Source organism: Streptomyces sp. NPDC104313, from assembly GCF_055583985.1.
Genome location: NZ_JBVJMW010000001.1, coordinates 788,064 through 844,841, shown reverse-complemented (window position 1 = coordinate 844,841; position 56,778 = coordinate 788,064). Strand labels below are relative to the sequence as shown.

47 protein-coding genes, 2 tRNA genes and 2 pseudogenes (2 of these 51 running past the window's edge) are annotated in these 56,778 nt (G+C 70.9%); 25 read left to right on the top strand and 26 right to left on the bottom strand.

All coding sequences use genetic code 11. The annotated features are described in order from the left end of the window. From ACZ60Q_RS03750 to ACZ60Q_RS03740, 3 genes are all read right to left on the bottom strand, one after another. A protein-coding gene (locus tag ACZ60Q_RS03750) for an ABC transporter substrate-binding protein (protein ID WP_469627796.1) crosses the window boundary here: on the bottom strand, positions 1–326 show its beginning. The gene continues 1,006 nt to the left of window position 1, outside the view; only the first 326 of its 1,332 coding nucleotides appear in the window; the start codon lies at positions 324–326; the stop codon falls past the left edge of the window. A 60-nt stretch (positions 327–386) separates the two neighbouring features. Next, entirely contained in the window at positions 387–1,610 is a 1,224-nt protein-coding gene (locus ACZ60Q_RS03745; protein WP_469627793.1) for an ROK family transcriptional regulator, read from the bottom strand. 204 nt (positions 1,611–1,814) lie between these two features. Next, a complete protein-coding gene (locus ACZ60Q_RS03740; protein WP_469627790.1) occupies positions 1,815–2,882 on the bottom strand; it encodes a mechanosensitive ion channel family protein in 1,068 nt (355 codons plus the stop codon). Between the two features lie 314 nt (positions 2,883–3,196). On the opposite strand from ACZ60Q_RS03740, the gene ACZ60Q_RS03735 reads away from it, so the two are divergent. Beyond that, positions 3,197–3,733: an HNH endonuclease gene (locus ACZ60Q_RS03735; RefSeq protein WP_397762945.1), complete on the top strand. Its 537-nt coding sequence runs from the start codon at positions 3,197–3,199 to the stop codon at positions 3,731–3,733. Between the two features lie 40 nt (positions 3,734–3,773). Here the strand turns inward: ACZ60Q_RS03735 and ACZ60Q_RS03730 are convergent, their stop codons facing one another. After that, entirely contained in the window at positions 3,774–6,761 is a 2,988-nt protein-coding gene (locus ACZ60Q_RS03730; RefSeq protein ID WP_469627786.1) for a beta-N-acetylglucosaminidase domain-containing protein, read from the bottom strand. Between the two features lie 385 nt (positions 6,762–7,146). On the opposite strand from ACZ60Q_RS03730, the gene ACZ60Q_RS03725 reads away from it, so the two are divergent. From ACZ60Q_RS03725 to ACZ60Q_RS03710, 4 genes are all read left to right on the top strand, one after another. Next, positions 7,147–7,458, top strand: a complete 312-nt coding sequence (locus ACZ60Q_RS03725; protein WP_469627784.1) for a hypothetical protein — start codon at positions 7,147–7,149, stop codon at positions 7,456–7,458. Then, a complete protein-coding gene (gene malQ, locus ACZ60Q_RS03720; RefSeq protein WP_469627781.1) occupies positions 7,459–9,738 on the top strand; it encodes a 4-alpha-glucanotransferase in 2,280 nt (759 codons plus the stop codon). Between the two features lie 20 nt (positions 9,739–9,758). Then, positions 9,759–9,989, top strand: coding sequence for a hypothetical protein (locus ACZ60Q_RS03715; protein WP_469627778.1), 231 nt, complete (start codon positions 9,759–9,761; stop codon positions 9,987–9,989). A gap of 152 nt (positions 9,990–10,141) precedes the next feature. Further along, positions 10,142–10,426, top strand: a complete 285-nt coding sequence (locus tag ACZ60Q_RS03710; protein ID WP_469628020.1) for a hypothetical protein — start codon at positions 10,142–10,144, stop codon at positions 10,424–10,426. Positions 10,427–10,503: 77 nt separating this feature from the next. On the opposite strand, the gene pepN (ACZ60Q_RS03705) is transcribed toward ACZ60Q_RS03710, so the two are convergent. Beyond that, entirely contained in the window at positions 10,504–13,071 is a 2,568-nt protein-coding gene (pepN, locus tag ACZ60Q_RS03705; protein WP_469627775.1) for an aminopeptidase N, read from the bottom strand. 124 nt (positions 13,072–13,195) lie between these two features. Between pepN (ACZ60Q_RS03705) and ACZ60Q_RS03700 the strand changes: the two genes are divergently transcribed. After that, positions 13,196–13,690: a DUF1203 domain-containing protein gene (locus tag ACZ60Q_RS03700; protein WP_469627773.1), complete on the top strand. Its 495-nt coding sequence runs from the start codon at positions 13,196–13,198 to the stop codon at positions 13,688–13,690. A 72-nt stretch (positions 13,691–13,762) separates the two neighbouring features. Here ACZ60Q_RS03700 and ACZ60Q_RS03695 read toward each other — a convergent pair whose 3' ends face one another. From ACZ60Q_RS03695 to pepN (ACZ60Q_RS03680), 4 genes are all read right to left on the bottom strand, one after another. Then, on the bottom strand, positions 13,763–14,791 hold the full coding sequence (locus ACZ60Q_RS03695; protein ID WP_469627770.1) for an aspartate-semialdehyde dehydrogenase: 1,029 nt from the start codon (positions 14,789–14,791) through the stop codon (positions 13,763–13,765). 289 nt (positions 14,792–15,080) lie between these two features. Next, complete coding sequence (locus ACZ60Q_RS03690) at positions 15,081–18,389, bottom strand: S8 family serine peptidase (RefSeq protein ID WP_469627767.1); 3,309 nt, start codon at positions 18,387–18,389, stop codon at positions 15,081–15,083. Between the two features lie 390 nt (positions 18,390–18,779). Next, a complete protein-coding gene (locus ACZ60Q_RS03685) occupies positions 18,780–19,853 on the bottom strand; it encodes a hypothetical protein (protein ID WP_469627764.1) in 1,074 nt (357 codons plus the stop codon). 233 nt (positions 19,854–20,086) lie between these two features. Continuing rightward, the gene (gene pepN, locus ACZ60Q_RS03680; protein ID WP_469627761.1) at positions 20,087–22,690 is read right to left on the bottom strand and encodes an aminopeptidase N; all 2,604 of its coding nucleotides are present in this window, start codon (positions 22,688–22,690) and stop codon (positions 20,087–20,089) included. 143 nt (positions 22,691–22,833) lie between these two features. On the opposite strand from pepN (ACZ60Q_RS03680), the gene ACZ60Q_RS03675 reads away from it, so the two are divergent. From ACZ60Q_RS03675 to ACZ60Q_RS03665, 3 genes are all read left to right on the top strand, one after another. Beyond that, positions 22,834–23,484, top strand: a complete 651-nt coding sequence (locus tag ACZ60Q_RS03675; protein WP_469627758.1) for a mycothiol-dependent nitroreductase Rv2466c family protein — start codon at positions 22,834–22,836, stop codon at positions 23,482–23,484. Positions 23,485–23,535: 51 nt separating this feature from the next. Further along, a complete protein-coding gene (locus tag ACZ60Q_RS03670) occupies positions 23,536–23,988 on the top strand; it encodes a GNAT family N-acetyltransferase (protein ID WP_469627756.1) in 453 nt (150 codons plus the stop codon). A 70-nt stretch (positions 23,989–24,058) separates the two neighbouring features. Continuing rightward, positions 24,059–24,406, top strand: coding sequence for a VOC family protein (locus ACZ60Q_RS03665; RefSeq protein WP_469627753.1), 348 nt, complete (start codon positions 24,059–24,061; stop codon positions 24,404–24,406). A 41-nt stretch (positions 24,407–24,447) separates the two neighbouring features. Here the strand turns inward: ACZ60Q_RS03665 and ACZ60Q_RS03660 are convergent, their stop codons facing one another. Further along, positions 24,448–25,362, bottom strand: a complete 915-nt coding sequence (locus ACZ60Q_RS03660; protein ID WP_469627750.1) for an NAD(P)-dependent oxidoreductase — start codon at positions 25,360–25,362, stop codon at positions 24,448–24,450. Positions 25,363–25,421: 59 nt separating this feature from the next. On the opposite strand from ACZ60Q_RS03660, the gene ACZ60Q_RS03655 reads away from it, so the two are divergent. Continuing rightward, positions 25,422–25,829 carry a MerR family transcriptional regulator gene (locus tag ACZ60Q_RS03655; protein WP_469627747.1) on the top strand — a complete coding sequence of 136 codons (408 nt, stop codon included), beginning with the start codon at positions 25,422–25,424 and terminating at the stop codon, positions 25,827–25,829. A 68-nt stretch (positions 25,830–25,897) separates the two neighbouring features. Here ACZ60Q_RS03655 and ACZ60Q_RS03650 read toward each other — a convergent pair whose 3' ends face one another. Then, positions 25,898–26,362: a hypothetical protein gene (locus tag ACZ60Q_RS03650; protein WP_469627744.1), complete on the bottom strand. Its 465-nt coding sequence runs from the start codon at positions 26,360–26,362 to the stop codon at positions 25,898–25,900. A 265-nt stretch (positions 26,363–26,627) separates the two neighbouring features. After that, positions 26,628–27,029 carry an ATP-binding protein gene (locus ACZ60Q_RS03645; protein WP_469627741.1) on the bottom strand — a complete coding sequence of 134 codons (402 nt, stop codon included), beginning with the start codon at positions 27,027–27,029 and terminating at the stop codon, positions 26,628–26,630. A 207-nt stretch (positions 27,030–27,236) separates the two neighbouring features. Between ACZ60Q_RS03645 and ACZ60Q_RS03640 the strand changes: the two genes are divergently transcribed. Further along, positions 27,237–28,118 (top strand): helix-turn-helix domain-containing protein, encoded by an 882-nt coding sequence (locus tag ACZ60Q_RS03640; RefSeq protein WP_469627739.1) that lies wholly within the window; start codon positions 27,237–27,239, stop codon positions 28,116–28,118. Positions 28,119–28,132: 14 nt separating this feature from the next. Beyond that, positions 28,133–28,324 carry a DUF397 domain-containing protein gene (locus tag ACZ60Q_RS03635; protein WP_469628010.1) on the top strand — a complete coding sequence of 64 codons (192 nt, stop codon included), beginning with the start codon at positions 28,133–28,135 and terminating at the stop codon, positions 28,322–28,324. A 26-nt stretch (positions 28,325–28,350) separates the two neighbouring features. Here the strand turns inward: ACZ60Q_RS03635 and ACZ60Q_RS03630 are convergent, their stop codons facing one another. The 4 genes from ACZ60Q_RS03630 to ACZ60Q_RS03615 all read right to left on the bottom strand — a co-directional run bounded on the left by ACZ60Q_RS03630 (position 28,351) and on the right by ACZ60Q_RS03615 (position 31,082). Further along, on the bottom strand, positions 28,351–29,010 hold the full coding sequence (locus ACZ60Q_RS03630; protein ID WP_469627736.1) for a CatB-related O-acetyltransferase: 660 nt from the start codon (positions 29,008–29,010) through the stop codon (positions 28,351–28,353). 181 nt (positions 29,011–29,191) lie between these two features. Continuing rightward, on the bottom strand, positions 29,192–29,941 hold the full coding sequence (locus ACZ60Q_RS03625) for a DUF2071 domain-containing protein (RefSeq protein WP_469627733.1): 750 nt from the start codon (positions 29,939–29,941) through the stop codon (positions 29,192–29,194). Further along, entirely contained in the window at positions 29,938–30,273 is a 336-nt protein-coding gene (locus ACZ60Q_RS03620; protein WP_469627730.1) for a metalloregulator ArsR/SmtB family transcription factor, read from the bottom strand. Before ACZ60Q_RS03620 ends, ACZ60Q_RS03625 begins: the two co-directional genes overlap by 4 nt. A 167-nt stretch (positions 30,274–30,440) precedes the next feature. Then, complete coding sequence (locus tag ACZ60Q_RS03615) at positions 30,441–31,082, bottom strand: superoxide dismutase (protein ID WP_469627728.1); 642 nt, start codon at positions 31,080–31,082, stop codon at positions 30,441–30,443. Positions 31,083–31,441: 359 nt separating this feature from the next. Here ACZ60Q_RS03615 and tkt point away from each other — a divergent pair, with 359 nt between their 5' ends. Then, entirely contained in the window at positions 31,442–33,661 is a 2,220-nt protein-coding gene (tkt, locus tag ACZ60Q_RS03610; RefSeq protein WP_469627725.1) for a transketolase, read from the top strand. Positions 33,662–33,768: 107 nt separating this feature from the next. Here tkt and ACZ60Q_RS03605 read toward each other — a convergent pair. The 4 genes and pseudogenes from ACZ60Q_RS03605 to ACZ60Q_RS03590 all read right to left on the bottom strand — a co-directional run bounded on the left by ACZ60Q_RS03605 (position 33,769) and on the right by ACZ60Q_RS03590 (position 39,686). After that, positions 33,769–35,042, bottom strand: a pseudogene (locus ACZ60Q_RS03605) (epoxide hydrolase family protein). A 137-nt stretch (positions 35,043–35,179) separates the two neighbouring features. Continuing rightward, entirely contained in the window at positions 35,180–36,277 is a 1,098-nt protein-coding gene (locus ACZ60Q_RS03600; RefSeq protein ID WP_469627722.1) for a glycerophosphodiester phosphodiesterase family protein, read from the bottom strand. Positions 36,278–36,503: 226 nt separating this feature from the next. Further along, entirely contained in the window at positions 36,504–37,958 is a 1,455-nt protein-coding gene (locus ACZ60Q_RS03595; RefSeq protein ID WP_469627721.1) for an amino acid permease, read from the bottom strand. A 240-nt stretch (positions 37,959–38,198) separates the two neighbouring features. Next, the gene (locus ACZ60Q_RS03590) at positions 38,199–39,686 is read right to left on the bottom strand and encodes an amino acid permease (protein ID WP_469627718.1); all 1,488 of its coding nucleotides are present in this window, start codon (positions 39,684–39,686) and stop codon (positions 38,199–38,201) included. Positions 39,687–40,019: 333 nt separating this feature from the next. On the opposite strand from ACZ60Q_RS03590, the gene ACZ60Q_RS03585 reads away from it, so the two are divergent. Next, positions 40,020–40,613: a biotin transporter BioY gene (locus ACZ60Q_RS03585; protein WP_469627715.1), complete on the top strand. Its 594-nt coding sequence runs from the start codon at positions 40,020–40,022 to the stop codon at positions 40,611–40,613. A 1-nt stretch (position 40,614) separates the two neighbouring features. On the opposite strand, the gene ACZ60Q_RS03580 is transcribed toward ACZ60Q_RS03585, so the two are convergent. Both ACZ60Q_RS03580 and ACZ60Q_RS03575 read right to left on the bottom strand, forming a co-directional pair. Next, a complete protein-coding gene (locus ACZ60Q_RS03580) occupies positions 40,615–41,916 on the bottom strand; it encodes an FAD-binding oxidoreductase (RefSeq protein WP_469627712.1) in 1,302 nt (433 codons plus the stop codon). 119 nt (positions 41,917–42,035) lie between these two features. After that, a complete protein-coding gene (locus ACZ60Q_RS03575; RefSeq protein WP_469627709.1) occupies positions 42,036–43,469 on the bottom strand; it encodes an amino acid permease in 1,434 nt (477 codons plus the stop codon). A 227-nt stretch (positions 43,470–43,696) separates the two neighbouring features. Here ACZ60Q_RS03575 and ACZ60Q_RS03570 point away from each other — a divergent pair, with 227 nt between their 5' ends. From ACZ60Q_RS03570 to ACZ60Q_RS03560, 3 genes are all read left to right on the top strand, one after another. Further along, positions 43,697–44,185 (top strand): ribose-5-phosphate isomerase, encoded by a 489-nt coding sequence (locus ACZ60Q_RS03570; protein WP_469627706.1) that lies wholly within the window; start codon positions 43,697–43,699, stop codon positions 44,183–44,185. An 84-nt stretch (positions 44,186–44,269) separates the two neighbouring features. Further along, positions 44,270–45,094: an Fpg/Nei family DNA glycosylase gene (locus tag ACZ60Q_RS03565; protein WP_469627703.1), complete on the top strand. Its 825-nt coding sequence runs from the start codon at positions 44,270–44,272 to the stop codon at positions 45,092–45,094. 245 nt (positions 45,095–45,339) lie between these two features. Continuing rightward, complete coding sequence (locus ACZ60Q_RS03560) at positions 45,340–46,485, top strand: SpoIIE family protein phosphatase (protein ID WP_469627701.1); 1,146 nt, start codon at positions 45,340–45,342, stop codon at positions 46,483–46,485. A gap of 130 nt (positions 46,486–46,615) precedes the next feature. On the opposite strand, the gene ACZ60Q_RS03555 is transcribed toward ACZ60Q_RS03560, so the two are convergent. Beyond that, on the bottom strand, positions 46,616–47,800 hold the full coding sequence (locus tag ACZ60Q_RS03555) for a cation:proton antiporter (protein WP_469627698.1): 1,185 nt from the start codon (positions 47,798–47,800) through the stop codon (positions 46,616–46,618). A 242-nt stretch (positions 47,801–48,042) separates the two neighbouring features. Here ACZ60Q_RS03555 and ACZ60Q_RS03550 point away from each other — a divergent pair. Beyond that, positions 48,043–48,336 (top strand): annotated as a pseudogene (locus tag ACZ60Q_RS03550) (HD domain-containing protein); the annotation flags it as partial. Positions 48,337–48,425: 89 nt separating this feature from the next. On the opposite strand, the gene ACZ60Q_RS03545 reads toward ACZ60Q_RS03550, so the two are convergent. Beyond that, positions 48,426–49,592 (bottom strand): acyltransferase family protein, encoded by a 1,167-nt coding sequence (locus tag ACZ60Q_RS03545; RefSeq protein WP_469627695.1) that lies wholly within the window; start codon positions 49,590–49,592, stop codon positions 48,426–48,428. Between the two features lie 500 nt (positions 49,593–50,092). On the opposite strand from ACZ60Q_RS03545, the gene ACZ60Q_RS03540 reads away from it, so the two are divergent. Further along, positions 50,093–50,287, top strand: coding sequence for a hypothetical protein (locus ACZ60Q_RS03540; RefSeq protein WP_026241379.1), 195 nt, complete (start codon positions 50,093–50,095; stop codon positions 50,285–50,287). Between the two features lie 81 nt (positions 50,288–50,368). Here the strand turns inward: ACZ60Q_RS03540 and ACZ60Q_RS03535 are convergent. Further along, positions 50,369–50,442, bottom strand: a tRNA-Gly gene (locus ACZ60Q_RS03535). Between the two features lie 167 nt (positions 50,443–50,609). Here ACZ60Q_RS03535 and ACZ60Q_RS03530 point away from each other — a divergent pair. The 5 genes from ACZ60Q_RS03530 to clpX all read left to right on the top strand — a co-directional run bounded on the left by ACZ60Q_RS03530 (position 50,610) and on the right by clpX (position 55,378). Continuing rightward, a tRNA-Pro gene (locus ACZ60Q_RS03530) sits at positions 50,610–50,686 on the top strand. 150 nt (positions 50,687–50,836) lie between these two features. Continuing rightward, positions 50,837–52,249: a trigger factor gene (tig, locus tag ACZ60Q_RS03525; RefSeq protein ID WP_469627692.1), complete on the top strand. Its 1,413-nt coding sequence runs from the start codon at positions 50,837–50,839 to the stop codon at positions 52,247–52,249. A gap of 302 nt (positions 52,250–52,551) precedes the next feature. Beyond that, positions 52,552–53,157, top strand: a complete 606-nt coding sequence (locus ACZ60Q_RS03520) for an ATP-dependent Clp protease proteolytic subunit (RefSeq protein WP_361868721.1) — start codon at positions 52,552–52,554, stop codon at positions 53,155–53,157. Between the two features lie 82 nt (positions 53,158–53,239). Continuing rightward, the gene (locus tag ACZ60Q_RS03515; RefSeq protein WP_469627689.1) at positions 53,240–53,923 is read left to right on the top strand and encodes an ATP-dependent Clp protease proteolytic subunit; all 684 of its coding nucleotides are present in this window, start codon (positions 53,240–53,242) and stop codon (positions 53,921–53,923) included. 156 nt (positions 53,924–54,079) lie between these two features. Continuing rightward, positions 54,080–55,378 (top strand): ATP-dependent Clp protease ATP-binding subunit ClpX, encoded by a 1,299-nt coding sequence (clpX, locus tag ACZ60Q_RS03510; RefSeq protein WP_228922617.1) that lies wholly within the window; start codon positions 54,080–54,082, stop codon positions 55,376–55,378. An 84-nt stretch (positions 55,379–55,462) separates the two neighbouring features. Here clpX and ACZ60Q_RS03505 read toward each other — a convergent pair whose 3' ends face one another. After that, positions 55,463–56,464: a hypothetical protein gene (locus ACZ60Q_RS03505; RefSeq protein ID WP_469627685.1), complete on the bottom strand. Its 1,002-nt coding sequence runs from the start codon at positions 56,462–56,464 to the stop codon at positions 55,463–55,465. A gap of 138 nt (positions 56,465–56,602) precedes the next feature. Here ACZ60Q_RS03505 and ACZ60Q_RS03500 point away from each other — a divergent pair, with 138 nt between their 5' ends. Next, positions 56,603–56,778, top strand: partial view of a valine--tRNA ligase gene (locus ACZ60Q_RS03500; protein ID WP_469627682.1) — the beginning only. Its footprint extends 2,446 nt past the window's final position; 176 of the gene's 2,622 nt are visible here — the first part of the coding sequence; its start codon is at positions 56,603–56,605; the stop codon falls past the right edge of the window.

The following is a 56,778-nucleotide window of genomic DNA, read 5'->3' as shown; positions in this document are numbered from 1 at the left end:
AACTTGCCCACGTTGGCGGTGGTGAAGGACGAGACCACGTCGGGCCCGTTCGAACCGCCCGCTCGCAGCGCCTGGTTGAGCTTGTCGTCGTTGATGTTGCCGGAGACCTTCACCGTGATGTTCGGGTGGGCCTTCTCGAACCGGTCGATATTGTCCTTGACCGCCTTCACCTCGGCGGGCGCGCTCCAGCCGTGCCAGAAGTTGATCGTGGTCTTCGCGTCCGGGTCGTCGGAGGCGCCGGCCTCGGACTGGCCCGTACACGCGGTGGCGAGCACCGATATCGCGGCGACGGCGACAGCGGTGGTGGTGAGACGGCTTGTGCGCATGACAAAACTCCCAAGGACGGGGAAGAGGCAGACGACGGGGAACGGGGGGAGAAGCGTGGTTCAGCGCGAGGTGTCGAACACTTCGTCGCGGGTGTCGGCCAGCGCCCTCTCCAGGGCGCCGCGCAGTACGGGGGTACGGTCGATCTCGCCGACGACGAGCCGGGGCCGGGAGGCGGCCAGCTCGGCCAGTTCGGACTGGATCAGGGAGCGCAGGATCTCGCCGCCCGCCGCGACCGCTCGGCCGGAGAGCACGATCAGCCCGGGGTCCAGGACGGCGGTGACGGAGGCGAGCCCGGTGGCGAGCCGCTGGGCGTACTGGCGCAGCAGCTCGGAGAGCGCCTCGTCCCGCTCGTACGCGTCGGCCGCCCGCGCCAGCAGGTCGGCGGCGACCTTCGCGTACGGCTGCTGCGGGGTGTCGATGCCCAGCGCCTTCGCGAGCCGGGGCACCGCCTGGGCGCCCGCCAGCTCCTGGAAGCCGCCGCTGTTGGCCTTGACGACCTGACGCACGAGCGGGGTGCCCGGCACCGGCAGGAAGCCGACCTCGCCCGCGCCGCCGGTGAAGCCTCGGTGCAGCCGGCCGTTGATGACGAGGGCGGCGCCGAGGCCCTCCTCGTTCCACAGCAGGACGAAGTCCTCGTGGCCGCGGGCCGCGCCCAGGCGCTGCTCGGCGACGGCGACCAGATTGACGTCGTTCTCGTACTCCACCGGCATCGGCAGGAACGCGGCCAGCTCGTCCAGCAGGGTGGGGGAGTGCCAGCCGGGCAGGTGCGAGGCGTACCGCAGCCGCCCGGTGCCCGGGTCGAAGGCTCCCGGGGTGCCGATGACGACCCGGTGGATGTCGGCGCGGGTCAGCCCGGCGTCCTTCACCGCCCCGTCCAGCGCGTCGGCGACCTGGCGCACCACGCTGTCGGCGCGCCGGCCCGGGGTGGCCAGCTCGAACTCCCCGACGGTCCGACCGGTCACGTCCGCGACGGCGGCGACGATGCGCCGCCCGTTCACGTCGAGCCCGGCCACCTGGGCGGCCCGCGCGTTCACCGTGTAGAGCTGCGCGTTGGGTCCGGGGCGCCCCTCGCTGGTCCCGGTGGCGACGACCAGACCGGCCGCCTCCAGCCGGGCCAGGAGCTGGGACGCGGTGGGCTTGGAGAGGCCGGTCAGCTTTCCGATCCGGGTCCGGGAGAGTGGCCCGTGCTCCAGCAGCAGATCGAGGGCGGCCCGGTCGTTCATGGCCCGCAGCACCCGTGGTGTGCCCGGCGTGCCGGGTGCGCCGGGAGTGGTTCCCGCCATCGTGGATGCACCGCCCTCTGTCAGGGACTCGCGCCCGTGACTCTGTTAGGAAAGTTTCCTATTTGGTTGAGAGGACGGTAGGGCGCAGGCCACCGGGGCGTCAATGGGGGGCGGCTGTCGGACAATCAAAGTGTTACCTGGCACGGCGACGCCCCCGGCCGCTTCCTGGGGTCCAGGGGGCGGCCGGGGGCGCTGTGGAAGGGGCTACTTGCTCAGGTTCGTCGCCGGCGGTATCGGCGTCGCCGCCAGCGACTGCGGGGAGGTCGCCGAGGCGTACGCGGAGGGGGCCGCCATCGCGGCCGTCGGGTCCGCCGTGGACGCGCCGTCCGTCTGGAGCGGCAGGGTGCCGACCATCCGGATGCCCGCGTCGTCCAGCGCCTGCTTGATGCGCCAGCGCAGCTCGCGCTCCACTCCGAGCGCCTTGCCCGGCATCGTCTTGGCGGTGACGCGGACGGTCATGGAGTCCAGCAGGACCGCGTCCAGGCCGAGCACCTCCACCGGGCCCCACAGCCGTTCCGACCAGGGTTCTTCCTTCGTCATCGTGTCGGCGGCCATGGCGATCGCCTCGCGGACGTGCTCCAGCTTCTCCGTCGGGCGCACCGTGACGTCGACCCCGGCCGTGGACCAGCCCTGGCTGAGGTTGCCTATCCGCTTCACCTCGCCGTTGCGGACGTACCAGATCTCGCCGTTGTCCCCGCGCAGCTTGGTGACGCGCAGCCCCACCTCGATGACCTCGCCGGAGGCCACCCCCGCGTCGACGGTGTCCCCGACCCCGTACTGGTCCTCCAGGATCATGAAGACGCCGGACAGGAAGTCCGTGACCAGGTTGCGGGCGCCGAAGCCGAGGGCCACACCCGCGACACCGGCGGAGGCGAGGAGTGGCGCCAGGTTGATCTTGAAGGCGCCCAGGATCATCAGGACGGCCGTGCCCATGATCACGAACGAGGCCACCGAGCGCAGCACCGAGCCGATCGCCTCCGAGCGCTGGCGTCTGCGCTCGGCGTTCACCAGCAGCCCGCCCAGCGCCGTGCCCTCCACCGCCTGGGCGCTGCGGTTCATCCGCTCGATCAGATTGGTCAGGGCGCGCCGGATCAGATAACGCAGCGTGATCGCGACCACCACGATCAGCAGGATGCGCAACCCGGTGCTCAGCCAGGTGGACCAGTTCTCCTCGACCCAGCCCGCGGCGTTCCCGGCCTGTTCGGCGGCTTCGCCCAGCGAGCCGCCCGGCTCGGGAGACGGGGCTGCGGCCAGGAGGACGGACAGCGACACGACAGGGACCTCCAGGGGGACGACGGCTGGTCAACAACACTAACGAAACCGGGGGAGTGGATCGTTGCCGTAGCGGGAGGAGAGACGGGTCTCACCGGGAACACCTCCGCTGTGGCCGATCGCACAGCGCGGACGGCCGCCCAGGTGAAACACCTGTTCGGCGCCGCCGAACGGTGTGCGGAGCCCGGAGTGAGAAAAATCCTCCCGGCCCGTTACCCGTACGTGGTGGCGCTTTGACCAGGCATGAGGAGAGACTGAGATCGGATCGTCCCGGCGCGAGCCACGCGCCGCCGGCGTACAAGGAGGCATCCACCGTGCCGCACGTCCTGGTTCTCAACGCGTCGTACGAGCCGCTCGGCGTCGTACCGCTCCGCCGCGCGCTCGTCCTCGTCCTGGAGAGCAAGGCCATCTGCCTCGAGGAGTCCGGCGCCTTTCTGCACAGTGCCACCCGTGCCGTGCCCGCACCCAGTGTGGTCCGGCTCAAGCGTTTCGTCCGCGTCCCCTACCGGGGCCCCGTCCCGCTGACGCGGCGGGCGCTGTTCGCCCGGGACGGCGGGCGCTGCATGTACTGCGGGGCCGCCGCGACCAGCGTCGACCACGTCATCCCGCGCAGTCGCGGCGGACAGCACGCCTGGGACAACGTGGTGGCGGCCTGCCGCCGCTGCAACCACGTCAAGGCCGACCGCCATCTGCCCGAGCTCGGCTGGCGGCTGCGCCACCAGCCCGCCCCGCCGACCGGACTGGCCTGGCGGATCATCGGGACCGGACACCGTGACCCGCGCTGGCTGCCGTATCTGCAACCGTTCGGCGCGGACGACGTGATGGCCCGGATCGACGGCGTGTCCGCCTGAGGCCGGGCCTTCGTCGTCCCCCGCCGCAGCGCGCGCGGGGTCAGTCGTCGGTGACCGCGTACGCCTCCACCGACCAGAGCGAGTAGCCGTACTCCGTGGCCCGGCGCTCGCCCCGCACCCGGATGAACCGGGTGTCCTCGGCGTCCATCCGGACCGACTCGCGCCCGCCCCGGCCCTTCGCCACCGTCGCGGCGGTGCGCCAGACGCGGCCGTCGGCGGAGACCTGTACGCGGTAACGGGAGGCGTACGCGTCCTGCCAGTTCAGCACCACCTGGCCCAGGCGCACCGGCTTCGGCAGCTCGGCCCCCCACCAGGCCCCGTCCTCCACCGGCGAGGACCACCTGGTCTCCGGATCGCCGTCGGAGGCCGCCGAGGCGGGGAAGTCCGGGGTCTCGTCACCGGACGACGAGGCCTTCGCCGTACGCGCCAGATCCGGGCCGCCCGTACGGGGGAAGGCCCGCACCGTCAACGTGGACTCCTGGCCGCCGAAGGTCAGCGGAACCTCGTACTCCCCCGCCGGGGTGTCCGCCGGGACGGTGATGTCCACGGGCACGTCCGTACGCGATCCGCGCGGCACGGTCGTCTGCTTCGGGACCCGCACCTCGATGCCCTCGGGGGCCTTCGCCTTGAGCTTGCCCTTCACCTCGACCGGACGCCGCCCGGCCAGCCGCGCCTCGACCCGCTGGGGCTCGCCGCCGATCTCCGCGTCCGTCTCGCCGCGCGTCAGGTCGAGCGTGGCGGCGGGCTCGTCGCCGAACCACGGCACCAGGGCGCGCACCTGCGGGGACCCCGCCACGACGGCGGGGGCGGGGGGCAGGGCGGGGCCCAGGTACGAGGGCGGGGTGGTCCGGGCGGCCTCCGGCACCGTGACCCGTACGGCGTCCGCGCGCAGCCCCTTCGCGGCGGTCTGGGTCCAGCCGCTCGGCGAGAGCTTCCCGAGCGCCCGCCACCCCTCACCGGGCACGTGGGCCTCCACGACCGCGTCGGTGAGGGCGGTTCCGGGCTCGGCGAGCGCCGTGACGGCCTCCACCGGGCGGGGCCCGGCCAGCCGGACCGTATAGCTGTGCGCGTCTCTCGTGACCCGGCCCGAGGCGCGGTCGGTGCCGTTCCACCCGGCGGACACCTTCGCCGCCTTGTCCAGGAACGGGTCCAGCACGCCCTCGCCGACCGTGGCCCGGCTCGCCCCGATCTCCTCGCGCAGCGGCTCCAGGGCCAGTTGGACGCGCCAGGCGGCGGCGCCGTCCCCGGCGGCCTGGGCCTGGAGCAGGTCCACCGCGAGCTCACCGGCCCGGCCGTAGCGGGCCAGCTGCTCCGTCCAGGGGCGCACCTCGTCGGTCAGCCGGCCCTCAGCGGGGGTCTTCAGCCGCTCGGGGGCCCCTCGCATCACGGAGAAGGCCGCGCGCAGCTCGTCCGCCGCCCGGTCGCGGCGGGAGGCGTCCGCGCGGGAGCTCCAGAACGCGTCGAACAAGGGCTGGAGATAGGCGGACTCCTGCGCGCCGAGCACCGAGCCCGCACTGTTCCCGGCCAGCGCCAGCAGCGCCTCCCGGGCCCCCGCGTCCCCGCCCGCCAGATCCTCCACGGCCGCCCGCCACGATTCGTCCGGGCGGTACCCCTTCGGGTTCCAGGCGAAGTCGGCGGCGGTGAACAGCGGGATCCGCGAGGCGGAGGCCTGCTCCATCGCGTTGGCCAGCAGCGCCGCCGAACCGCTCGCCACCGCCGGGTCCCGGCCGGTGTACGGGCCGAGGAAGATACGGTCCTGGGCGTAGTCGTTGACCGGGTAGTTGTCCATCGTCACCAGCGGGTGGCGGAACGCGGCGCGGGCCCCGGCCAGTTCACCGCCGGTGATCTTCTTCGGCACCACCCCGACACCGGTCCAGGCGACCTGCACCCGGTCGTCCAGCTCCGCCGCCAGCGCGGTGCGGTAGTCGGTGGCTCCGTCCTGGTAGAACTCCGTCGGCAGCACCGACAGCGGGGCGGCGCCCGGGTGCCGTTCCTCCAGGTGCCGGGCGAGGACGCCCGCGACCCGGGCCTGCGCGCGGGCCGCCGCCTTCGGGCCGCTGCCGAAGGTCTCCACGTCGACGTCGCAGTGCCACTCGCTGTAGCTGACGTCCTGGAACTGGAGCTGGAAGACCCGGACGCCCAACGCCCACATGGCGTCGATCTTCTTCGTCAGGGCCCGGACGTCCCTCTCCGAGGCCATGCACATCGCCTGACCGGGTGAGACCGCCCAGCCGAGCGTGACGTGCTCGGCGCGCGCCCGCTCGGCGAGCGCCCGGAAGTCGGCCCGCTTGTCGGCCGGGTACGGCTCGCGCCAGCGCGCCAGCCGGTAGGGGTCGTCGCCCGCCGCGTAGAGGTAGCGGTTCTGCTTGGTGCGGCCCATGAAGGAGATCTGGTCGAGCCGCTCCTCGCGGGTCCACGGCTCCCCGTAGAACCCCTCGGCCATGCCGCGCACAGCGGTTCCCGGCCAGTCCCGTACGGTCACGCCGGCCACCGAGCCGTCGGCGATCAGTTGGCGCAGGGTCTGCACGGCGTGGAAGAGGCCGTCCGCGCCGAGCCCGTCCAGCGCGACGGTGGCGCGTCCGGAGACCTGGCCGACCGCGATCCGGTAGCCGCCCGGGGGCAGATCGGCCCGTTCGGGAGCGCGCAGCGCCCGCAGCGCCTCGCCGGCTCCGCCGCCGCCGATACGGACCACCGGCCCGCCGCCCGGCAGGCTCTCGTGCAGGGTCCGGACGCCCGCCCCGCGCAGCAGTGAGCGCGCCTGCTCGACGGCGTACGGATCGGCGTCCGGCGCGGCGACGAGCGTGGCCTCGGAACCCAGCGGCACGGCCGGCCCGGTGGCCTTCATGCTCTGGGGCCGGGGCCATACGGACGGTGTCCGCGCGCTGTCGGTGCGGTCGGCGCCGACGACGGGCCTGCCGGGATCGGCGGGAGCGGCCGTCGCGGCCGGAGCGACGGAGACGGATCCGAGGAGTCCGCCGATCACGGCGGCGGCCACGGCCGTCGCCTGCCTTCTGCGCCCGATCCGCACGTCGCGCTCCCCTTCGTAACGACCAACTGCCGGCGATGGACCGCCGTGCCGCCCCCTCGGACAGCGATGGACCGCAGTGCCGCCCTCTCGGACAGCGAGCGGCGGACCCCGGCGGGTTCCGAGCCCACCACCCGGGCGCGAGGGTGTCAATGCGCATGGCTGTTCTGCCGCATTTGCCGGGAATGGTGACGCCTTTGAGCCCTCTGGGGCTGGCGCGTCGGTCGAGAGTGGCCGAAAATGACCCATACCTGCCGCCCGGGGGGAACGGAATGTGACCCAGGGCACGTTGGGGTCGTTGTCATAACGCCTGCATCACGTCCACGTCTGCCACGGCGAGGCCTGGGTAGGTCTGCTGTGTCCTGTTCTCCATGGCCAGGAGGCCACCATGCCCGCTGCCGCGCAGCTTCTGCTCTCCGCCCTCTCCAAACAGGTACCCACGCATCCCGAATCCGGTCCACTGACCAGCGAACTTCCCCTTGCCGACGTCACCCACCTGATCAGCGGGCCGCCGCTCTCCGATGTCTCCGTCCTGCTCGGCGAATCCTCCTTCGCCGATTCCGCGCCGCTGACCAGCGAGCCTCCGCTCGCCGATGCCACCCCTCTCACGAGCGAGCCTCCGCTCGCCGCCGTCGCCCCTCTGACCAGCGAGCCGACCGCACCCGGCACCGCAGGGGGCATGGAGTTCCCAGGAGTCTGAATGGGCTTGTCCCGGCTCGCCGCACTGCACGGTGTCGCCACCTCCTACTCCCCGTCGCCGGATGTCACGGTGTCCGTCCCCGACGACACGGTCATCGCCGTGCTCGCCGCGCTGGGCGTCGACGCCGGCACTCCGGCGGACGTACGGAAGTGCCTCGTCGCCGCGGAGTCCCGCTCGCGCCTGCTGCCGCCGACCGTGGTGGTCTGGGCCGGTGAGCCCCTGCCGCCCGCCCTCGCCGGGCTGCCCCCCGGCTCGACCGTCACGGTCGAGCCCGAGCCGGCCGAGGCCCCGGGACACCCCTCGGGCCGTCCGCCCGCCCCGCTGAGCATGCGCGCCCGGGCGGTGGCCCCGGCCCCGCCCGTGCCGCCTCCGGGAGGCGCGGGCGGGGCCTCCTCCGTGCCGCCTCCGGCGGGCGTCGTCGGCGCCTTCGCGTCCGGCACCGCATCCGCGTCCGCGCCGCACCCGCGGGGCGCGGACGGGGAGCCCGATGCTCCGGCGGCCGTCCCCGCCTGGTGGATCCCGCCTGCCCCCGGCGTCCACCGCGTCCACGTCCGTACGCCGGACCATCGCCGCGCCGCGGCCACCCTCGTCGTCGCCCCGGCCCGTGTCCCGCAGCCGCCCGAGCGCTCCCACGGCTTCCTGGTCCAGCTCTACTCCCTGCTCTCCGCCCGCTCCTGGGGTATGGGCGACCTCGGTGACCTGGCGGACCTCGCCGCCTGGTCCGGGCGGACCCTCGGCTCCCAGTTCGTCCAGGTCAACCCGCTGCACGCGGCCGTTCCCGGGCACCCCACCGACCCGTCCCCGTACCGCCCCTCCTCGCGCCGCTTCCCCGACCCGGTGCACCTGCGCGTCGAGTCGATCCCCGAATACGGCCATGTCCGCGACCGGGCCACCCTGGACGACCTCCGGCAGGACGCCGCGGCCCTCAGCGAGGCGGTGCTGAACAAGGGGGCGCTGATCGACCGGGACGCCGTCCGGGAGCTGAAGCGGCAGGCCCTGGAGCTGGTCGTCGAGGTGCCGCTCACCCCCGGCCGCCGCGCCGCCTACTGCGACTTCCTGGCCGAGCAGGGCCAGCCGCTGGAGGACCACGCCCTGTGGTGCGCGCTCACCGAGGTGCACGGCCCCGACTGGCACGCCTGGCCCGAGGCCCTGCGCGACCCCCGCTCCCCGGAGACCGCCCGCGCCCGGACCGAGCTGCTGGACCGGGTCGACTTCCACTGCCGTCTCGCCTGGCTGACCGACACCCAGCTCGCCGCCGCCCAGCGGGCCGCCGAGGACGCCGGGATGAGCGTCGGGATCGTCCACGACATCGCCGTCGGCGTGCACCCGGCCGGCGCCGACACCTGGGCCCAGCAGGAGGCCTTCGCCCACGGCATGTCCGTCGGCGCGCCCCCCGACGCCTTCAACGCGCGCGGCCAGGACTGGGGCCTGCCGCCCTGGCGCCCCGACGTCCTCGCCGCCACCGGCTACGCCGCCTACCGGGGCCTGCTGCGCGGACTGCTGGCCCACGCCGGGGCCCTGCGCATCGACCACGTCATGGGTCTGTTCCGGCTCTGGTGGGTGCCCGAGGGCCGCCCGCCCACCGACGGCACGTATGTCGCGTACGACGCCGAGGCGATGCTCGCCGTCCTGGCCCTGGAGGCCCACCGGGCCCGGGCCGTCGTCGTCGGCGAGGACCTCGGCACCGTCGAGCCCGGGGTCCGCGAGGCGCTCGCCCGGCGCGGTGTGCTCGGCACCTCGGTGCTCTGGTTCGAGCGCGACTGGGACGGCGACGGGCGACCGCTCGCCCCGGAGAAGTGGCGCCGGGACTGCCTGGCCACCGCCACCACCCACGATCTGCCCTCCACCGCCGCCCGGCTGACCGGCGACCATGTGACGCTGCGTCATCGCCTCGGCCTGCTCACCCGCTCCCTGGAGGAGGAGCTGACCGAGGACGCCACGGACACCGCCGAGTGGCTGGCCCTCCTCGCCCGGCTGCGGCTGCTCCCCGAGGGCGACGGCGACGAGGAGGCCGCCGTCCGGGCCGTCCACCGCTTCCTGCTGCGCACCCCCGCCCGGATGACCGGTGTCTGGCTCCCCGACACCGTCGGCGACCGGCGCCCGCAGAATCTCCCCGGCACCTGGGACCAGTACCCCAACTGGCGCCTTCCGATCGCCGACGCCGAGGGGCATCCGGTCACCCTGGAAGAGATCACCGCCTCGCCCCGGCTGCACGCGCTGATGGACGTCCTGCGGACCCGGAAGCCCCGTACGGCACCCCCGGGGGAGCGCCGTCCCTAGGCGTTCGCTACGTTGGCACCGTGGACAAGAAGAACGCTATGCGCGCCGGCGTCGTTGCGGCCTGGACGACGCTGATGATGCTGCTCATGTCGAGCCCGGCGCTCGCGCTCACGCCCGACGACGGTGACGACCCGGCTCCGCGCCTGAGCGCGATCGAGACGATCGGTCTCTACGTCGTCGCGCCCATCGCCCTGTTCGTGGTGATCACGGGCCTGGTCATGGTCCTGGACAAGTCCAAGAAGCAGGTCTGACCCGCACGTAGACCATGTGCGAAGGGTGCGCCGCCGGTGGGAACTGCCGCGCGGCGCATCCGTGTGTCCGGCACCGGACGTGCGCACGGCCCCGTTCCGGCCCGGGGCCCCGTACGACAACACGGCCCGCGCCGGGCCGGTAGGTCGCGCCCATGACCGAGTGGGACGTCAAGAAGCTCCGCACCCTGCGCACCCTGCGCGACCGGGGCACGGTGACGGCGGTGGACCGGGCGCGGTTCACCGAACGCTCCATGGGCAATCCGGCGGCGTTGCGGCTGCTGCGGGTGGAGACGCGCGTCGACCCCGGGGCCTACGCCCGGGCCTCGGAGCTCACCCTCGTCCTGACGGTGCCCGCCGGGACCCCGGCGGAGCAGGCCGTGGCGGGGGTCAGAACCGGTGAGGACCGGCCGCTCGTCCTCACGCCGTGGCCGGAGTAGCGGGCCGTCGGGAAACCGGAGGAGCGCCCCCTCCGCCGCGGCGAGGAGGGCGCCCCTGGGAGCCGTACGCGAAAAGGTCAGGCCGCCGCGTCCGCCGCCCGGGCCTTCAGGGCGCGCTCCACACCGGACCGCGACTCCGACATCAGTCGGCGCAGGGCCGCACTCGGCTCGGCCGAGGCCAGCCAGGCGTCCGTGGCGTCCAGCGTCTCCTGGGAGACCTGGAAGGCCGGGTAGAGGCCCACCGCGACCTGCTGGGCCATCTCGTGGCTGCGCGAGTCCCAGACGTCCTTCACCGCGGCGAAGAACTTCTCCGTGTACGGGGCCAGCAGCTCGCGCTGGTCCGTCTGGACGAAGCCGCTGATGACCGCTTCCTGGAGCGAGTTGGGCAGCTTGTCGGACTCCACGACCGAGGCCCACGCCTCGGCCTTGGCCTCCTCGGACGGCCGGGCCGCCCGTGCGGAGGCCGCGTGGCGCTCGCCCGCCGCCGTCCTGTCGCGCTCGTACTCGGCGGCGATCTCCTCCTCGTCCAGCAGCCCGGTGGCCGCCAGCCGCTGCACGAACGCCCACCGCAGCTCGGTGTCGACGGCCAGACCCTCGATGGTCTCCGTGCCGTCCAGCAGCGACTGGAGCAGGTCCAGCTGCTGCGGGTTGCGGGCCGTGTTCGCGAAAGCGCGCGCCCAGGCCAGCTGGTGGTCGCTGCCCGGCTCCGCCGCGCGCAGGTGCGCCAGCGTCGCTTCGGTCCACTGGATCAGCGCGGCCTCACGGGCCTCCGGCGCCGCGTACAGGTCCACCGCCAGCTTCACCTGCCGGTGCAGCGACTGCACGACGCCGATGTCCGACTCCTTGCCGATGCCGGAGAGCACCAGCGAGAGGTAGTCGCGGGTCGCCAGCTCGCCGTCGCGCGTCATGTCCCAGGCCGAGGCCCAGCTCAGGGCGCGCGGCAGCGACTCGGTGAAGTCACCCAGGTGCTCGGTGACGACCCGCAGCGACTCCTCGTCGAGGCGGACCTTGGCGTAGGAGAGGTCGTCGTCGTTGAGCAGGATGACGGCCGGGCGGGCCCTGCCCTCCGGGAACGGCACGGTGGTCCGCTCGCCGTCGACGTCCAGCTCGATCCGCTCGGTGCGCACCAGCTTGCCGTCCGCGTCGAGGTCGTAGCAGCCGATGGCGATGCGGTGCGGGCGCAGTGTCGGCTCGCCCTTCGCACCGGCGGGCAGCGCGGGGGCCTCCTGGAGCACGGTGAAGGAGGTGATGTGACCGTGGGCGTCGGTCTCGATCTCCGGGCGCAGGATGTTGATGCCCGCCGTCTCCAGCCACGCCTTCGACCAGGTCTTCAGATCGCGGCCCGACGTCTTCTCCAGGGCGCCCAGCAGGTCGGAGAGGCGGGTGTTGCCGAAGGCGTGCGCCTTGAAGTACGCCTGGACGCCCTGGAAGAACGCGTCCTTGCCGACGTACGCCACGAGCTGCTTGAGCACGGACGCGCCCTTGGCGTACGTGATCCCGTCGAAGTTGACGAGGACGTCGTCCAGGTCCTGGATGTCCGCCATGATCGGGTGCGTGGACGGCAGCTGGTCCTGCCGGTACGCCCAGGTCTTCATGGAGTTGGCGAACGTGGTCCAGGAGTGCGGCCACTTCGATCCGGCGGCGTCCGCCTGGCAGGCGATCGAGGTGTAGGTGGCGAACGACTCGTTCAGCCAGAGGTCGTTCCACCACTCCATCGTCACGAGGTCGCCGAACCACATGTGGGCCAGCTCGTGCAGGATGGTCTCGGCCCGCACCTCGTACGCCGCGTCCGTCACCTTGGAGCGGAAGACGTACTGGTCACGGATGGTGACCGCGCCCGCGTTCTCCATCGCGCCCGCGTTGAACTCCGGGACGAAGAGCTGGTCGTACTTGGCGAACGGGTACGCGTAGTCGAACTTCTCCTGGAACCACGCGAAACCCTGGCGGGTGACGGCGAAGATGTCCTCCGCGTCCAGGTACTCCGCCAGCGAGGGGCGGCAGTAGATGCCGAGCGGGACGGACTGGCCGTCCTTCTCGTAGCTGCTGTGCACCGCGTGGTACGGGCCCACGATGAGGGCCGTGATGTACGTGGAGATACGCGGCGTCGGCTCGAAGGTCCAGACGTCGCCTGCGGGCTCCGGCGTCGGGGAGTTCGAGATGACGGTCCAGCCGGACGGGGCCTTCACGGTGAACGCGAAGGTCGCCTTCAGGTCGGGCTGCTCGAACGAGGCGAAGACGCGGCGCGCGTCCGGGACCTCGAACTGCGTGTACAGATAGGCCTGCTCGTCGACCGGGTCGACGAACCGGTGCAGGCCCTCACCGGTGTTGGTGTACGAGCAGTCGGCGACGACCTTCAGCTCGTTGGCACCCTCGCGCAGATGCGGCAGGGCGATCCGCGCGTCGCGGAACACGGCGGCCACGTCCAGGTCCTTGCCGTTCAGCACCACATCGTGGACGGCCGGGGCGACCAGGTCGATGAACGACTCCGCACCCGCCTCCGCGCAGTCGAAGCGCACGGTGGTCACGGACCTGTAGGTGCCGCCCTCCTGCGCTCCGGAGAGGTCGAGATCGATCTCGTACGCGTCCACGGTCAGCAGGCGCGCCCGCTCCTGTGCCTCTTCGCGGGTCAGATTCGTGCCAGGCACGCGGTCATCTCCTAGGTGTGCGACTTGATAAGCGACGTTTCGGCCCATCCTTCCACGCACGTGCTCCCAGCGCGATGTCCGTTTTCCGCCGGACGCGGACGGCTCCGCGGGACACGCTCGAACCATGACCGGACACCAGCCACGCCCCATCGACCCCGCCGCTCTCGCCGAACTCCGTACCGCCGACGACGCGGGCCGCCCCTGCCGCCCGTACACCGCGGCCGAGGGCGGCCACCCCCTGCGCTGCTGCCTGCGCGGCAACGACCCGGGGGAGCGCATCGCCCTCGTCTCCTACGCCCCGCTGCGCCGCTGGGCCGCCGCGACCGGGGCGAGCCCGGGGGCGTACGACGAGCAGGGGCCCGTCTACATCCACGCCGAGGCCTGCCCGGGCCCGGACCCGGCCGGCTATCCCTTCGCGCGGGCGGGTGCGCTGCGCGCCGTGCGCTGCTACGACGCCCGGGGGCACATCGTGGGAGGCCGGCTGCTGGAGATCCCGGCCGAGACGGAGAAGGGCTTCGACGTGGCCCTCGACGAGGCGTTCGCCGACCCGGAGGTGGTGTTGGCGCACGTGCGGGCCGTGGAGTACGGGTGCTTCCACTTCGAGGTGCGAAGGGGCTGAGACGGCATACGGAGGGGCGGCCACCCGGTGCACTCCGGTGGCCGCCCCTTCCCGTACGCGCGATGCCGCGGGTCAGCCCTTCAGCTCGGCCGCCACCAGCTCCGCGATCTGCACGGCGTTCAGCGCCGCGCCCTTGCGGAGGTTGTCGTTGGAGACGAACAGCGCGAGACCGTGGCTGACCGTCTCGTCGACCCGGATACGGCCCACGAAGGAGGCGTCCTTGCCCGCCGCCTGGAGCGGGGTCGGGATCTCCGAGAGCTCGACGCCCTCGGCGTCCTTCAGCAGCTCGTAGGCGCGCTCGACACCGATCGGACGGGCGAAGCGGGCGTTGATCTGGAGCGAGTGGCCGGAGAAGACCGGGACCCGGACGCAGGTGCCGGACACCTTCAGCTCCGGGATCTCAAGGATCTTGCGGGACTCGTTGCGGAGCTTCTGCTCCTCGTCCGTCTCGAACGAGCCGTCGTCCACGACGGAGCCCGCCAGCGGCAGCACGTTGAAGGCGATCGGGCGCTGGTAGACGGTCGGCTCGGGGAAGTCGACGGCCTCGCCGTCGTGGGCCAGCTTCTCCGCCTCGGCGACGACCTTGGCCGCCTGGCCGTGCAGCTCGGCGACCCCGGCGACCCCGGAGCCGGACACGGCCTGGTAGGTGGCGACGGTCAGCGCCTGGAGACCGGCCTCGTCGTGCAGCGGGCGCAGCACGGGCATCGCGGCCATCGTCGTGCAGTTCGGGTTGGCGATGATCCCCTTCGGGCGGACCCGGGCCGCGTGCGGGTTGACCTCGGAGACGACGAGGGGGACCTCGGGGTCCTTGCGCCAGGCGGAGGAGTTGTCGATCACCACGGCGCCCTGGGCTGCGACCTTCTCGGCCAGCGCCTTCGAGGTCGCGCCGCCGGCGGAGAACAGCACGATGTCCAGACCCGTGTAGTCGGCCGCGGAGGCGTCCTCGACGGTGACGCCGGAGCCCTTGAAGTCGATCGTGGAGCCCGCGGACCGGGCCGAGGCGAACAGCCGCAGCTCGTCGACCGGGAAGTTGCGCTCGGCCAGGATCCTGAGCATGACTGTGCCGACCTGACCGGTGGCGCCGACGATTCCGACCTTCACGAGGACTCCTCTGTTCTGCACGTCCGGCGTCTGCCCGCCCGTGCGTCTGTGCGGCCCGTTTGCCGCTCCATGATGCGTATGTCCTGGCCCGCCTTGTCCAATCCATTGTCCGACCTGCGGACTCTTCGCGCGAGGACCGCAGATTCTGCGACGTCCGTGTGTACGGGGGGAAGGATCTCCGGCGGCGGGTGGGTGTGTGACGAGGAACACGCACGACGGGGCGGGTGCTCGTGAGAGCGCCCGCCCCGCCGTCGTACCGCTGGGATCCGTTACGACCCCGCGAGTCCCGTTACGGCGTGACCTTCTCGATCACGACGCTGCCGGTGCCCGCGGCGGTGCCGCGCGTGTTGACCAGCCGGACCTCGCCGAAGAACTGGCGACCCTCGGGAGCCGCCCCGGCGACCACGACCTCGGCGCCGACCTGGGCCGACGCGCCGTTGGCCAGGTTCACCGCCTTGGTGGGGTCGACCTTGATCGTGCCGAGCGACGCCGAGTAGAAGACGTCACGGTAGTCGTACGTGGTGGTCCCGGACGGGATCGAGTAGCCGTCGACGAGGAACGTGTACGTACCCGCGGCGGGCTTCACCAGGCTGACCGCCTCCTCGGAACCGGCGGAGGTCGAACTGCCGACCTGCGTGGTTCCCCGGAAGACGTACAGGTCGAGGTCGGCGTTGGCGTCCGACGTACCGCCGATGGCGATGTCGAGCTTCTCGACACCCGCGCCGATGGTGACCGTGGTCCTACGGGGCTGGTCCGTCGAGATCGACGGCTTGTCCACCTTGGCCGAGCCCAGCGAGCCGCCCTGGAGCTTGCCCTGGAGGGCGGCGGCGCTGTTGGTGACCGTCCAGTTCACCGGGGCGGGGGTGCCGATCTTCGCCTCGGCGATGGTCTGCACCGCCGGGTCGAAGGTCGTGCCGAGAAGCGAGACATCCAGCTTGTACGGGTTGTCCAGCAGCGGCGACGTACGGCGCGCCTCGACCTCGATCTCCCACACGCCGGGCTGCGGGTCCTTGTAGGAACGCGCGTCCGGACGGCAGGTGTTGGCCGGGTTCTCGTAGTTCGGGTAGCAGAAGGTCGTCGTGGTCGGGTCGACCGGCGTCCCGTACGGGTGCAGCGAGATGAACCGCGTCTGGCTGCCCGAGCGCAGCGCGCTGAGGGCGACCTCGAGGGTCTTCGCGCCCTCCGGCACGTTGACGAAGTACGACGTGGTGCCGTTGCGCTGGACCGAGCCGGACGCCTTGTAGGCGTAACCGGGCTGGCGCAGTTCGTGGGCGATGACGACCGTGGTCATGATCTGGTGGTCCACGCCGGAGGTCTTCTTGTCGTCGACCTGGAGGATGGCGCTGTGTACCCCGGCGGACTTCGCCTTCGCCTTGACCTTGACCTTGACCGGCGTGCCGAGCGGTAGCGAGACGTACTGGGGGCTGCTGAGCTCGAAGGTGCCGTCGTTGTTCTTCCAGGACAGCTTGTGCTGGACGTCGCGGTCCGGGCCCGTGGTGCGGGTGACGACGACGTCGTAGACCTTGGTCTCGCCGGCCTTCAGGCCGCCCTCGCGGTCGTAGAGGCCGGTGCCGAAGCCCGGGTCCTTGAGCGCGAAGTCGATCGCGGTGTCGACCGGGGCCTTCACCGCGTACTCGTGCGCGGGCTTGCCCTGCTCGGCGATCTGCTTCCACGCCTTGACGATGTTGATCAGACCGGAGCCCTGGGCGTGCGCGGGCACGTCCTTGATGTGGCTCGCGGTGCTGGTCAGCGCGGTGCGCAGGTCGGCCGGGGGAAGCTCGAAGCCCTTCTGCTTCGCCGCCGACAGCAGCAGCGCGGCGGCGCCCGCCGCCTGCGGGGAGGCCATCGAGGTGCCCTGGAGCATGGAGTAGCCGGCCGGCAGGTCGTAACCCGCCTCCTTGGCCGGACCGCCCGGCGCCCAGGTCTGGGTGGTGTTGATGGACGCGCCCGGCGCCGAGATGACCGGCGTGAAGCCGCCGTCCTCACGCGGACCGCGCGAGGAGAAGGGCTGCATGTCGTACTTCTTGGTGACCTGGGAGCCGTAGTTGGCCGCCCACGTCTCCTTGGAGATCGACGCGCCGACCGAGATCACGTGGTCGGCGACGGACGGGTCGCCGATGGTGTTGAGACCCGGGCCGCTGTTGCCGGCCGAGATGACCAGCTGCACGCCGTAGATGTCGATGAGCCGCTTGTACAGCTCGGCGCGCGCGTTGTTGCCGTCGTTCAGCGGCGGCAGGCCGCCGATCGACATGTTGACGATGTCGACGCCGCGGTTGACGACGAGGTCGATCATGCCCTCGGTCAGCGCGATGTTGGTGCAGCCGCCGGACCAGGTGCAGGCACGCGAGGAGACGATCTTGGCGCCGGGGGCGGCGCCGTTCATCTCGCCGCCGAACAGCCCGTTGGCCGCGGTGATGCCCGCGACGTGCGTGCCGTGCGAGCCTTCGATGACACCGATGTTGACGAAGTCGGCCTTCGCGCCCGTGGAGTCGAGGACGACGTTTCTCCGGGTCTCGACGACGAACGGGATGCGCTCGACGACCGGGGTGCGCGGGTCGTCCTCACCGAAGTAGGAGACCTGGAACTTCTCCTTGTACGGCTTGAGGACCGTGTCGTCGGAGAAGTCCGCGTTGTTGTTCAGGTCCACCCGCGTGGTGCCGGTGACCGGGTCGTACAGCACGCCCCAGACGTCGGTGGTGTCACCGTCGCGGTTGAGGTCGCCCGCCATGTCGCCGCCGGTGGTGGCCGCCTCGGCGAACGTGGTGAACTTGTAGCTGCCCGCCGGCGCCGCGTAGGTCTTCCCGTCGGACACGAACGTCGGGCCGTCGACCGACCGGGACATCTCCAGCCAGGTGCCGTCGCCGTCGTTCACCGGGTCGGTCGCGGTCACCCAGTCGACGATCTTGCGCTCGCCGGTGGTGGTCTTCTTCAGCGCCGGGTGACCGAGGTCGACGCCGGAGTCCAGGACGCCGATGGTGATCCCGCGGCCGTCGGCCTCCGGGTGCTTCTCGACGAAGTCGACCGCGCCCGTCTCGAACGACGGGTTGTACGGGTTTTTCGCCGGGGTCTTCTTGTTCGGCGCCGCGTAATTGCCCGTGGCCTTCGGCTGCTTCGCTCCGGCGGCCCGGTCGCCCTTGGGTGTCGGGTCGTCCAGCTTGATCTCCTGCTTGAGATCGATGCCGAGGACGGAGGAGAGCTTGGAGGCCGCCGTGATGGTGGACTCGGCGCTCTTCGTCGGGACCGTCGCCCGGACGTAGCCGAGCTTGTCGTAGGTCTGGCCGAGCACGGAGCCCTCGACGGCGTCCAGCTGCTTGCTGACCTGCTCGGTCGCCCCCGGTGCGGTGGCGACCATCATGGTGATGCTCTTCTCGCCCTTGGCCTCGGCCTTCGCCAGGACATCGGCGTCGGCCTTGCCGAGCTTGTCGCCCCGGTCGCTCGTGGCGGCCGGTTTGACGGGTGCCGGTGCCGGGTCCTCGGCGGCGAACGCCGGAGCGGCGCCGGAGGCGGCGAGTGCGGCCGCCAGTCCGGCAGCGGCCGCGATACGAGCCGCGCGTCTGGCCCCGGGTATGGAGCTGGGGGATTCCTTGGTCATCAGCATCCCTGTAATTGAAAGAGAGAGTCCGGAATTCGGTACCGGATGACCGCTCAGCCTGTCGTAAATGACAGGGGTTTGTGGAGAGTTGGCGGAGGCGAGTCAGGGACATGGCAGAGATCCGCCACGGGGCGCGCTGCGCCACGAGGGATGAATGAGGTCAAACGGTGTGTCCGTGGCGCCTGGTGGCGCGGGTGGCGGCGGCTGTGGTCCGGACCAGGCGTGTCCGTGGCCGAGGCCGGACGTGTCAGTGGCCGAGGCCAGGCGGGTCAGTGGCCGGGAACAGCCGTGGCCCGGTGTCCCGAGGCCGGTCGCACCCGGTGGCCCGGGGTGACCGCAGCGCCTCCCGGGTGCGACCGGCCCCCGGGGCCCCCGGGCCCCCGGGCCGTCTCCCGCTCAGCGCGGCAGCACCATCACGTACGCCACCGGCTCCCGGTCGGCCGCCGCCATCAGCGCCGTCCGCACCACCGTCGCCTGCTGGTCCGCCGCCTCGCGCAGCTTCCTCGGCGTGAGGTGGACGACCGTGACCCCGAGCCGCTCCAGATGCGCCCGCTTCGCGGCGTACGCGGACCACTGCGGGTCCTCCTCCGCCCGGCCCCTCCGCGCCGGCACGCCGTACCGGGGCGCCCGGGCGTCCAGCTCCACCGCCACGGCCTGGTCGGGCCAGTAGGCGTCGACCCCGCCGAGCCCGGGCCCGCCCGGCAGCCGCAGCTCCACGTTCCACAGCGGCTCCGGCAGCCCGTGCTCGCGCACCATCGCGTACAGCCGCGCCTCCGCCACCGCCCGCCCCTCGGCCAGCAGCGAATCGACCGCGCCCACCACGGCGGGCCGCCCCAGCAGCTTCGCCTCGCTCAGCTCCCGGACCACGGCGGCCGGTTCGCAGTTCCTCTCGCGTACCGCCTCGGTCAGCAGCCGCCGGACGCCCGCCGCTTCCGCCGTGCCCGCCACCGCGTCCGCCAGGGCCCGCTCCACCGGCGCGACGGGCACCTCGCCCACCCGCACCGGGACCGGCATCGAGGCGGTCCGCAGCACCTCCACGAACCGGGTGGACCGCAGCCGCCGGGTGCGGGGAACCAGCACGTCGATCCGGTGCAGCGCCGCCAGGTCCCCGGCCGTGGCGAAGCCGTACAGGGCGAGCGCGGCGACCCCGGTGACCATCGACTCGCCGTACCCCGCGTCCGTGGGGCCCGCCGGAGCGCGCCGCGCGGAGGCCGGCGGACGCCCCGCGTAGAGCAGCGCGCCGTGCAGCCGCTCCCGGCCGGTGGGCGGGCCCGGGTGCAGCAGATAGACCCCCGGCAGCAGGTGCTGCCAGGGACCACCGGGCAGGCACTGGGCGGACGTCTGCGCCGCGGACACGCCCCGCGCCCTCAACTGGGCGGCGGACAGGACACGGTGCGCCACGTCCTCGGGGCGGTCGGGGTGAAGGGGGAGGCGGGGGAGACGGGGTGAGAGCGGGGTGTTCTGGGTCATGCCCCGGGGATTCCCGCCCGTGGAGGGTGGCATAACCCCTGTTACACGCCCGTCGACAACCCCGGACAACACCGTCCTGAAGTAAGGACGTTCGACCATCGAAAAGGGCCGTCGTGCCGGGAATCGGGGGAGGAGCGACCCGGTCGGGTGTGCGAGCGCCGCTTTCACGCCGCACGCACGCCTCGCCCGAGCGCCCCATCCTGCGTCCCTGCTCGGACACCGGCGATGGGGGCCTATGCCGCAGCCCGGTCGCACTCCTGGCCGCGCAGCGCCCGCGCGAGATCGTCCCGGGCCTCCCCTACCAGTCGTCGCAGGGCCGGGGCGGCGTCCTCGTGCTCGGCCAGCCAGGCGTCGCTCGCCGCGAGGGTCGCGGGGCTGTCCTGGAGGCCGGGGAACATCCCCCGCACCACGTGCATGCCGATCTGGATGGACCGCTCCGCCCAGATCCGCTCGATCACCTCGAAGTAGCGGCTCGCGTACGGGGTGAGCAGCTCCCGCTGGGAGGGCTGCTCGAAGCCGCTGATCGTCGCCTCGACCAGTGCGTTGGACAGCTTGTCCGACTCCACGACCGCCGCCCACGCCTGCGCCTTGACCGCCTCCGAGGGACGCGAGGCCAGGCACCGCACATGGTGGCGCTTGCCGGAGGCCGTGTCGTCGCGGGCCAGTTCGGCGTCGATCGCCGCCTCGTTCGCCACTCCGTGCGAGGCCAGCGGGGAGAGGAAGGACCAGCGCAACTCCTGGTCGACGTCGAGACCGTCGATCCGTGCCGTGCCCTCCAGCAGACCGCCCAGCAGCTGGAAGTCCTCCTCGGACGAGGCGACCGCCGCGAAGAAACGGGCCCAGGTCAGCTGGTGCTGGCTGCCCGGCCCGGCGGTCCGCAGTTCGCGCAGCGCGCCGTCGGCCAGCGCCCGGCCGCCCTCCTCGCGCCAGTCGGGGGCCGCGTAGTTGACCAGCGCGGACTGCGCCCAGGCGTGCAGCATCTGAAGGACGCCGATGTCGCTCTCCCGCCCGGCGAACGCCAGCACCAGCGCGACGAAGTCGCGGGCCGGCAGGGCCGCGTCCCGGGTCAGGTTCCACAGGGCCGACCAGCACAGGGCGCGCGCCAGCGGGTCGGTGATCTCGCCCAGGTGGTCGCGCAGCGTGGCCAGCGACCCCTCGTCGAAGCGGACCTTGCAGTAGGTGAGGTCGTCGTCGTTGACCAGGATCAGATCGGGCCGCTCGGAGCCGGCCAGGGCCTCCACCACGCTCCGCTCACCGGCCACGTCCACCTCGGCGCGCGCGTAGCGTGTCAGCTCGCCCTCCGGCGTACGCCGGTACAGGCCGACCGCGACACGGTGCGGGCGCAGCTCCGGGTGCGAGGCGGCGGCCTCCTGGACGACGGCCAGCTCGGTCAGCGTCCCGTCCGCGTCGTACGTGGGCACGGGGGTGAGCACGTTGACGCCCGCTGTCTGGAGCCACGAGCGCGACCAGGCCGTCATGTCACGGCCGGACGTCTCGGCCAGCACCGACAGCAGGTCGCCCAGGCGCGTGTTGCCGTAGGCGTGGCTCTTGAAGTAGCGCCGGGCGCCTTCGAGGAACGCGTCGCGCCCCACGTACGCCACCAGCTGCTTGAGCACGGACGCGCCCTTGGCGTACGTGATCCCGTCGAAGTTCAGCTTGGCGTCCTCCAGGTCACGGATGTCCGCCGTGATGGGGTGCGTGGAGGGCAGCTGGTCGGCACGGTAGGCCCAGGCCTTGCGGTTGTTGGCGAAGGTGATCCAGCCGTTGGTGAAGCGGGTCGCCTCGACCATCGAGAAGGAGCCCATGAAGTCCGCGAAGGACTCCTTCAGCCACAGGTCGTCCCACCACTCCATGGTGACCAGGTCGCCGAACCACATGTGCGCCATCTCGTGCAGGATGACGTTGGCACGCCGCTCGTAGGCGGCCGAGGTGACCTTGCCGCGGTAGATGTACTCCTCACGGAAGGTGACCATGCCCGGGTTCTCCATGGCGCCGAGGTTGTACTCGGGCACGAACGCCTGGTCGTACTTCCCGAAGGGGTACGGGTAGTCGAAGTGGTCGTGGAAGAAGTCCAGGCCCTGCTTGGTGATCAGGAAGACGTCGTCCGCGTCGAAGTGCTTGGCGAGCCCCTTGCGGCACATCGCGCCGAGCGGGATCTCCAGCGTGGTGCCGTCGTCGAACGTACGGCTGTAGTGATCGCTGACGTAGTGGTACGGACCGGCGACGACGGCCGTGATGTACGTGGAGATCGGCTTCGTCTCGGCGAAGGTCCACACCCCGTCCTCGTGCGACTCCTCGGCCCCGTTGGACCAGACCCGCCAGTCGGCGGGGGCGGTCACCCGGAAACGGTAGGGGGCCTTGAGGTCGGGCTGCTCGAAGTTGGCGAAGACACGGCGGGCGTCGGCCGGCTCGTACTGCGTGTAGAGGTAGACCTCGCCGTCCTCCGGGTCGACGAAGCGGTGCAGGCCCTCGCCGGTCCTGCTGTACGCGCAGCGGGCGTCGACCACGAGGACGTTCTCGCCCTCGACGAGCCCGGCCAGCGCCACCCGCGTCCCGTCGAACACGACGGCCGGGTCGAGGGCCGTCCCGTTCAGCGTCACCGCGTCCACCCCCGGGGCCACCAGGTCCGCGAAGGTCGAGGCGCCCGCACGGGACGAGCGGAACCGGATCGTGGTCAGCGAACGGAAGGTCCGCGGGCCGGACTCCCCGCCGCTCCCGTCGGCCCCCTCGGGCTCGCCGACGGCTGACCGCAGGTCGAGCTCGACCTCGTATCCGTCGACGGTCAGCAGCTCGGCCCTCTTCTGGGCCTCGTCGCGGGACAGGTTTTCACCGGGCACGGGCACTCCTTCGTGACGCGCGTTGTGTCGTGTTCGAACCCATTGATCCTTGCACGCGTCTCCGTGCGACGACATTGTGGGAATGGGTGCCTCTTGGGAGGTGTTCTCGCCCGCAGGTGTAACACGCCCTTCTGAGGAGAGACATGTCCGAGAAGACCCCGGCCGACGTCAAGACCCCGGTTGATTTCTGGTTCGATCCGCTCTGCCCCTGGGCGTGGGTGACCTCGCGCTGGATGCTGGAGGTGGAGAAGGTCCGCGACGTCGAGGTCCGCTGGCACGTGATGAGCCTGGCCGTCCTGAACGAGGACAAACTGGACGAGCTGCCCGAGGAGTACCGCGACCTCCTGGAGAACAAGGCCTGGGGCCCGGTCCGGGTCGTCGTCGCCGCCCGGCAGCTCCACGGCGACGCGGTCGTCGGCCCCCTCTACACCGCGCTCGGCACCCGCTTCCACAACAACGACGAGGGCCTCACCCCCGAGACCGTGGCCGCCGCGCTGAAGGACGTCGGCCTGCCCGCCGACCTCGCGGAGTACGCCGACTCCGACCGGTACGACACCGAGCTGCGCGCCTCCCACAAGGAGGGCATCGACAAGGTCGGCCAGGAGGTCGGCACCCCGGTCATCGCCGTCCCCGGTGCGGACGGCGAGCAGGTCGCCTTCTTCGGCCCGGTCGTCACCCCCGCCCCCAAGGGAGAGGATGCGGCGAAGCTCTGGGACGGCACGCTGCTGGTCGCCTCCGTCCCGGGCTTCTACGAGATCAAGCGGACCCGTACGCAGGGCCCGATCTTCGACTGACGGAGCTCTGAACACAGCGCCGCGCGTATCCGCACGGGGGACAATGCCCTCATGTGGATACGCGCTGGCGAGGCGGCCGAGGCCGCCGCACTGACCGAACTGGCCCTTCGGTCGAAGGGCCACTGGGAGTACGACGCGGAGTTCCTGGCCGCCTGCCGCGAGGAGCTGACCGTCCGTCCCGCTGACGTGGCGGCCCGGCGGACGGCGGTGGCCGAGGAGGACGGCCGGATCCTGGGTTTCACCACGCTGGACGGAGAGCCGCCGAGGGGTGCGCTCGGCATGATGTTCGTCGAGCCGGACGTGATCGGCAGGGGCGTCGGGCGACGGCTGTTCGCCCACACCATGGATGAGGCCCGCAGGCTGGGCTTCACCCACCTCACCATCGACGCCGACCCGAACGCGGAGCGGTTCTACCGGGCCATGGGCGCGGTCCGGGTCGGCGTCACCCTGTCCGGCTCCATCCCGGGCCGCGAACTCCCGCTGCTGGAGGTCGCGCTGGCCTGAGGACGGCCGACTACGGGGCGGGTGGGCTTCCGGGCCCGCTCTGTCAGTGGTGCGCCGTACGGTGAGGGGCATGCGCATCTCACCGGAAATGATCACGATCGACTGTGTCGACCCCCAGGCCCTGGCCGCCTGGTGGGCCGAGGCGCTGGGCGTCGAGGAGACACAGGACTACGACGCGTTCGTCGTCCTCGCGGCGACCCCGCTGGTCCTCGGCTTCCAGCGGGTGCCCGAGCCCAGAGCCGCCAAGAACCGGGTGCACGTCGACTTCTCCTCGCCCGACCGCCCGGCCGACGTGGAGCGCCTGGCGAAGCTGGGCGCGACCGTCGTCGGCGAGCAGTCGATGCAGGGGATGACCTGGACCGTCCTCCAGGATCCGGAGGGCAACGAGTTCTGCCTCGCCGACGCCGGAAGCCACTGACCCGAACGGCGGCGGAACCCCGCCGCCGGGTCCCGCCGCCGCTACCGCGCGCCCGGCTCCGCCGCCTTCTTGAAGACCTCGAACACCGCCATGTAGTTCGATTCGCCGTGACCGTCCTTGATGGCCTGTGCCGCGATCTCCCGCATCAGCCGCGGCTGTTCGGCGTGCACACCCTGCTCCTCGGAGGTGAGCGCGATGTGCTCCAGCGCGTTCAGGTTCATGCGCAGGGTGCCCAGGTCGCCCGGGTAGTGGCTCGCGTCCAGATCAGGCGCCTGCTCGACGAGGGTCGCGTCCACCACCGTGGGCAGGAACCAGTTCACCGCGAGATCGGCGAACTCCTCGGCCCGTACGCCCGCCGAGCCGACCAGCGCGGTGGCGTGCAGGAATCCGTTCACCGTCGCGTACATCAGGCCGAGCAGCGCCGCGTTGTGGAGCACCGCGAGCCCGGGGTCGGAGCCGAGGTGCCGGGGGTCGCCCAGGCTCGCCAACGTGGCCCGGTGGGCGTCGAAGACCTCGCGCGGGCCGCTGTAGAGGAAGACGGCTCCGGGGCCCCCGACGAGCTGTGGCGGCACCATGACCGCGCCGTCCAGATAGCCGAAGCCCCGCTCGGCCGCCCAGGACGCAGCCGTGTGCGCCTCGTTCGGCGTACCGGAGTTGAGGTTGACCAGGGTCCGGCCCGCCACCGCGCCACCGGCGGGATCGAGCACCTCGTACAGCGTCGCGTAGTCCTTGAGGCAGACGACGGTGAGAGGGCCCGCGGCCACGGCGTCGGCCGCGGACGCGGCGAGCCGCGCTCCCCGGGCGACGAGATCGCGGGCCTTCTCGGGGGTGCGGTTCCAGACGGTGGTGGGATGACCGTTCTTCAGGAGGGCTTCGGCGAGGGCGAGGCCCATGGGGCCCAGGCCGATGACGGTAACGGGGTTGTCCTGCGGGCGTGTTGAAGGCTCATGTGTCATGCGGACTAGGCTGTTGTCTCACACCGGTGTGAGAGTCAACCGAATGTGGTGATCGTCATATGCGCATGGGGGAGTTCGCCCGACGGACGGGCGTCAGCCAGCGGTCGCTGCGCTACTACGAGGAGCAGGGCCTGCTGCGCCCGGCCCGCCGCCCGAGCGGCTACCGCGAGTACGAGGAAGCGGACGTCGTGACCGTACGGGGCATCCGCATGCTGCTGGCCGCCGGTCTCCACACGCCCGTCATCGCCGAGCTGCTGCCCTGCATGGTCGACCAGGGCCGCATCCTGGAGCCGGCCTGCTCCAGCATGCTCCCCGACCTGCGCCGCGAACGCGCCCGCATCGACGATTCCGCCGCCGCCCTCCTGGCCGCACGCGACCGGCTGGACGCGCTGATCGAGCTCACGGAGGTGTCGGGCGTGACCGACGAGGAGGCGTGCGCGGCGGTGGCCGCGGGTGCGAAGGCGTGATCGCTCGGTCACGAGCGGTCCGGGATAGGCGCCTTCGGAGACATCGCGCCATGGGTGCGGAGTTGTGGTCAGGGCAGGTCGGTACCGCTGTCGCGTTCGCTGCCGGAGGGGTCGTCCTCGGCGGTGAGACGCCGGACCTCGCCGTGGATCTGCTCGGTGATGAGGTCGCCGAGCGGGTCGGTGACGGTCCAGGAGTGCGGGCCGCAGTGGTGGTCGAAGTACGCGCACGAGGTGACGGTACGGGTGGCCAGTTCGCGGAGGACGGCCGGACACAGGGGCAAGGTGTCGAGCCGGTAGACGCGGTGGGCCCCGACGCCGGTCCACAGGAGCCAGAGGTCGCGGTCGTCCGGGGTGTCGGCGGTCCACAGGTGGGCGGCGTGCTCGGCCGCCTCGTCGTGCTCACCCAGCTCGCAGAGCAGGAACTCGTCCTGGTCGAGGACGTCGGGCGGGTGGTCGGGCCCGCCTTCCATGGTGGCGAGCGCGAGAAGCGTTTCGTGGAACGGTACGTCGGTGACGGCGGTGCATTGCAGCACGTGGACAGGTCTCTTCCGTTCTCTTCCCGGGAAATGCCAGGGCCTTGCGACGCCGACTCCTACGGCGGCGACCTCAGGCGCCGGACCAGCGCGTCCACCACGGCCGACCGCCAACGTCCCCGTTGCGCGATCGCCGCGTCCAGCCCGGGGTGGTTCCGGGCCCGGTAGGCGGGATCGGTCTCGATGCGTACGCGTTCGGCGAAGGGTGAAAGCGGCGCGTGGACGTGGGCGGCTGCCCGTCTCCGCGCGCCCCACAGGCGTGGCTTCACCGGGGTCCGGCCCCGATGGGCAGGTGAGCCCAGACCGTCTTTCCGGGGTTCCGGGGCCGTACGCCCCATCGCTCGGCGAGCGCGTCGACGATGAACAGGCCCCGGCCGGACGTCTCGTCGTCGGCGGGCTCGCGGAGTTCCGGCATCAGCCACTGGTAGGAGTCGGCGACCTCCAGGATCAGCACGCTGTTCCGACGCCGTAAACCCAACTCGAAGTGGTCGCCGGTCCCTTTTGCGTGGGTGATGACGTTGGTGGCCAACTCGCTGGTGATCAGCGACGCGTCGTCGATGAGTCCGCCGAGTTTCCACCCGATGAGGACTGTTCTGACATGCCGTCGAGCGGCGGGAACGGAGTCCCCGCGGACTCGGAACCTCTTGCTGTCTGTGCGCCCGGACATACGTCCCCCAAGGTCGTGAGCAGGCGGAACCAGGGTTACCTGGCGTGCCGGAATCGGCACTCACTGTGATGCAAGCCACGCTAGGCGTGAGGTGGGACGTGAAGCAAGCAAATCTGTAATGCAAGCTTGCATTCACTCGTCCGAGGCAACTCGCTGGCGATAGGGAACAGTTGCCAGGCAGACTGGCGGGAAGGGAGAGGGGGGTCTATGCCCGCAGGTGGGAAGCCCACGGTCCGTAGTCGCAGGTTGGGGGCTGCGCTCAAGAGGCTTCGGTTGAACGCGTGCCTGGACCAGGAACACGCAGCCGAGGCGGTGGCGTGTTCCACCGCAAAGATCAGCCGCATCGAGTCCGGATCGGTGAGTGCGCGCGTCGGTGATGTGCGCGTACTGCTCGATCTGTACGAGGTGAAGGACGCTGCCGAACGTCAGTTGCTGGAGAAGCTGGCAAGGGACAGCAACAAGCGTGGCTGGTGGATGGATTTCGCGGCTGATCAGCCTGTGCGGGAGATTCTGGGTGACTTTCTCTCTCTGGAGTCGGACGCCACGTACATCCGTACCTGGCAACCGATCTTCATTCCTGGTCTGCTGCAAACTCCCGAATACACAAGAGCGTTGACCGACGCCAGCCCCGATGTGATCACCGACGAGGCGGCCGACCTGGTCGTCAAGGTCAGGCAGGAGAGGCGCCGAGTCTTCGAGGAGACGGGTGCGCGGTTCGCTGCGGTCATCTGGGAGCCGGCGATCACCGGTCCGATGCCTTCGCCAACTGTTCATCGGGCGCAGCTCGCCCACCTCAACAAGATGGCCAAGCAGCCCAACATGACGATTCAGGTGCTGCCGCACACCGAGTGGGCCGCCGCGCGAGTGTCGCCCGCATTCGTCGGTCTCTCGTACGCCCAGGAGACGTCGCCCGAAGCGATCATTCTCGATGCGGTCGCCAACTGCATCATCCTCGAAGAGCGGGACGTCATGGCCAGCTACGTACATGCGTTTGACACACTCAGGTCGGCCGCCCTCACGCGGACCGAGAGCATGGCCTTCATCGAGAAGATCGCGAACAGCGTCGCCGCCGGAAACGAGGAATCGTGAGCAGTCAGGACATCATGTCTCCCTTTGAGAGGTCGTCGTACTCCTCTGGGGGACAGGGGACTGAGTGCGTCGAGGTGGCCCACACCGCCGACGGTGGCCGGGCTGTCCGTGACAGCAAGGACCCGGCTGCCGGGCTCCAGTTCTACGGCCCCGGCCACTGGGCCGCGTTCATCGACGGTGTGAAGACGGGGGCCTTCGGCGGCTGACGGGTCTGCGTGGGCGGGCCGACCCGTCAGCGCACCCCCGGCGCTGCCGCCTCCAGCTCCGCCACCGTGCCCGACATCACCGTACGGATGTGGCGCGTCAGGTGGTCCGCCGGCCAATCCCACCAGGCCACCGCCAGCAGGCGCGCGACGTCCGCCTCCTCGTACCGGGTGCGGATCAGGCGGGCCGGGTTGCCGCCGACGATGCCGTAGTCCGGGACGTCCGAGACGACCACGGACCGCGAGCTGATGATCGCGCCGTGTCCGATGCGGACACCCGGCATGATCACGGCCTCGTAGCCGATCCAGACGTCGTTGCCGATCACGGTGTCACCCCGGTTGGGCAGGCCCGTCAGCAGGTCGAAGTGGTCCGCCCAGGACCCGCCCAGAGTCGGGAACGGGAACGTGGACGGGCCGTCCATACGGTGGTTGGAGCCGTTCATGATGAACCGCACCCCCGTGCCCAGCGCGCAGAACTTGCCGATCACCAGGCGCTCCGGGCCGTAGTGGTACAGCACGTTCCGGGTCTCGAACTCCGTGGCGTGCTCGGGGTCGTCGTAGTACGAGTAGTCGCCGACCTCCACCAGCTCCGAGGTGATCAGGGGCTTCAGCTGCACCACGCGCGGCTGGCCGGGCATCGGGTGCAGGACGGTGGGGTCCGCCGGGACGGGCGCGGGGGCAGAGGTCATGGGATCGCTTCCGGGAAAGGGTTACGGGCGGAGGGGCTTGGATCATCGTGGCATCCGGGCCCGGCGGGAGGCGGGCATTTTCCCGCCCGGCCGGGATGGGGCGATGAGGTGATGCGGCGATGCTGGAAGCGATCGAAGCGGTGGACCGGGAGGGTCTGCCGGGCGCTTCCGGTAGCCGTCCCTACGCGGCCACCGCCCCCGCCCCGGGACCCAGCCGGAACGGCTCCCCCTGCGACCAGCGGGCCGCCACGCCCCGCATCACCAGCGCACTGTCCAGCACCGCGCTGCCCGGCGGGAAGCGGTCCGGGTCCTCGAAGAACGAGGAGTGCACGGAACGGGCCCGGCCCGCCGTCACCTTCCAGGCGTCCGTGGACAGTTCGAGGACGTCCAGATGGGTTCCCCCGGCGTTGGGGGAGAGGCCCCGGCTGCCGAGGCGGAAGAACTCCGACGCCTCCGCCAGGTCCGTGAACAGCTCGCTGCCGCGCAGTTCCTCGGCCGGTTCCACCATGGCATCCACCTCCACCTCGCCGTCCCGGGTCGCGAAGGCCACCCGGGCGCCGTCGGCGTCCTCCCGCACCGTGAAGTCCGCGCGGCCGTGCTCGCCCGGGTAGATCCGCCCGCCCGCGAAGGCGTTGAGACGGGAGGCGGTGTCGCGGCGCGGGATGTAGACGCCGCGCTCGACGCCGTCCGGCCCGTCCCACTCGACGGAGATCCGGTGTGCCGCGTTCTCGCTGGTCAGCCCGGTCGCCGCGGGGGCCCAGGCGGGGCGGACACCGCCGATCCGCAACAAGCAGATCCCGGCCACCGCCTGGCCGCGCACCAGTTGGGGCCGCAGTGGCGCGGGCAGCAGGGCCCCCGCGACGTGACGGTCGACCCGGTAGTTCACCAGGAGGCGGCGTTCGATGACGCTGGAGAGTCGGGGCCGGATCATGAGGCGTCTCCTTCCGGCGCGGAGCGCCACTTGGTGTTGCGGAGCACGATCTGCTCGGGGCACACGGCGCTGAGGAAGCGCCCCACGCACATGGCGAGCCGTTCCTCGGCGAGGGAGTAGAGGATGCGGTTGGCGTCCCGGCGCTCGGTCACGAGCCCGGCCCCCTTGAGCACGCCCAGATGGCGCGAGATGGACGGGGCGCTGATCGAGAACCGGCTCGCGATCTCCCCGGCGGCCAGCTCGCCGCCCCGCAGGTCCTCAAGGATCTGGCGGCGGGTGGGATCGGCGAGCGCGCGGAAGGCGCTCGCCTCTTCGTCAGTGGGCGATTCCATAGGTGCATGTTTAGCACATGAGCTAAACAGCTAAATGGCCGCCATGGGGGAGCCCCCGCGAGTCATGTCCTCGCGGGGGCTCTCCGTTCATCCGCCTGCCATGGTGAAGGTTGAGAAGACGATCACGAGGCAGGACGTCCGTGGCGCGGGGGCGCGCCGGTGTCAGGTCAGGGGGCGAGCAGCAGCACGTCCGCGCGCTCCTTGGCGGCGGCGTAACGCTTCGCCACGTCCTGCCAGTTGACGACCCGCCACATCGCCTCGATGAAGTCCACCTTCTGGTTCTTGTACTGCAGGTAGAAGGCGTGCTCCCAGGCGTCGAACACGAGGACCGGGACCGAGCCCTGGCCGACGTTGCCCTGGTGGTCGTAGACCTGCTCGACGATCAGCTTGCCGCTCACGGGCTCGTACGCGAGCACGCCCCAGCCGGAACCCTGGGTGGTGGCCGCGGCCTTCGTCAGCTGGGACTTGAAGCCCGCGTAGGAGCCGAAGGACTCGGTGATCGCGTCCGCGAGGTCGCCCACGCCGTCCGCCGCGAGGGGCTCGCCGCCGCCGTCGCCGGTCATGTTGTGCCAGTAGATCGAGTGCAGGATGTGGCCGGAGAGATGGAACGCGAGGTTCTTCTGAAGGCCGTTGATCGCACCCCAGGTCTCCTTGGCGCGTGCCTCTTCCAACTGCTCCAGGGTGTCGTTCGCGCCCTTGACGTACGCGGCGTGGTGCTTGTCGTGGTGCAGCTCGATGATCTGCGGGTTGATGACCGGTTCGAGCGCCGCGTAGTCGTACGGGAGTTCCGGGAGCGTGTACGTGGCCATGATGCGAGCCCTCCGACTGCTGGGAATGCCGTCCAGTTGTTATTGCAAGCTATATGCAAGAGCAGGCTAACAGCAGGAGTGTTCCGAAGTGATCAGCCCTTCGGCCTAGGACCTGCGGCGCTGCCTTCTTGCCTCCCGCCCTCTCGGCCTCCTGCCCTCTCTGTGTCTCCCGTGCTTCCTCTCTCCCGCGCTTCCTCCTTTTTGTCTGGCAAAGGTGATTTGCTCCTTATTTCGTGCTGCGTACGCCGTCGCGCGTTTGGTCCCGTCGTTCCGGGGGGCCCGGCCACACGGCCGGGCGTCCCGGGGCCGGGACCACGGTCGCGCCGCTCGTCGCCCGCCCCGCTGATCAGGAGGACTCGATGGCACCCCCCGAAACGCCGAACAGCCCGAACGACGGTCGCGATCCGCGACTGGCCCCGCCCCTCGCGGACGCGGTGGGCTGGGGGCCGCTCGATGTCCGCGCCGTCGACACCGTCCGGGTGCTGGCGGCCGATGCGGTGCAGAAGGCGGGCCACGGCCACCCGGGCACCGCGATGAGCCTGGCGCCGCTGGCGTACCTGCTGTTCCAGCAGGTGATGCGGCACGACCCGGCCGACGACCGGTGGCTCGGCCGGGACCGCTTCGTGCTGTCCTGCGGCCACTCCAGCCTGACCCTCTACATCCAGCTGTACCTGAGCGGCTACGGCATGGAGCTGGCGGATCTGGAGGCGCTGCGCACGTGGGGGTCCGCCACCCCCGGCCATCCGGAGTACCAGCACACCCGGGGCGTCGAGATGACCACCGGGCCGCTCGGACAGGGACTGGCATCCGCCGTCGGCATGGCCATGGCGGCCCGCCGCGAGCGCGGCCTCCTCGACCCCGACGCGCCGGCCGGCGCGAGCCCCTTCGACCACCACGTGTACGTCGTAGCCTCCGACGGCGACCTGATGGAGGGCGTGACGTCCGAGGCCAGTTCGCTGGCGGGACACCAGGAGCTCGGGAATCTGGTCGTCTTCTACGACTCCAACCACATCTCCATCGAGGACGACACCGACATCTCCTTCAGCGAGGACGTCACCGCCCGCTACGCGGCGTACGGCTGGCACGTCCAGACGGTCGACTTCACCCGGACCGGCGACTACGTCGAAGACGTCGACGCCCTGCTCGCCGCCGTCACGGCCGCGAAGAGCGAGAGCGGCCGGCCCTCCCTGATCCTGCTGCGCACGATCATCGGCTGGCCCGCGCCCACCAAGCAGAACACCGGCAAGGCCCACGGCTCCGCGCTCGGCGCCGAGGAGGTCGCCGCCACCAAGAAGCTGCTCGGCTTCGACCCGGAAGCCGACTTCGCCGTCGAGGACGACGTGCTGCACCACGCCCGCGCGGTCGTCGAGCGAGGTGCGAAGGCCCATCGTGCCTGGGAGCCCCGCTATCAGGAGTGGCGCTCCGCCCATCCCGAGCGCGCCGGACTCCTCGACCGGCTGCGGGAACGGAGGCTCCCCGAGGGCTGGGCCGACAGCCTCCCCGTCTTCGACGCCGACCCCAAGGGCATCGCCACCCGCAAGGCGTCCGGCGACGTGCTCACCGCGCTGGCGCCCGTGCTGCCCGAACTGTGGGGCGGCTCGGCCGACCTCGCGGGGAGCAACAACACCACCATGGAGGGCGAGCCGTCCTTCGTGCCGACGGGCAAGCAGACCGGCGAGTTCCCCGGCGACCCCTACGGCCGCACGCTCCACTTCGGCATCCGCGAGCACGCCATGGGCGCGATCCTCAACGGCATCGCGCTCCAGAGCCTCACCCGCCCCTACGGCGGCACGTTCCTGATCTTCAGCGACTACATGCGCCCGGCCGTCCGGCTCGCCGCCCTGATGAAGCTCCCGGTCACCTACGTCTGGACCCATGACTCCATCGGCCTCGGTGAGGACGGCCCCACCCACCAGCCCGTCGAGCAACTCGCCGCCCTCCGCGCGATCCCCGGCCTCGACGTCGTACGGCCCGCCGACGCGAACGAGACGGCTGTGTGCTGGCGCACCGTCCTGGAGCGCCACGACCGGCCCGCCGGCCTCGCCCTGACCCGGCAGCCGCTGCCCGTCCTGGAGCGGGGGGACGGCGCGTACGCCTCTGCCGAGGGGGCCGCCCGGGGCGGCTACGTCCTCGCCGACAGCCGGGGCGGGACGCCCGAAGTCATCCTCGTCGCGACCGGGTCGGAGGTCCACATCGCGCTGGAGGCGCGGGAGTTGCTGGCCGCCGAGGGGCACGAGGCGCGTGTGGTGTCGCTGCCGTGCCGCGAGTGGTTCGCCGAGCAGCCGTACGCCTATCAGGACGCGGTCCTCCCGCCCGGCGTCCGGGCCCGGGTGAGCGTCGAGGCGGCCGTCGCCCAGGGCTGGCGGGACGTGGTGGGGGACGCGGGCCGCATGGTGAGCCTGGAGCACTTCGGCGCGTCCGCCGACTACGAGCGCCTGTACGAGGAGTTCGGCATCACGCCCCGCGCGGTCGCCGACGCCGCACGGGAGAGCATCCGCGCGGCGGCCGGACCCGTCCGGCCCGGCGGGGAGCGCCCCGGCGCGGCCCCGGCCGAGGGCGGCACCGGGGACGCCGGTTAGGCGACCTCACGCCACCATTGCCACCGGCCTCACGCCCCCACCGCCACCCACAGCTGGTTTCCGGCCCGGCCGGCGCACCCGGGCCGGGGGCCCGGCCCGGGTGCGCGCTACGGCCTGCGACCGCGGAAGGTGCGGCGCAGGTCGTTCACCCACGCGTCGGGGTTCTCCCAGGGGATGAAGTGGCCGCCGTGGTCATGGGCGTTGACGTTGACATGGTTGAACCAGTCCGCCTGCGGGCCCGTCTCGAACGCCCGGACGCGCTCGTCGGCGGTGTGGACGCCGGGCGGGTTCTCGTACGTGACGAGGGTGAGTCCGACGGGGGCCCGCACGGCCGGGGTGCGGTCGTGGGCCGGAGTCCAGGGGTAGCGGTTGGCGTTGGCGTAGTAACGCATCGACGTGGCGATGGAGTTGTTCGCCCAGTAGATCGTGGCGTGGGTGAGCAGGTCGTCCTTGCTGAAGACGGATGAGAGGTCGCCGCCGTTGTCGCTCCAGGCGTTCCAGCGCTCCAGCAACCAGGCCAGCAGCCCGGCGGGGGAGTCGCTGAGTCCGTGCGCCAGGGTGGCGCCGTCGAGCATGTGCACGGCGAGGTGCGGCGCCCAGCGGCGGTCCTGCTCGACGACGCGGGCGCGGACGTCGGCGGGCAGGTCGTCGGTGAGGGGCCGGTTCCGGGCGAAGTCCCAGGCGCGGGGGCCGTTGAAGAAGTCGAGCGGCAGCCCGGAGCCGATGTGGATGCCGTACAGCTCGTCGGCGTACTTGTGGCCGAGCTGGCTGGAGACGATCCCGCCGATGTCGCAGCCCCCGGCGGCGTACTTCTCGTATCCCAGGGTCTCGGTCATCAGGGTGTGCCAGAGGTCGGACACCTTCCAGAAGTTGACGTCCGGGAAGCCGGTGAGCGGTCCGGGGAAACCGAAACCGGGCAGGGACGGCACGATGACGTCGAACGCGTCGGCCGGATCACCCCCGTACGCCGCCGGGTCGGAATGGGGTCTCCCCTGCTCGAGCGAAGCCGAGAGCTTGGGGAAGGGCCGAGCACCTTCGACCAGTGCCAGAACGTCCACGGCCAGCCGTGGGTGAGGATCAGCGGGATCGGGCGGGGGCCGCGTCCGGGCTCGCGCATGAAGTGCACGGGGACGCCGGCGACGCTCACCCGGTACTGCTCGTGGGCGTTGATGGCGGCCTCGGCCGCGCGCCAGTCGTAGCCGTCCCGCCAGTGGGCGACCAGTTCACGCAGACAACTGTCCGGGACACCGTAGGACCAGTCCTCGTTGCCCTCGTCCAGCGGCGGCCGGGTCAGTGCGAGACGGGCGCGCAGGTCGTCGAGTGCCTGGTCGGCCACCCGGATCGGGGTGGGCTCCAGGGGGAAGGTGTGCGGGGCGGTCATGGCGTGGTTCCTTCCGGGGCGGAGGAAGCGGTGTCGCCGTAACGCTTCCACATCCGCCCCGGCCCGCGCCGTCCGGCGGCCCCTCCCGTCGACCCGGGCAGCCGCCCGGCAGCCGCTCGGCGCCCGCCCTCCCGGAGTTACCGCCGCAGATCGTCCCTGGCCTGCGCCGCGAGGTCCGGAAAGTCCGTCACCACCGCGTCCACGCCCTGCCCGTAGTGGAAGGCGTACTCGGCGAACGCGTCGCCGAAGGCGGTGGGCGCACTGCCCCGGCGGTACGCGGCCGGGAGGTACTGGTTCTCCGCGCGGAAGGTGTACGCGCCGACCTTCAGGCCCGCCGCGTGGGCATCGGCCAGCAGGGTGCCCGGCGGGACGAGCGAGGACTTGTCCGGGCCGATCCAGTCCGCGTACGAGGCGATCGCGCGGAGCCCGGCCGGGGTCATCATGTCCCGGTAGGAGACCTCGTGACCGTACGGGCCGCCGCTCGTGCCCAGCGCCTGCCACAGCGGGAGGCCGAGGCGGGCCGCGGCCACCCGGCGCAGGCTCGCGGGCTCGAAGGACTGGACGACGCAGTCCCGGGCGGTCAGCCGGTTCCGGCGGATCACCCGGATCAGCTCCTCCTCCAGCGGCAGCCCGATCGAGCGGAAGTACGTCGGGTGCTTCGTCTCGGGGAACACCGCGATCCGCCGGCCCGACTCCCGGGACAGCCGCCGGGCCAGGTCGATCACCTCCTGGAAGGTCATCACCGAGCCCCGCCCGTCGAAGACCGTGTTGCGGTCGCGGACCAGCGGAAGCCGTTCCATCGTGCGCAGCGTCCTCAGCTCGCGCAGGTGGAAGTCCTCGGTGAACCAGCCGGTCACCGCTCTGCCGTCGACGGTCCTCGTGGTGCGGCGGTCCGCGAACTCGGGGCGGTCGGCGACGTCCGTCGTCCCGCCGATCTCGTTCTCGTGCCGCACGACCAGGACATGGTCCTTCGTCGGCACGAGGTCCGGCTCGATCCAGTCGGCCCCGGCCCGTACGGCATAGGTGTACGCGTCGGCGGTGTGCTCGGGCCGCCAGCCCGCCGCGCCGCGATGCCCGATGACCAGCGGGCCCGACGGGCGGCGGGGGCCCCGGCCGGCGGGGGCTGCGACGGCGGGGGCTGCGACGGTGGGGGCTGCGACGGTGGGGGTGGTGGCCGCCGCGGTGGCGGCGGCGGTGGCCAGGAGGATCGAACGGCGCCTGGGGGCAACGGACATGACGGCTCCTCGGGTGGGTGGAGCCATCACGGAAGCGAGGGCGGATGACGGCCCGGCGTACGGTGCCCGGCCCTGCGATGTCCTGTTGGTCACGGGTGCGCGCAGCGCCGGAACCCCCCGCCGGAACGCCGGACGCCGAAACGCCGGGCTCCGCCCCGATCGTACGAGGAGGGGCCCGGCGTTCGTAGCGGCCGTGCGGAAACCACTGCCGCGAGGCGTGCGGGAGCTACTTCGACTGCGCCGGAACCTCGGCCGGGCCGTCGCCGCCGCTCTCGCCGCCCCGCCGCCGCTGACGTACGAGGCCGATGCCGATCAGCACCACGGTCAGCGCTCCCGTGGCCAGCAGCTGGTCCCGGGTGTCCGGCTGGCGCAGCATCAGCAGGAAGATGCCCACCATGGCGGCCAGGGCGACGATCGTGCCGACGGGGAAGAACCACATCCGCACGACCAGCTTCTCGGGCGCCTCCCGCTCGGTGCGGCCGCGCAGGATCAGCTGGGAGGCCGCGATGAAGATCCACACCACCAGGATCACGGCGCCGATCATGTTCAGCAGCCACGGGAAGACGTCGTCCGGCCGCCAGTAGCTGAGCAGCACGCACGCGAACCCGAAGACCGAGGAGAACAGCACGGCGTTGCGCGGCACCCCGGAGGAGACCCTCCCGAGCACGGCCGGGCCCTGCCCCCGGGCGACCAGGGACCGGGCCATGCGGGACGCGCCGTAGATGTTGGCGTTCATCGCGGAGAGCAGGGCGATGAGGATGACCACGTTCATGATCTGCGCGGCGGACCCGATGCCGAGGTGGTCGAGCATCGCGTAGAACGGGCCGACCTCGGCGACCTTCGGGTCGTCCCAGGGGACCAGCGTGACGATGACCGCCATCGAGCCGATGTAGAACACCGCGATGCGCCACATCGCCGTACGGACCGCCTTCGCGACGCCCTGCACCGGGTTCTCGGACTCGGCCGCCGCGATGGTGACGGTCTCCAGACCGCCGTACGCGAAGACGGAGGCGAGGAGCCCGATGATGAACCCGTCCATGCCCTTGGGGAGGAACCCGCCGTCCCCCGTGAGGTTGGAGAGGCCGGGCGCGTCCGTGTCGGGCAGCACGCCGAGGATCGCCAGCAGGCCGAGTACCAGGAACAGTGCGATCGCGATGACCTTGAGCGCGGCGAACCAGAACTCGAACTCGCCGAAGTTCTTCACGGCGGCCAGGTTCGTCCCGAGGAAGATCACCATGAACAGGGCGACCCAGGCCCACTCCGGCGTCCCCGGCAGCCAGCCGCTGACGATCTGCGCGGCGCCGATGCCCTCCAGGCCCACGGCGACGCAGAGCAGGAACCAGAAGGACCAGCCCGCGGTGAACCCGGCCCAGGGGCCGATCGCCCGCTCGGCGTGCACGGAGAAGGAACCGGACGCCGGGTTGGCGGCCGACATCTCGCCGAGCATGCGCATCACCATCATGACGAGCAGCCCGGAGATGGTGTACGCGACGATGATCGAGGGCCCCGCCGCGGCGATCCCGGCGCCCGAGCCGACGAACAGTCCGGCGCCGATCACCCCGCCGAGGGCGATCATCGAGAGGTGACGCTGTTTCAGACCGTGGGTGAGCGCGGAGTCCGCCGAGGGGCCGGCGGGGGCCGCGGAGTCAGCGGTGGGGGGAGACGCGGAGGTCCGAGGCATGGACAGGCTCTGTTCGATAGCTGAGACAGGGGGGGCGAACCCACAGTCTGAACATCCCTACCGCTCACGCGGAACAGGTGTCCGCTATACGGTCACCAGGCTCACACAAGGTGCACACCCGCCTACCGGTCGGTAAGGCCACATACGGTGTCGGCACCATACGGTCGGTAAGGCCGCGTACGGTGTCGGCGCCGTATCGGCACCGTGCCCGCTGACCTGCCCGCACCCCCGGTGGGCAGATCAGGCCGAACCTCTGCGCTCCCACCGCTGCCGCCCCACCGCCACCAGCAGCACCAATGCCGTCGCCCCGGCCGACCACAACACCTGCGGGCGCGCCGCCTCGTCGGTCAGCATCAGCAGCAGCACCCCGAACAGCCCGGCCAGCGTCACCCACGTCAGATACGGGAAGCACCACATCCGCAGCGTGAGCGCCTCGGGAGCCTCCTGCTCCAGCCGGGCGCGCAGCCGCAGTTGGGAGGCGGCGATCAGCGCCCAGACGAACAGCAGCACCGCGCCGACCGAGTTGAGCATGTAGAGGAACACCGTGTCCGGCCACAGCAGGTTGAGCAGGACGGAGAGGAAGCCGAAGGCCACCGAGGCCAGCACCGCCCGCCGCGGCACTCCACCCGCCTTCTTCCGGGAGCCGCCGCCCTCCGAGGCATCCCCGCCCTTCGAGGTAGCCCCGCCCTTCGAGGCGCCCCCGCCCGAGACCTTCAGCAGCCCGCGCGGGGCCTCCCCGCGCTCCGCCAGCGAGAAGATCATGCGGGAGGAACCGTACAGATTGGCGTTGAGCGCGGAGAGCAGCGCCACGAACACCACGATGTTCATGATCTGACCGGCCGACGGCACCCCGATCACGTCCAGCACCTTCACATACGGGCTCAGGCCCGCCTGCTGCGCGGTCCACGGCAGCACGGTCACGATCACCAGCATCGAGCCGACGTAGAAGAAGAGGATGCGCACCACCGCGCTGCGCACCGCACGCCCCACCGCGCGCGCCGGATCGTCCGTCTCGGCGGCGGCGATGGTGACGACCTCCAGCCCGCCGAAGGCGAAGACCACGGTCAGTACGCCGGAGACGACCCCGCCCCACCCGTTCGGCAGGAAGCCGCCCCGGCCGGTCAGGTTGTCCATCCCCACCGGGTCGGTGTCCGGGAGCCATCCGAAGACCGCCAGCAGCCCGAGCACCAGGAAGACCACGATCGCGCCGACCTTCAAGGAGGCGAACCAGAACTCGAACTCGCCGAAGTTCTTCACCGCCGTCAGGTTCGCCGCGGTGAAGACCACCATGAACAGCAGTACCCACGCCCACGGTTCGACGCCCGGCACCCAGCCATGGGCGATCCGCGCGGCCGCCGTCGCCTCCACCGCGAGGACCACCACCAGCAGGAACCAGTACAGCCAGCCGACGCTGAACCCGGCCCACCGCCCGAGCGCCCGCCCGGCGTGCACGGAGAACGAACCGGAGGCGGGCATCGCGGCGGACATCTCGCCCAGCATCCGCATCACCAGCATCGCGAGCGTCCCCGCGATCAGATACGAGACGACGATGGCGGGCCCCGCCACCGCGATCCCCGCGCCGGAGCCCACGAACAGCCCCGCCCCGATCACCCCACCGAGCCCCAGCATCGTCAGATGGCGCTGCTTGAGCCCGTGCGACAGCGGTTCGGCCACAACGGCGGAGGGCGGGAGAGCGGAAGCCGGGGTGGGGGGAGGGGCCTCGTGCATGAGGGAGGGTCACTCTCGGATCAGCGGGTCGTGGCGGGTCGTTCGGAGCCGACCAGAGCGAGCTGATCGTTTATGGGGAAGCTACAGTCTCGCCGATCGCCGCGCTCCCCGCCAAAATGCGCCGACACCGCCCCCACCTCCGTGACGAGCGTCACGCGGGAGAGTGATTGCGGCGCGGGCTTTGTGCGAATCCCACCAACTCATCAACCGCCGCTTTGTGGGCCGCTGATGGTGATCGAGCGTTAACCCGTGGGCTAACGTCGGCGGGAGCCCGACCCCACCCTGCCCGGCGGGGGCCGTCCCGGCCCACCTGCCCTTACCCGCGGAGTCCCGATGAGCACAGCTGCCGCCCCCGTCCGCTCCGGAGCGGTCCTCGCCGATCTGCTGCCCGCAGCCCGGCACCGCTACGCCGTGGACGCCGCCCTCGTCCTCGGCGGCGCCGCCCTGACCGGCATCGCGGCCCAGATCGCCGTCCCGGTCCCCGGCTCCCCGGTCCCGGTCACCGGCCAGACCTTCGCCGCGCTCCTCATCGGCACCGCGCTCGGCGCCCGCCGGGGCTTCCTCTCCCTCGCGCTGTACGCGCTCGTCGGCATGGCCGGCGTGCCGTGGTTCGCCGAGGCCTCCTCGGGCTGGTCGATACCGTCCCTGGGCTACGTCTTCGGCATGCTCCTCGCCGCCACCGTCGTCGGCGCCCTCGCCCGGCGCGGCGGTGACCGCTCGGTGCCGCGCACCGCGGGCACCATGGTCCTCGGCTCCGCGATCATCTACGCCATCGGCGTGCCCTACCTCGCGCTGTCCACCGGGATGTCGCTGGGCGCCGCCGTCGCCGCCGGCCTGGTCCCCTTCCTGATCGGCGACGCCCTCAAGGCGGCGCTGGCCATGGGCGCGCTGCCCGCCGCCTGGAAGATCCTCGGCCGCCGGGGCTGACTCACCCCTCCCCGTTCTCGTAGGGGCCGCCGAAGAGGCCCGCCGGATCGAACCGGGAGACCAGACCGGCGAGCCTCTTCGCCGTTTCCGGCTCGTGGAGACCGGTGGTACGGTCCCCGCCGCCGAAGGAGAAGTTCAGCGACCGCCCCTGAACCAGCGGCCCCAGCACCCCGGACATCTCCCCGTACAGCGAGCGCACCGCCGCCACATCCGTACCGTCCAGCGGCGACACCAGCCGCAGCAGGAAGCCCGCGTCCCGGTAGGGCACCGCGTTCGCCGCGTCCGGCCGCCCGGCCAGCGCCCCGCCGAGATGGTTGAGCTGCACCACCGTCATCATCGGAGCCCCGGGCCCGCCCAGCTCCAGCACCCGGGCGGCCCGCCCCGCGTCCAGCTCCCGGAGCATCAGTCCCTCCCCGTAGTACGCGTGCGGGAACGGCGGGTCGCTGTGGATGGACGGGCTCTCGGCGTACGGCATCTCCCGCAAGGAGTCCGCGAGCACCGGACCGTGTCCCCGCAGTGGGGCCACCAGCCGCTCGCCCTCGGCCGCGTCCCCCGTGAAGGCGACCCGCACCGAGACGACGTAGCGCCCGCGGGACTCCTCGGGCAGTTGGGGCATGTCCGGGTGGACGAGCGCGGCCAGCGACGAGGTCAGGGACTCCGGTACGGTCCGGGTCCACTCCAGATAGCGGCCCGCCACCTCGGCCGCCCGCTCCCCGGCGAACGCGATCGACCCCCCGTACAGCCGCCCCACCGCCACCAGGCCGATCTCCAGGGCGGTCACCACCCCCAGCCGGTGCCCGCCGCCGCGCAGCCCCCAGAAGAGCTCCGGCTCATGCTCCGGCGTGACCCGGCGCAGCACCCCGTCGGCGGTCACCACCTCCAGCGCCCGGACCCGGTCGGCGGCGTACCCGAACTCCCGGGCCAGGATGCCCAGTCCGCCGCCCAGCGTGTACGAGACCGCGCCCACCGAGGGCGACGAGCCGTTGAGCGGGGCCAGCCCGTAGGGGATCGCCGCCGCGGTCACCGCGCCCCAGGTCGCGCCCGCACCGATCCGGGCGGTGCGGCGGACCGGGTCGACGGCGACGGAGTCCAGGGCGCGGGTGACGACGAGGACGCCGCCCTCGACCGCTCCGGGCAGCCCGTGGCCGGTGGCGTGCGTGGCGACGGGGAGCCCGCGGGCGGCGGCGTACGCCACGGCCTCCCGTACGTCCTCGGGAGTGGCGGCCTCGACCAGCCGGCCGGGCCGGATCGGGAAACCGGTCTGGAAGGTGGCGGGTGCGGATCCGGTGGGCCGGTACGACATGGGGGAGGCTCCTTCGCTCGCTTCTCGGCGGTACGAGGAAGAGCCTCCCCGGGATACCTGACAACCTCTGTCACGTATCCGTCGAACGGGTGCGGATCACCCGCGGATCGATGTGACGATCACTTGGCGACGGCCTTGCGGGCGCGCATCTCCCGGAACAGCGAGATACCCACCACCAGCGCCGCGACCAGCAACGACAGCACGACCTGCTCGCGGGCCGCGTCGTCGGTCAGCATGTAGACCAGGACGAAGGAGATCATCGCGATCGTCGCCCAGGTGAGGTACGGGAAGAGCCACATCCGTACGACCAGCTTGCCGGGGGTCTCGCGCAGGATGATCCCGCGCATCCGCAGCTGGGTGAAGCAGATGACCAGCCACACGAAGAGCGCGACCGCGCCGGAGGAGTTCAGCAGGAACTGGAACACCGTGTCGGGCCATTGGTAGTTGAAGAACACCGCCACGAAGCCGAAGACGACCGAGGACAGGATCGCCGCCCGCGGCACACCCCGCTTGTCGACCTTGGCGAAGGCCTTCGGCGCGTCCCCCCGCTCGCCGAGCGAGAACGCCATCCGGGAGGCGGTGTAGAGGCCGGAGTTGAGGCAGGACAGCACGGCCGTCAGCACGATGAAGTCCATGACCTGCCCGGCGTGCGGGATCCCGATCACGTCGAGGGCGGCGACATAGCTGCCCTTCTCGATGATCGACGGGTCGTTCCACGGCAGCAGCGTCAGCACCACGAAGATCGAGCCGAGGTAGAAGACGGCGATACGCCAGATCACGCTGTTGGTGGCCTTCGAGACGGCCCGCTGCGGGTCGGAGGACTCGCCGGCCGCCAGCGTCACGATCTCACTGCCCATGAACGAGAAGACGACCATCAGCACACCGGTCAGGATCGCGCCGGGCCCCTCGGGGAAGAACCCGCCGCTGTCCGTCAGATGCGCGAGACCCGACCCCGCGGTGTCCGACCCGGGCAGGAATCCGAAGACCGCGAGGAAGCCGATGACCACGAACGCGCCGATCGCCACGACCTTGATCCCGGCGAACCAGAACTCGAACTCCCCGTAACTGCCCACCGAGACCAGGTTGGTGGCGGTCAGCACGACCATCACGATCAGCGCCCAGGCCCACTGCGGCACACCCGGGATCCAGCTCTCCAGGATCTTCGCGCCCGCAGTGGCCTCGACGGCGAGCACCACCACCCAGAAGAACCAGTAGAGCCAGCCGATGGAGAAACCGGCCCAACGGCCCAGCGCCTGGTCGGCGTAGGCGGAGAAGGAACCGGAGCTCGGCCGGGCGGCGGCCATCTCGCCGAGCATCCGCATCACGAGGACGACCATCAGGCCGACCATCGCGTACGACAGCAGGATCGCCGGGCCCGCTGCCGCGATGCCCGCACTGGAACCCACGAAGAGCCCGGCGCCGATCACACCGCCGATCGCGATCATCGAGAGGTGGCGGTTCTTCAGACCTGCCTGAAGCCCGCCCGACGAGTCCGGCCGGTCCGGCTCGCCGGGCTCCTGGCCCGGCTTCGCCAGCGTCGTCTGCGACGTCATGGGGGGAATCCTTACGTTTGTGGTGCGCGAGGGTATGCCCTGCTCCGCCGTGGGGTGGTGCGAAGACAAGGCCACGCATTCAAGCCCGGAAAGAGACGGAAGCGGAACCCCCTCTTTCGGATCGTTTGCCTGATCGTTGTCCGAGTGGCGTTGACCACAGGGAACGTGGCGGGAGGCCCCGACCCCGCTGACGAATACCCCGCGAAGTTCGTGCCACACTTCGCACCATGCGCGTGTACCTCGGATCCGACCATGCCGGCTACGAACTGAAGAACCACCTCGTCGAGTGGCTCGGCGCCCACGGCCACGAGGCCGTCGACTGCGGCCCCCACATCTACGACGCCCAGGACGACTACCCGCCGTTCTGCCTGCGTGCCGCCGAGAAGACGGCCGCCGACCCGGACAGCCTCGGCATCGTGATCGGCGGCTCCGGCAACGGCGAGCAGATCGCCGCCAACAAGGTCAAGGGCGTCCGCGCCGCACTGGCCTGGAGCGAGCAGACCGCCGCCCTCGGCCGCGAGCACAACGACGCCAACGTCGTCGCCATCGGCGGCCGGATGCACACGGTCGAGGAGTCCACGAAGTTCGTCGAGATCTTCCTCACCACGCCGTACTCGAACGAGGAGCGCCACACGCGCCGTATCGAGATGCTCTCGGCGTACGAGACCACCGGCGAGCTCCCCCCGATCCCCGCCCACCACCCGCAACAGGGCTGATCCGACCTTCTCCCTCCCCTGCCGCCGGGTCCAGGACCCGGCGGCACGGCCATGCCGCCGCCCGCCCTTCCCAGGAGCCCCGCCGTGCCCGAGGGACACACCATCCGCCGCCTCGCCGACGACCACGCCGAACGGTTCGCGGGCGCGCCGGTACGGGTGAGCAGCCCGCAGGGCAAGTTCTCCCGGAGCGCCGCACTGCTCGACGGACGGACCCTCACCGCCACCGACGCCCACGGCAAGCACCTCTTCCTCGGCTTCGGCGACACCGGCTGGGTCCATATCCACCTCGGCCTCTTCGGCAAGCTCGGCTTCGGCGCCGCCCCGCCCCCGCCGCCCACCGACACGGTCCGCCTCCGGCTGGTCAACGCCGGCCACCACGCGGATCTGCGCGGCCCCACCACCTGCGCCTTGATCACCGAGCCCGAGAAGCGCGCGATACACGAACGCCTGGGCCCCGACCCGCTGCGCGGCGACGAGGACGGCGAGCGCGCCCGGCAGCGGATCTCCCGCAGCCGGACCACCGTCGCCGCCCTGCTGATGGACCAGAAGGTCATCGCGGGCGTCGGCAACGTGTACCGCGCCGAGGTCCTCTTCCGCCACGGCATCGACCCGTACCGCGCGGGCAGGGACCTCACCCGCGCCGAGTGGGACGCGATCTGGGCGGACCTGGGGGAGCTGATGCGCGAAGGCGTGCGGAACAACCGGATCGACACCGTCCGCCCCGAACACCTCCCCGAGGCCATGGGCCGCCCGCCCCGCAAGGACGACCACGGCGGCGAGGTCTACGTCTACCGCCGCGCGAACCTCCCCTGCCACATCTGCCGTACGGAGATCCGCACCGCGGACCTTCTCTCCCGCAACCTCTTCTGGTGCCCCCGGTGCCAGTCCCCCGGACCCTCCGGCGACTGAGAGGCCACCCCCTCGGCGACCGTGGGGCTGGACTGAGAGGCCACCCCTCGGCGACCGTGGGGCTGTCGGCCTCCGGCACCCGCCCACGATCGGGCGCCGACCGGTCTCCGCGCCGTCCCCGACCCCGCGAATCCGTGTCATATGCCACGCGAATCGGCTTCCGCCGCGCGGACGACCCCATTTCGAGCGCATTGTCACCGGGGTCCCCCTGCACCTGAGGCGTTCGGGTGGATAAGGTCCCGGCAGTGGCCCGTAGCGGAGGAGTAGACGACTTCGGGGCCCGGTGGCGCAGAAACCTGCACCGGGCCCGCATCGGCCTGCGCAAATCCGGGGTCGACTACTTCCGCGGCGACGGCTCCGACTGGATCGCCCTGGCCGGTCTGCTGCTGACGATCCCGGCCATCACCCTCGCCACCGTCGCGAGCCCGGTCTGGGTCGACCCGGCCGCGCTCGCCCTTCCCATCGTGGCGGGCGGCCTCCTGCTGCGCCCGGCCAGCCTGCTGGGTCTCTACGCGACGGCCGCCGGCGCACTGATCGTCGAGGCACTCACCCTCGGCCCGTACCTGGACGGCCCCGCCCGGGTCACCCCGGGCACCGTGCTCGTGGTCGCCGCCTGCGGATTCTTCGGGCTGGTCCTGGCCCAGTTCCGGGCCCGGGTCGGCGTGCCCTGGCGACGTGGCGGCACGATGCTCTTCGACCTGCGCGAACGCATCCGGGTCCAGAGCTCGCTGCCCCGGCTGCCCCAGGGCTGGCACCGCGAGATGGCCCTGCGCCCGGCCGGCGGCCAGTCGTTCTCCGGGGACTTCGTCGTCGCGGCCCGCACCCACGAGGGCCGCACCCTGGAGGCCGTCCTCACCGACGTCTCCGGCAAGGGCATGGACGCGGGCTCCCGGGCCCTGCTGCTGTCCGGCGCCTTCGGCGGGCTGCTCGGCTCACTGCCCCCGCACGCCTTCCTGCCCGCCGCCAACGGCTATCTGCTGCGCCAGGACTGGGACGAGGGTTTCGCCACCTCGATCCACCTGGTGCTGGACCTGGAATCGGGCGACTACGAGATCTTCTCCGCGGGTCATCCGCCCGCCCTCCAACTGCACGCGGGCACCGGGCAGTGGGAGGAGAAGTCCGGGGAGGGCCCCCTGCTCGGCGTCTACGACGGGGCCGAGTTCGACGCGGTGAAGGGATCGCTCGCGCCCGGCGACGTGCTGATGCTGTTCACCGACGGTCTGGTGGAGGCCTCCGACCTGGACATGTCCGAGGGCATCGACCGGCTGACGGGCGAGGCCGACCGCTATGTCCCCAACGGCTTCGAGGGCGCGGCCTGGCATCTGATCGAGGCCTGCGCCAAGGACGTCAACGACGACCGGGCCCTGCTGCTGCTCTCCCGCCGGGCCTGAGCGCCCTCCGGCCCGGACACGGGACAGCGGACGGCGGAGGGGCGCCCGTCATCCGGACGTCGGACGGCGGAGAGGCGCCCCGTCACCCGGAGACCGGGTATCGGGGCGCCTCTCCGCCGTCCGCTGTCGCTCAGACCGACATCGGTACCTGTTCCTGGTCCTGGTCGCCGTCCTTCTTGCGACCGCCCGGCAGGATGCGGGTCAGCCAGTGGGAGCGTCCGGCGGCCAGCGGCGCGAGGACGGCGAGCAGGAGGACGTAGCCGGCGATGAACGGCGAGAGCCGCTCGTCCAGTCCGGCGGCCGCCGCCATCGTGGCCAGGATGAGCGCGAACTCACCGCGGGCCACCAGGGTGGTGGCGATGTTGGACGTGGCCTGCGCGCCGAAGGAGTACACCTTCGCCGCCGCGAGCCCGGCCGCGATGTTCATGGCGAGCGTCAGCACCACGGCGGCCAGCACCGGCCACAGCACGCTCGGGAGGTCGCCCGGGTCGATGGAGAGGCCGAAGGCGAAGAAGAAGATCGCGCCGAACGCGTCGCGGAGCGGGTGGACCAGCTTGAGGATGCGGTCGGCGGACGAGGTGGAGCCGAGCATCAGGCCGACCATGAACGCACCGATCGCGTCGGCGACGCCGAACATCTCGGAGACACCGGCGACGAAGACGGCGACGCCCAGGAAGGAGATGACGAGTAGCTCGTCGTCCTTGGTGTTCATGAGCTTGCCGATGAGCTTCGTGCCGAACCGGGCCGCCAGGGCGAGCAGCAACAGGAAGCCGAAGGCCTTGCCGCCGTCGATCAGCGCGGCCGAGAGGCTGTCCGCGCCGGACAGGATCGGCTGGAGCGCGGCGAGGTACAGGGCGAGGAAGATGTCCTCGACGACGATGATGCCGAGGATCGGCCGGGTCTCCGGATTCCCGATGCGCCCGAGGTCCACCAGGATCTTGGTGACGATCGCGGACGAGGAGATGCCGAGGACACCGGCGAGGACCAGCGCCTCCGCCATGCCCCAGCCCAACGCGAAGCCGAAGGCGAGACCGGCGCCGACGTTGAGGACGAGATAGGTCCCGCCCGCGATGGCCATCTTCCGGCCGCCCGTCTTGAGGTCGTCCATGTGGAACTCGAGCCCCAGGTAGAAGAGCAGGAGGACGAGTCCCAGCGCGGAGAGCATCTCCAGGTCGTGCGGGTTCTTCAGGAGCGTGTATCCGGGGGTGTGCGGGCCCAGGAGGATCCCGGCGAGGATGAACAGGGGGATCGTCGGCAGCCCGATGCGGCCACCGAGGCGGGCGAGGACGGCAGCGGCCAGGAAGGCGCCGCCCATGGCGAGGAGGGTGTCTGCGTGTCCGATGAGCCTGATCCTTCGGGGTCGGTCAAGAGCTGGTCAAGGAGGCATTAAGAATCCATCAGTAATTAGTTTACCGAACGATTGACGCTGCAACTATGGATCTGTCGTATTGTCAGCTTTCGTGGCTTTAAGTCCGCTATGGGGGTGTGAGGGTGCAACGGCAACGGCCCCACGGGTGACGCGAGTTCGGCTTCGGACCCGTGGCCGGCGGCCGCCGTCTGCCGCGGGAGGCGAAGGGCATGGTCCTGGCGGTGACCGAGCGGCCGGGCGCGGAGCTGTCCTCCTGCGCCGCGCGGATCCTGGCCACCCCGGGCGCGCTGCTCATCGAGGAGGCGGCCCCTGCCCGCAACGCGTACCTGCCCGCAACGCGGTCCCGCCCACCTCGCGGTTCTGGGAGCGGCGACGCCTACCCGACTGACGGCGAACTATGCGCGGGAACGCGAGCCGATGGGCCGGCCGGCGGCGAATCACCCCCGGACCGAAAGAATCCGGCCAACCCGCAGACGCACTGATCCACCCGCGGCCGGGCCGGCGGGTGGACCAGGGGGAATGCGGCGAGGGGGCGGCGGCCGGTCCGTGAACGGGCGGTCCCTCAGGGTGCTCAGCGGCGTGCGGAGTCCTTCCGGAACGCCCACCTCATGTCCGGCTCGGTGGCCCACTTCAGGGCGCGTCCCACCGGCGGGGTGCACATGAGTGTCACGGCCACCGCCGCGGTGAGCGAGACGACGACCAGCCCGACCGGGCCACAGAGCCAGGTGTAGCGGTCGAACAGGCCCGCGTACGCGGCCCCCTTGACCAGGAAGCCGTGGAGCAGATAGCCGCAGATCGTTCCGGCGCCGAGCGCCGTGAACCACCGGGCCCCGCTGGGCACCCAGGCCAGGAAGCCGACGGTCAGCGCCAGGGCACAGCCGAACATCGCCGACGTCATCACCGCGCCGGACCACCACGGCGCGTCCATCTCCTGCGCGCTGTTGGCGCGGTAGAGCCAGCCGAGCTCCATGCGCGGGGCCATCCAGTACGCGAAGAGCAGGGCGCCGGCGAACAGCGGCAGGGCCAGCAGCCGCACCTCGCGCCGCCTGACCAGCCGGAAGTGCTCGGGCTTCATCAGCAGGCCGAGCACGAAGAACGGCAGGAACTGCAGCACCCGCTGGAGGTCGAGGTCGTCGCCGATCTCGGGGGAGATGGAGGCGAGCACGGCGATGGCGAGCGCCACCGGCAGCGGATGGCGCAGCGTGCGCCAGATCGGCGTGGTCACCCGCCAGATGAACAGGGCGACCAGGAACCAGGTCAGGAAGAACGGGTCGATCAGGCTGATCGACGTGTCGGGCGAATCGTCCGCGTACCGCTTGAAGAGCGAATAGGCCGTCTCGAACAGTACGTACGGTACCGCGACCGAGGTGATCAGCCGCTTCACCTTGGACGGTGTCATGTCGAACGAGCGGGAGAAATAGCCGGAGATGAGGATGAAGGCCGGCATATGGAACGTGTACACGATCATGTAGAGCGCCCGGGTGGCGCGGCTGCCGTCCATCACGGGTTCCCAGGCGTGTGCCACCGCGACGAGAACAATGGCCAGATACTTCACATTGTCGAAGTAGGGGTCGCGTTCCTTCGCCGCCGAGGGGGCCGGAGCGGCGGCGCTCCGAGCGTCGGGCCCCGGGGCGGGGCGGACCGCGGTGGCGGTGAGCGTCTGCTCGTGTCTGGGCTCCGACTCCCGGGTCGCCGGGGGGAGCGGGGCCCTCTGAAATACGCTCGGAGCTTGGAACATCTAAGGCACCTTAGACCGGTCGATTGCCTCGCGTAAAACTGCGAGGAGATATCGCGTGTTCCCCTCTCATCGAATGTGAAACCGTCGAACACCGCCCGCTATGACAGCTTTGATCCCGCTCAAATAGGGCATAGCGGAAGGATGTTGGCCGAAGTGAATTACGTCGCATCCGCGCAGTCAATTAGCTGTGAATGAAATGTGGGGATGCGGAAACGATCGCCGTAGTGGATATTCGGCCGCGGGGATTTCACAGTCGGCGCACAGGAAATGTGAGGCCCCCGTGGCTCCCGTCCGGTTCCCGGGCGCGGTGCGGGGCGGGCGTCGCCCCGGGTCCGCCGCCGCGACGGCGCCGGACCGTGAAGGATGGCGGGATCCCGTCAGTCCGTTCCGTCACCCGGCAGCAACCACGGGGGAGTTGGTGGCACGATGGGGGCGACGGGGCGCGCGGTGGTGCACGCTTCCGGGCCGGCAAGGCGGACCGACCGAGGGTGTGATCAGGCGTGGCTATTTCACTGTCTATGGTGCTGCTGTTCGCGGTCATCCTGGTGGTGCTGATCCGTGGGGGCTCCATCAAGCCCGGGCCCGCGCTCGTCGCCGTGCTCTTCGGCTTCTTCCTGGCATCGACCGGCATGGCGCCGTCGATCAACAGGTTCATGAACTCGATAGCCGACACCATCAACCAGATCAGCTTCTGAGGTCCGGATCGGCTTCTGAAAGCACCGCTACGCACGAGGGCCGGGCCGGAGGATCACCCTCCGGCCCGGCCCTCGACTGCGTGGAGCGGGCGACGGGAATCGAACCCGCGTAGCTAGTTTGGAAGACTAGGGCTCTACCATTGAGCTACGCCCGCAAGCTGCGCACCGCAGGTCTGTGGACCGCGGCACGAACAGCATCGTAGCGGGTCGACGGCGGTGTCCGCACACCTGTTGGGCCGACCATCGGACCGGACCTGGTGGAGCCGTTCGGTAAAGCGGCGGATCCCCGGCTCCCGTGCATGTACCCTACGTGTCGCACCGACGGGGTGTGGCGCAGCTTGGTAGCGCGTCCGCTTTGGGAGCGGAAGGTCGTCGGTTCGAATCCGGCCACCCCGACCACCAGCAAGATCGCATTGTGGGAGTCATCCCCCTTGCCGTTACTATGCAAAATGCGTGCCCGTGTGTCTGATGTACCGGGCTCGGTCCGCGAAGCCGCCAATCGGCGGCCCAGCAGAACCCCAAGAAGTCAGCCACCAAGGAGACCGAACCGTGAAGAGCGCCGTGGAGACCCTGAACCCGACCCGGGTTCGGCTCAGCATTGAGGTGCCCTTCGAGGAGCTCAAGGACAGCCTCGACGCGGCGTACAAGAAGATCAACCAGCAGGTCACGGTGAAGGGCTTCCGCAAGGGCAAGATTCCTGCCCGGGTCATCGACCAGCGGTTCGGCCGCGGTGCGGTGCTGGAGGAGGCCGTCAACGACGCCCTCCCGAAGTTCTACACCGAGGCGGTCAACGAGGGTGAGCTGAACGTCCTCGGCCAGCCCGAGGTCGACATCACCGAGCTGAAGGACGGCGAGCTGCTGGCCTTCACCGCCGAGGTTGACGTACGCCCCGAGATCGAGATCCCGGACTACTCCGGCATCGAGGTCACCGTCGACGCCCTTGAGGTCACCGACGAAGAGGTCGAGAAGGCCGTGGAGCAGCTCCGTGAGCGCTTCGCCGCCACCAACCCGGTCGAGCGCGCCGCCGCCGACGGCGACGTCGTCACGATCGACCTGGAGGCCAAGGTCGACGGCGAGGTCCTGGAGGACGGCGTGGCCGCCGGTGTCTCGTACACCATCGGTTCCGGCGAGCTTCTCGACGGCATCGACGAGGCCGTGACCGGCCTGGAGGCCGATGGCGAGGCCACCTTCACCTCCGAGCTGAAGGGCGGCTCCGCCGAGGGCAAGGCCGCGGAGGTCACCGTCAAGGTCACCGCCGTCGCGGCCCGTGAGCTCCCCGAGCTGGACGACGACTTCGCCCAGATGGCCAGCGAGTTCGACACGCTGGAGGAGCTGAAGGCCGACAGCCGCAAGCGCCTGGAGACCACCAAGCAGTACGACCAGGCCACCCAGGCCCAGGAGCGTGTCCTGGAGGAGCTGCTGAAGCTCGCCGAGGTCCCGATCCCGGAGAAGCTGCTCGCGGACGAGGTCCAGACCCGCAAGCACAACCTGGAGCACCACCAGCTCGGTCAGATGGGTCTTGACCTCGAGAAGTACCTCGAGATCCAGGGCAAGACCCTGGAGGAGTTCGAGAACGAGACCTCCGAGCAGGCGATCAAGGGCATCAAGACCCAGTTCATCCTTGACGAGCTCGTCAACAAGGAGAAGCTGAACGTCAACCAGGAGGAGCTCACCGAGCACCTCATGCGGCGCGCGCAGTCCTCCGGCATGAGCCCCGACCAGTTCGCCCAGGCCGTCGTCGAGGGTGGCCAGGTGCCGATGCTCGTCGGCGAGGTCGCCCGCGGCAAGGCGCTCGCCGTCGTCGTCGAGGCCGCCAAGGTCGTCGACACCAACGGTGAGGTCGTCGACCTCGAAGACGAGGAAGAGGCCGCCGAGGCCACCGCCGAGACCACGGAGGCGGCTGTCGAGGCCGCCGCCGAGGACAAGGCGCAGGACAAGGCCGAGGAGAAGAACGAGGCCTGAGCCTCGCTCCGATCCCCAGGACGGCCTCCGTGCCGACCCTGCACGACGGGCCCCGGACGCTCCACGCGTCCGGGGCCCGTCGCCGTATCGCGCCGTATCACTGTGCGAGCCCCGGAACCCTTGTGCCCACTGCGGACCTTGCGCTCCCAGCGAACAGTTGGGGAAGCGGGATGGCGTTGTCCCACCTGCGCGTTAGGGTCCATGAAGAGGAAGGGTGGGGCAGTGACTTCACCCGCCCGGTACGAAGACGCTGAGACGGCCGGAGCCGTCAGAGACGAGCAGGTGGATACGTGACGAATCTGATGCCCTACGCCGCCGGAGAGCCGTCCCTCGGTGGAGGCCTCGGTGACCAGGTCTACAGCCGACTGCTCGGCGAGCGCATCATCTTCCTCGGTCAGCAGGTCGACGATGACATCGCCAACAAGATCACCGCACAGCTTCTCCTCCTTGCCGCGGAGCCCGACAAGGACATCTACCTCTACATCAACAGCCCCGGTGGTTCGGTGACGGCCGGCATGGCGGTCTACGACACCATGCAGTACATCCCGAACGACGTCATCACCATCGGCATGGGCATGGCCGCCTCCATGGGCCAGTTCCTGCTCACCGGCGGCACCGCGGGCAAGCGCTTCGCGCTCCCGAACACCGACATCCTGATGCACCAGGGTTCGGCCGGCATCGGCGGCACGGCCTCGGACATCAAGATCCAGGCCCAGTACCTGCTCCGCACCAAGACGCGGATGGCGGAGATCACCGCCCGGCACTCCGGCCAGACCGTCGAGACGATCATCCGCGACGGCGACCGCGACCGCTGGTACACGGCGGAGGAGGCCAAGGACTACGGCCTCATCGACGAGATCATCACGGTCGCGTCGGGCATCCCGGGCGGCGGCGGCACCGGTGCCTGATCCGGTTCCCACCGGACCGGCCGCACCACCTCCCGCACGCCTCTCGCACGCCGAGACCTCCAGTCCACAGAACGCCACCAGGATGGTGAACACCCACATGAACAACTTCTCCGGCGCCTCCGCGAGCGGCCTCTACACCGGCCCGCAGGTGGACAACCGCTACGTCGTCCCGCGCTTCGTGGAGCGCACCTCGCAGGGCGTGCGTGAGTACGACCCGTACGCGAAGCTCTTCGAGGAGCGCGTGATCTTCCTGGGCGTCCAGATCGACGACGCCTCGGCCAACGACGTCATGGCGCAGCTGCTGTGCCTGGAGTCGATGGACCCCGACCGCGACATCTCGATCTACATCAACAGCCCCGGCGGCTCGTTCACCGCGCTCACCGCGATCTACGACACGATGCAGTTCGTGAAGCCGGACATCCAGACGGTCTGCATGGGCCAGGCGGCCTCCGCCGCCGCGGTCCTGCTCGCCGCGGGCACCCCGGGCAAGCGCATGGCGCTCCCGCACGCCCGGGTGCTCATCCACCAGCCGTCCTCGCAGACGGGCCGCGAGCAGCTCTCCGACCTGGAGATCGCGGCCAACGAGATCCTCCGGATGCGCGCGCAGCTGGAGCAGATGCTGGCCCGGCACTCGACGACCCCGCTGGAGAAGATCAGCGAGGACATCGAGCGCGACAAGATCCTCACGGCCGAGGACGCCCTGGCGTACGGTCTGGTCGACCAGATCGTTTCCACCCGCAAGACCACCGCGGGCGCATCGCTCTGACGTCGGTCTTTCCCCTTGGCACATTCCGTATCCACGGCCACGGCCGTGTGAACCGTGCCAAGGGGGGCCCGAACGGGGGCCCAGGCAAGGTACCGTCGGACAGAGGCACCAGGAGTCGCTGAACCAGGCGTCTCCCAGGCGAAGGGGAAGCACCTCGTGGCACGCATCGGTGATGGCGGCGACCTGCTCAAGTGCTCGTTCTGCGGAAAGAGCCAGAAGCAGGTGAAGAAGCTCATCGCGGGACCCGGTGTGTACATCTGCGACGAGTGCATCGATCTCTGCAACGAGATCATCGAGGAGGAGCTCGCGGAGACGAGCGAGGTGCGCTGGGAAGAGCTTCCCAAGCCTCGTGAGATCTACGAGTTCCTGGAGGGGTACGTCGTCGGGCAGGAGCCCGCGAAGAAGGCCCTCTCGGTCGCGGTGTACAACCACTACAAGCGGGTCCAGGCCGGGGAGAACGGCGGCGGCGCCCATCGCGAGGACGCGATCGAGCTCGCCAAGTCGAACATCCTCCTGCTGGGCCCCACGGGTTCTGGTAAGACACTCCTCGCGCAGACGCTGGCCCGTATGCTCAACGTCCCGTTCGCCATCGCGGACGCGACGGCGCTGACGGAGGCCGGCTATGTCGGCGAGGACGTCGAGAACATCCTGCTCAAGCTGATCCAGGCGGCCGACTACGACGTCAAGAAGGCCGAGACCGGGATCATCTACATCGACGAGATCGACAAGGTCGCCCGTAAGAGCGAGAACCCGTCGATCACCCGCGATGTCTCCGGCGAGGGCGTTCAGCAGGCCCTGCTGAAGATCCTGGAGGGCACGACCGCCTCCGTACCGCCGCAGGGCGGACGCAAGCACCCGCACCAGGAGTTCATCCAGATCGACACGACGAACGTGCTGTTCATCGTGGGCGGCGCGTTCTCCGGCCTGGAGAAGATCATCGAGTCCCGGGCCGGCGCCAAGGGCATCGGCTTCGGCGCCACGATCCGCTCCAAGCTGGAGATCCAGGCGAGCGACCAGTTCCAGGAGGTCATGCCGGAGGACCTGGTGAAGTTCGGGATGATCCCCGAGTTCATCGGCCGTCTCCCCGTGCTGACCTCGGTCCACAACCTGGACCGCGAGGCCCTGCTCCAGATCCTCATCGAGCCGCGCAACGCCTTGGTCAAGCAGTACCAGCGCCTCTTCGAACTCGACGGCGTGGAGCTGGACTTCGAGCGCGAGGCGCTGGAGGCCATCGCCGACCAGGCGATCCTGCGCCAGACCGGTGCACGCGGTCTGCGCGCGATCATGGAGGAAGTCCTCCAGTCCGTGATGTACGAGGTCCCGTCCCGCAAGGACGTCGCCCGCGTCGTCATCACTCCCGACGTCGTCCGCAACAACGTCAACCCGACGCTGGTCCCGCGCGAGCCGCGCACGATCGGCAAGAACGACGGCGGCCGGCACGAGAAGTCCGCCTAGCCGCAGGCGGCTTGCGCAACGCCGAAGGGGCGCCCACCGGTTCATCCGGTGGGCGCCCCTTCGGCCTTGCGCGATCAGGCCGGATCAGACCTTGGCGCGGGAGGTGTTGTAGAGCTTGGCGGCGAGGGCGGCCACATCTTCCTGCGGCACGCCCTTCCCCGTCAGCGCCGAGCCGACGTCGAGGCTGGCGACGATACCGACCGTGCTGTAGTCGGCCCAGATGCAGACCGGCATGGTGAATTCCTTCGGCCCGTTCGCGGCGGTGCCGTCGGCCTTGTCGTTGATCACCTTGAGGTCCTGGCACTTCATCAGCGCGCCGTCGAAGCCGTCCGGCTTGATCTCCTTGGGACTGCCCACCAGGGAGACGTCGCTGCTGTTGGTGTCCTTCGTCATGTTCTTCCCGGCCTTGTCGAAGGCGCTGTCGAGCGTCTTCGACGGGTCCGGGATCTCACCCCAGACGCCCTCGAAGATGAGCATCTTCTGCAGGAGCGGGTTGTCCTTGCTGCCGCTCTGGTACTGGGCCCCGGCCTTGTTGGCGTCCTTGACCCCCATGGCCTCGGCCTCGGCCTTGTCCTCGCCGGTGACCGGGCCGGACGCCGCGGGCTTGGACGGGTTCTTCTTGAAGTCCTCCACCGCCGCCGGGGGCGTCAGCTTGTACCCCTTCGTGGAGTCCGCCACGTCGCTGTTGCCGCCGGAGGTCAGGAAGTACACCCCGCCCGCGACGACCGCCAGCGCCACCACGGCGGCACCGATGATCAGCCCGGTCCTCTTCTTCGGCTGAGGAGGCTGGGCCCCGTACGGAGGCTGCCCGCCGTACGGAGGTGAGGGCGGCTGCTGACCGTAGGGGCCGGGCTGCTGGGCCTGCGGGTAGCCGTAGCCCTGCGGCGGCTGCTGGGGCTGCGCGTACGGGTTCGGCTGCTGCGGGGGGACGCCCTGCGGGGCCTGCTGCGGGTAGCCGTAGCCGGGCTGGCCCTGCGGGGGGCCCTGGGGCGGCGGGGCTCCGTACGGGCCCGGCTGCTGCCCGTACGGTCCGGGCTGGCCCTGCGGCGGCTGCCCACCGTACGGGCCCGGCTGGTTGTAGCTCATCGAGGTGTCCCCTCCAGATTCCCTTATGCGTTGCGAACATCCTGACGGAAGCCGTCCTGACATGGGTGATCGGGCCGGACACCGTTACTGAACCAATCCGTTTCAGTGCAGACCTGTGACGGCCCTAAACTGTCTCCCGTGACCGAGAACTCATCGCAGCAGCCAGCCAGCAACCCCGAACTGCCGACCACGTACGCGCCGGCCGACGTAGAGGGGAAGCTGTACGAGCGCTGGGTGGAGCGGGGTTACTTCGAAGCCGACGAACACAGCGACAAGCCGCCGTACAGCATCGTCATCCCGCCGCCGAACGTCAC

Excerpts from the sequence above, each read along its gene's own strand:
- ACZ60Q_RS03520 (WP_361868721.1), top strand. The coding sequence starts at position 52,552 with ATGCCCTACGCCGCCGGAGAGCCGTCCCTCGGTGGAGGCCTCGGTGAC.
- ACZ60Q_RS03635 (WP_469628010.1), top strand. The coding sequence starts at position 28,133 with ATGTCTCCCTTTGAGAGGTCGTCGTACTCCTCTGGGGGACAGGGGACT.
- ACZ60Q_RS03580 (WP_469627712.1), bottom strand. The coding sequence starts at position 41,916 with ATGTCGTACCGGCCCACCGGATCCGCACCCGCCACCTTCCAGACCGGT.
- ACZ60Q_RS03665 (WP_469627753.1), top strand. The coding sequence starts at position 24,059 with ATGCGCATCTCACCGGAAATGATCACGATCGACTGTGTCGACCCCCAG.
- ACZ60Q_RS03505 (WP_469627685.1), bottom strand. The coding sequence starts at position 56,464 with ATGAGCTACAACCAGCCGGGCCCGTACGGTGGGCAGCCGCCGCAGGGC.
- ACZ60Q_RS03690 (WP_469627767.1), bottom strand. The coding sequence starts at position 18,389 with ATGCTGATGACCAAGGAATCCCCCAGCTCCATACCCGGGGCCAGACGC.
- malQ (WP_469627781.1), top strand. The coding sequence starts at position 7,459 with ATGGGCTTGTCCCGGCTCGCCGCACTGCACGGTGTCGCCACCTCCTAC.
- ACZ60Q_RS03515 (WP_469627689.1), top strand. The coding sequence starts at position 53,240 with ATGGTGAACACCCACATGAACAACTTCTCCGGCGCCTCCGCGAGCGGC.
- ACZ60Q_RS03590 (WP_469627718.1), bottom strand. The coding sequence starts at position 39,686 with ATGCACGAGGCCCCTCCCCCCACCCCGGCTTCCGCTCTCCCGCCCTCC.
- ACZ60Q_RS03745 (WP_469627793.1), bottom strand. The coding sequence starts at position 1,610 with ATGGCGGGAACCACTCCCGGCGCACCCGGCACGCCGGGCACACCACGG.
- ACZ60Q_RS03660 (WP_469627750.1), bottom strand. The coding sequence starts at position 25,362 with ATGACACATGAGCCTTCAACACGCCCGCAGGACAACCCCGTTACCGTC.
- ACZ60Q_RS03670 (WP_469627756.1), top strand. The coding sequence starts at position 23,536 with ATGTGGATACGCGCTGGCGAGGCGGCCGAGGCCGCCGCACTGACCGAA.
- ACZ60Q_RS03725 (WP_469627784.1), top strand. The coding sequence starts at position 7,147 with ATGCCCGCTGCCGCGCAGCTTCTGCTCTCCGCCCTCTCCAAACAGGTA.
- ACZ60Q_RS03570 (WP_469627706.1), top strand. The coding sequence starts at position 43,697 with ATGCGCGTGTACCTCGGATCCGACCATGCCGGCTACGAACTGAAGAAC.
- ACZ60Q_RS03600 (WP_469627722.1), bottom strand. The coding sequence starts at position 36,277 with ATGTCCGTTGCCCCCAGGCGCCGTTCGATCCTCCTGGCCACCGCCGCC.
- ACZ60Q_RS03595 (WP_469627721.1), bottom strand. The coding sequence starts at position 37,958 with ATGCCTCGGACCTCCGCGTCTCCCCCCACCGCTGACTCCGCGGCCCCC.
- ACZ60Q_RS03630 (WP_469627736.1), bottom strand. The coding sequence starts at position 29,010 with ATGACCTCTGCCCCCGCGCCCGTCCCGGCGGACCCCACCGTCCTGCAC.
- ACZ60Q_RS03700 (WP_469627773.1), top strand. The coding sequence starts at position 13,196 with ATGACCGGACACCAGCCACGCCCCATCGACCCCGCCGCTCTCGCCGAA.
- ACZ60Q_RS03615 (WP_469627728.1), bottom strand. The coding sequence starts at position 31,082 with ATGGCCACGTACACGCTCCCGGAACTCCCGTACGACTACGCGGCGCTC.
- ACZ60Q_RS03685 (WP_469627764.1), bottom strand. The coding sequence starts at position 19,853 with ATGACCCAGAACACCCCGCTCTCACCCCGTCTCCCCCGCCTCCCCCTT.
- ACZ60Q_RS03655 (WP_469627747.1), top strand. The coding sequence starts at position 25,422 with ATGCGCATGGGGGAGTTCGCCCGACGGACGGGCGTCAGCCAGCGGTCG.
- ACZ60Q_RS03575 (WP_469627709.1), bottom strand. The coding sequence starts at position 43,469 with ATGACGTCGCAGACGACGCTGGCGAAGCCGGGCCAGGAGCCCGGCGAG.
- ACZ60Q_RS03675 (WP_469627758.1), top strand. The coding sequence starts at position 22,834 with ATGTCCGAGAAGACCCCGGCCGACGTCAAGACCCCGGTTGATTTCTGG.
- ACZ60Q_RS03620 (WP_469627730.1), bottom strand. The coding sequence starts at position 30,273 with ATGGAATCGCCCACTGACGAAGAGGCGAGCGCCTTCCGCGCGCTCGCC.
- ACZ60Q_RS03625 (WP_469627733.1), bottom strand. The coding sequence starts at position 29,941 with ATGATCCGGCCCCGACTCTCCAGCGTCATCGAACGCCGCCTCCTGGTG.
- ACZ60Q_RS03710 (WP_469628020.1), top strand. The coding sequence starts at position 10,142 with ATGACCGAGTGGGACGTCAAGAAGCTCCGCACCCTGCGCACCCTGCGC.
- ACZ60Q_RS03555 (WP_469627698.1), bottom strand. The coding sequence starts at position 47,800 with ATGGGCGGCGCCTTCCTGGCCGCTGCCGTCCTCGCCCGCCTCGGTGGC.
- tkt (WP_469627725.1), top strand. The coding sequence starts at position 31,442 with ATGGCACCCCCCGAAACGCCGAACAGCCCGAACGACGGTCGCGATCCG.
- ACZ60Q_RS03545 (WP_469627695.1), bottom strand. The coding sequence starts at position 49,592 with ATGTTCCAAGCTCCGAGCGTATTTCAGAGGGCCCCGCTCCCCCCGGCG.
- ACZ60Q_RS03645 (WP_469627741.1), bottom strand. The coding sequence starts at position 27,029 with ATGTCCGGGCGCACAGACAGCAAGAGGTTCCGAGTCCGCGGGGACTCC.
- ACZ60Q_RS03640 (WP_469627739.1), top strand. The coding sequence starts at position 27,237 with ATGCCCGCAGGTGGGAAGCCCACGGTCCGTAGTCGCAGGTTGGGGGCT.
- ACZ60Q_RS03585 (WP_469627715.1), top strand. The coding sequence starts at position 40,020 with ATGAGCACAGCTGCCGCCCCCGTCCGCTCCGGAGCGGTCCTCGCCGAT.